This window comes from Streptomyces sp. NPDC054834, assembly GCF_053611185.1.
On record NZ_JBSGZV010000001.1, the window covers coordinates 503,580 to 548,218 of the forward strand.

Annotated in this window: 44 protein-coding genes, 2 rRNA genes and 2 pseudogenes (1 of these 48 only partly in view); 26 read left to right on the top strand and 22 right to left on the bottom strand. The window is 69.8% G+C overall.

Annotated features, from left to right (window positions below; translation table 11 throughout):
* The 8 genes from ACWGJM_RS02410 to ACWGJM_RS02445 all read right to left on the bottom strand — a co-directional run.
* Positions 1–147 carry the 5' portion of a hypothetical protein gene (locus ACWGJM_RS02410; protein WP_453409785.1) on the bottom strand. It extends 2,388 nt beyond the left edge of the window, so the window shows 147 of its 2,535 coding nt (coding positions 1–147); its start codon is at positions 145–147; the stop codon falls past the left edge of the window.
* Positions 144–542, bottom strand: coding sequence for a DUF6507 family protein (locus tag ACWGJM_RS02415; protein ID WP_453409786.1), 399 nt, complete (start codon positions 540–542; stop codon positions 144–146). Before ACWGJM_RS02415 ends, ACWGJM_RS02410 begins: the two co-directional genes overlap by 4 nt.
* Before the next feature lie 39 nt (positions 543–581).
* Positions 582–893 carry a pore-forming ESAT-6 family protein gene (locus tag ACWGJM_RS02420; RefSeq protein WP_453409787.1) on the bottom strand — a complete coding sequence of 104 codons (312 nt, stop codon included), beginning with the start codon at positions 891–893 and terminating at the stop codon, positions 582–584.
* Between the two features lie 66 nt (positions 894–959).
* Positions 960–1,292, bottom strand: a complete 333-nt coding sequence (locus ACWGJM_RS02425) for a hypothetical protein (protein WP_453409788.1) — start codon at positions 1,290–1,292, stop codon at positions 960–962.
* Between the two features lie 298 nt (positions 1,293–1,590).
* Positions 1,591–1,908 carry an Imm49 family immunity protein gene (locus ACWGJM_RS02430; protein WP_453409789.1) on the bottom strand — a complete coding sequence of 106 codons (318 nt, stop codon included), beginning with the start codon at positions 1,906–1,908 and terminating at the stop codon, positions 1,591–1,593.
* 10 nt (positions 1,909–1,918) lie between these two features.
* Positions 1,919–3,703: an ABC transporter ATP-binding protein gene (locus ACWGJM_RS02435; RefSeq protein ID WP_453409790.1), complete on the bottom strand. Its 1,785-nt coding sequence runs from the start codon at positions 3,701–3,703 to the stop codon at positions 1,919–1,921.
* A gap of 398 nt (positions 3,704–4,101) precedes the next feature.
* Positions 4,102–4,227, bottom strand: coding sequence for a hypothetical protein (locus ACWGJM_RS02440; RefSeq protein WP_453409791.1), 126 nt, complete (start codon positions 4,225–4,227; stop codon positions 4,102–4,104).
* A 212-nt stretch (positions 4,228–4,439) separates the two neighbouring features.
* Positions 4,440–6,251, bottom strand: coding sequence for a bifunctional metallophosphatase/5'-nucleotidase (locus ACWGJM_RS02445; RefSeq protein ID WP_453409792.1), 1,812 nt, complete (start codon positions 6,249–6,251; stop codon positions 4,440–4,442).
* Between the two features lie 171 nt (positions 6,252–6,422).
* On the opposite strand from ACWGJM_RS02445, the gene mshD reads away from it, so the two are divergent.
* The 8 genes from mshD to ACWGJM_RS02485 all read left to right on the top strand — a co-directional run bounded on the left by mshD (position 6,423) and on the right by ACWGJM_RS02485 (position 14,723).
* Positions 6,423–7,349 (top strand): mycothiol synthase, encoded by a 927-nt coding sequence (gene mshD, locus ACWGJM_RS02450; protein WP_453409793.1) that lies wholly within the window; start codon positions 6,423–6,425, stop codon positions 7,347–7,349.
* A 122-nt stretch (positions 7,350–7,471) separates the two neighbouring features.
* A complete protein-coding gene (locus tag ACWGJM_RS02455; protein ID WP_453409794.1) occupies positions 7,472–7,858 on the top strand; it encodes a GntR family transcriptional regulator in 387 nt (128 codons plus the stop codon).
* Positions 7,855–8,751, top strand: coding sequence for an ABC transporter ATP-binding protein (locus ACWGJM_RS02460; RefSeq protein WP_453409795.1), 897 nt, complete (start codon positions 7,855–7,857; stop codon positions 8,749–8,751). Before ACWGJM_RS02455 ends, ACWGJM_RS02460 begins: the two co-directional genes overlap by 4 nt.
* Positions 8,752–8,756: 5 nt before the next feature.
* Entirely contained in the window at positions 8,757–9,773 is a 1,017-nt protein-coding gene (locus ACWGJM_RS02465) for an ABC transporter permease (protein ID WP_453409841.1), read from the top strand.
* Positions 9,770–10,624 carry a hypothetical protein gene (locus tag ACWGJM_RS02470; RefSeq protein WP_453409796.1) on the top strand — a complete coding sequence of 285 codons (855 nt, stop codon included), beginning with the start codon at positions 9,770–9,772 and terminating at the stop codon, positions 10,622–10,624. The genes ACWGJM_RS02465 and ACWGJM_RS02470 overlap by 4 nt, the downstream gene beginning before the upstream one ends.
* A gap of 205 nt (positions 10,625–10,829) precedes the next feature.
* Complete coding sequence (locus ACWGJM_RS02475) at positions 10,830–13,184, top strand: RNA degradosome polyphosphate kinase (protein WP_453409797.1); 2,355 nt, start codon at positions 10,830–10,832, stop codon at positions 13,182–13,184.
* Positions 13,165–14,235 carry a CHAD domain-containing protein gene (locus ACWGJM_RS02480; RefSeq protein ID WP_453409798.1) on the top strand — a complete coding sequence of 357 codons (1,071 nt, stop codon included), beginning with the start codon at positions 13,165–13,167 and terminating at the stop codon, positions 14,233–14,235. Before ACWGJM_RS02475 ends, ACWGJM_RS02480 begins: the two co-directional genes overlap by 20 nt.
* A 68-nt stretch (positions 14,236–14,303) precedes the next feature.
* Positions 14,304–14,723: an NUDIX hydrolase gene (locus tag ACWGJM_RS02485; protein ID WP_453409799.1), complete on the top strand. Its 420-nt coding sequence runs from the start codon at positions 14,304–14,306 to the stop codon at positions 14,721–14,723.
* 77 nt (positions 14,724–14,800) lie between these two features.
* Here the strand turns inward: ACWGJM_RS02485 and ACWGJM_RS02490 are convergent, their stop codons facing one another.
* Entirely contained in the window at positions 14,801–14,974 is a 174-nt protein-coding gene (locus ACWGJM_RS02490) for a hypothetical protein (RefSeq protein WP_453409800.1), read from the bottom strand.
* Positions 14,975–15,132: 158 nt separating this feature from the next.
* On the opposite strand from ACWGJM_RS02490, the gene ACWGJM_RS02495 reads away from it, so the two are divergent.
* Both ACWGJM_RS02495 and ACWGJM_RS02500 read left to right on the top strand, forming a co-directional pair.
* Positions 15,133–16,020, top strand: coding sequence for a hypothetical protein (locus ACWGJM_RS02495; protein ID WP_453409801.1), 888 nt, complete (start codon positions 15,133–15,135; stop codon positions 16,018–16,020).
* A gap of 95 nt (positions 16,021–16,115) precedes the next feature.
* Complete coding sequence (locus tag ACWGJM_RS02500; RefSeq protein WP_453409802.1) at positions 16,116–16,289, top strand: hypothetical protein; 174 nt, start codon at positions 16,116–16,118, stop codon at positions 16,287–16,289.
* Between the two features lie 23 nt (positions 16,290–16,312).
* Here the strand turns inward: ACWGJM_RS02500 and ACWGJM_RS02505 are convergent, their stop codons facing one another.
* On the bottom strand, positions 16,313–16,645 hold the full coding sequence (locus tag ACWGJM_RS02505; RefSeq protein WP_453409803.1) for a metal-sensitive transcriptional regulator: 333 nt from the start codon (positions 16,643–16,645) through the stop codon (positions 16,313–16,315).
* 206 nt (positions 16,646–16,851) lie between these two features.
* On the opposite strand from ACWGJM_RS02505, the gene ACWGJM_RS02510 reads away from it, so the two are divergent.
* Positions 16,852–17,472 carry a DUF47 domain-containing protein gene (locus tag ACWGJM_RS02510; RefSeq protein ID WP_009326469.1) on the top strand — a complete coding sequence of 207 codons (621 nt, stop codon included), beginning with the start codon at positions 16,852–16,854 and terminating at the stop codon, positions 17,470–17,472.
* Positions 17,473–17,479: 7 nt separating this feature from the next.
* The gene (locus ACWGJM_RS02515) at positions 17,480–18,478 is read left to right on the top strand and encodes an anion permease (RefSeq protein ID WP_453409804.1); all 999 of its coding nucleotides are present in this window, start codon (positions 17,480–17,482) and stop codon (positions 18,476–18,478) included.
* Positions 18,479–18,860: 382 nt separating this feature from the next.
* Here ACWGJM_RS02515 and pstB read toward each other — a convergent pair whose 3' ends face one another.
* The 4 genes from pstB to pstS all read right to left on the bottom strand — a co-directional run bounded on the left by pstB (position 18,861) and on the right by pstS (position 23,004).
* Entirely contained in the window at positions 18,861–19,637 is a 777-nt protein-coding gene (pstB, locus tag ACWGJM_RS02520; protein WP_453409805.1) for a phosphate ABC transporter ATP-binding protein PstB, read from the bottom strand.
* Between the two features lie 43 nt (positions 19,638–19,680).
* On the bottom strand, positions 19,681–20,742 hold the full coding sequence (gene pstA, locus ACWGJM_RS02525; RefSeq protein ID WP_453409806.1) for a phosphate ABC transporter permease PstA: 1,062 nt from the start codon (positions 20,740–20,742) through the stop codon (positions 19,681–19,683).
* Positions 20,739–21,746: a phosphate ABC transporter permease subunit PstC gene (gene pstC, locus ACWGJM_RS02530; protein WP_453409842.1), complete on the bottom strand. Its 1,008-nt coding sequence runs from the start codon at positions 21,744–21,746 to the stop codon at positions 20,739–20,741. Before pstC ends, pstA begins: the two co-directional genes overlap by 4 nt.
* A gap of 130 nt (positions 21,747–21,876) precedes the next feature.
* The gene (gene pstS / locus ACWGJM_RS02535; RefSeq protein WP_453409807.1) at positions 21,877–23,004 is read right to left on the bottom strand and encodes a phosphate ABC transporter substrate-binding protein PstS; all 1,128 of its coding nucleotides are present in this window, start codon (positions 23,002–23,004) and stop codon (positions 21,877–21,879) included.
* A 292-nt stretch (positions 23,005–23,296) separates the two neighbouring features.
* Here pstS and ACWGJM_RS02540 point away from each other — a divergent pair, with 292 nt between their 5' ends.
* Positions 23,297–24,892: an FAD-binding oxidoreductase gene (locus ACWGJM_RS02540; RefSeq protein ID WP_453409808.1), complete on the top strand. Its 1,596-nt coding sequence runs from the start codon at positions 23,297–23,299 to the stop codon at positions 24,890–24,892.
* Between the two features lie 123 nt (positions 24,893–25,015).
* Here ACWGJM_RS02540 and ACWGJM_RS02545 read toward each other — a convergent pair whose 3' ends face one another.
* The 3 genes from ACWGJM_RS02545 to ACWGJM_RS02555 all read right to left on the bottom strand — a co-directional run bounded on the left by ACWGJM_RS02545 (position 25,016) and on the right by ACWGJM_RS02555 (position 27,895).
* Positions 25,016–25,726 (bottom strand): phosphatase PAP2 family protein, encoded by a 711-nt coding sequence (locus ACWGJM_RS02545; RefSeq protein WP_453409809.1) that lies wholly within the window; start codon positions 25,724–25,726, stop codon positions 25,016–25,018.
* 232 nt (positions 25,727–25,958) lie between these two features.
* A complete protein-coding gene (locus ACWGJM_RS02550; protein ID WP_453409810.1) occupies positions 25,959–26,960 on the bottom strand; it encodes a C40 family peptidase in 1,002 nt (333 codons plus the stop codon).
* Between the two features lie 203 nt (positions 26,961–27,163).
* Positions 27,164–27,895, bottom strand: coding sequence for an alpha/beta fold hydrolase (locus tag ACWGJM_RS02555; RefSeq protein WP_453409811.1), 732 nt, complete (start codon positions 27,893–27,895; stop codon positions 27,164–27,166).
* 153 nt (positions 27,896–28,048) lie between these two features.
* On the opposite strand from ACWGJM_RS02555, the pseudogene ACWGJM_RS02560 reads away from it, so the two are divergent.
* Positions 28,049–28,662 (top strand): annotated as a pseudogene (locus ACWGJM_RS02560) (transposase); the annotation flags it as partial.
* Between the two features lie 92 nt (positions 28,663–28,754).
* Positions 28,755–29,402, top strand: a complete 648-nt coding sequence (locus ACWGJM_RS02565) for an NAD(P)H-binding protein (protein WP_453409843.1) — start codon at positions 28,755–28,757, stop codon at positions 29,400–29,402.
* Positions 29,403–29,433: 31 nt separating this feature from the next.
* Here the strand turns inward: ACWGJM_RS02565 and ACWGJM_RS02570 are convergent, their stop codons facing one another.
* Positions 29,434–30,225 (bottom strand): trypsin-like peptidase domain-containing protein, encoded by a 792-nt coding sequence (locus ACWGJM_RS02570; protein ID WP_453409812.1) that lies wholly within the window; start codon positions 30,223–30,225, stop codon positions 29,434–29,436.
* 286 nt (positions 30,226–30,511) lie between these two features.
* On the opposite strand from ACWGJM_RS02570, the gene ACWGJM_RS02575 reads away from it, so the two are divergent.
* Positions 30,512–30,748 (top strand): DUF397 domain-containing protein, encoded by a 237-nt coding sequence (locus ACWGJM_RS02575; protein ID WP_453409813.1) that lies wholly within the window; start codon positions 30,512–30,514, stop codon positions 30,746–30,748.
* Between the two features lie 100 nt (positions 30,749–30,848).
* Here ACWGJM_RS02575 and ACWGJM_RS02580 read toward each other — a convergent pair whose 3' ends face one another.
* A complete protein-coding gene (locus ACWGJM_RS02580) occupies positions 30,849–31,793 on the bottom strand; it encodes an oxidoreductase (protein WP_453409814.1) in 945 nt (314 codons plus the stop codon).
* A gap of 89 nt (positions 31,794–31,882) precedes the next feature.
* Between ACWGJM_RS02580 and ACWGJM_RS02585 the strand changes: the two genes are divergently transcribed.
* The 9 genes and pseudogenes from ACWGJM_RS02585 (at position 31,883) to ACWGJM_RS02625 (ending at position 42,380) form a co-directional block, all read left to right on the top strand.
* Entirely contained in the window at positions 31,883–32,485 is a 603-nt protein-coding gene (locus tag ACWGJM_RS02585; protein WP_453409815.1) for a TetR/AcrR family transcriptional regulator, read from the top strand.
* Between the two features lie 346 nt (positions 32,486–32,831).
* Positions 32,832–33,182: pseudogene (locus tag ACWGJM_RS02590) on the top strand (peptidase S8); the annotation flags it as partial.
* Positions 33,183–33,546: 364 nt separating this feature from the next.
* Entirely contained in the window at positions 33,547–34,851 is a 1,305-nt protein-coding gene (locus ACWGJM_RS02595) for a S53 family peptidase (RefSeq protein ID WP_453409816.1), read from the top strand.
* 334 nt (positions 34,852–35,185) lie between these two features.
* The gene (locus ACWGJM_RS02600) at positions 35,186–35,494 is read left to right on the top strand and encodes a hypothetical protein (protein ID WP_014673544.1); all 309 of its coding nucleotides are present in this window, start codon (positions 35,186–35,188) and stop codon (positions 35,492–35,494) included.
* A 187-nt stretch (positions 35,495–35,681) separates the two neighbouring features.
* On the top strand, positions 35,682–36,503 hold the full coding sequence (locus tag ACWGJM_RS02605) for a hypothetical protein (protein WP_453409817.1): 822 nt from the start codon (positions 35,682–35,684) through the stop codon (positions 36,501–36,503).
* Positions 36,493–37,821, top strand: coding sequence for a hypothetical protein (locus ACWGJM_RS02610; protein ID WP_453409818.1), 1,329 nt, complete (start codon positions 36,493–36,495; stop codon positions 37,819–37,821). Before ACWGJM_RS02605 ends, ACWGJM_RS02610 begins: the two co-directional genes overlap by 11 nt.
* 14 nt (positions 37,822–37,835) lie before the next feature.
* On the top strand, positions 37,836–39,377 hold the full coding sequence (locus ACWGJM_RS02615; RefSeq protein WP_453409844.1) for an SCO6880 family protein: 1,542 nt from the start codon (positions 37,836–37,838) through the stop codon (positions 39,375–39,377).
* A gap of 14 nt (positions 39,378–39,391) precedes the next feature.
* Positions 39,392–40,816, top strand: a complete 1,425-nt coding sequence (locus ACWGJM_RS02620) for an ATP-binding protein (protein ID WP_453409819.1) — start codon at positions 39,392–39,394, stop codon at positions 40,814–40,816.
* A gap of 10 nt (positions 40,817–40,826) precedes the next feature.
* Positions 40,827–42,380, top strand: coding sequence for a type IV secretory system conjugative DNA transfer family protein (locus ACWGJM_RS02625; protein WP_453409820.1), 1,554 nt, complete (start codon positions 40,827–40,829; stop codon positions 42,378–42,380).
* A 3-nt stretch (positions 42,381–42,383) separates the two neighbouring features.
* Here the strand turns inward: ACWGJM_RS02625 and ACWGJM_RS02630 are convergent, their stop codons facing one another.
* Entirely contained in the window at positions 42,384–42,965 is a 582-nt protein-coding gene (locus tag ACWGJM_RS02630; protein ID WP_453409821.1) for a GNAT family N-acetyltransferase, read from the bottom strand.
* A gap of 95 nt (positions 42,966–43,060) precedes the next feature.
* Between ACWGJM_RS02630 and ACWGJM_RS02635 the strand changes: the two genes are divergently transcribed.
* Positions 43,061–43,609, top strand: a complete 549-nt coding sequence (locus ACWGJM_RS02635; protein WP_453409822.1) for a cysteine hydrolase family protein — start codon at positions 43,061–43,063, stop codon at positions 43,607–43,609.
* Between the two features lie 58 nt (positions 43,610–43,667).
* Here ACWGJM_RS02635 and rrf read toward each other — a convergent pair.
* Both rrf and ACWGJM_RS02645 read right to left on the bottom strand, forming a co-directional pair.
* A 5S ribosomal RNA gene (gene rrf, locus ACWGJM_RS02640) occupies positions 43,668–43,784 on the bottom strand.
* A gap of 86 nt (positions 43,785–43,870) precedes the next feature.
* Positions 43,871–44,639, bottom strand: a 23S ribosomal RNA gene (locus ACWGJM_RS02645); the annotation flags it as partial.

A 44,639-nucleotide genomic window follows, 5' to 3' on the forward strand; every position in this document is an offset into this window, starting at 1 on the left:
GTAGTAGGCCTCCAGCATCTGGAAGCGGGAGTGCACGTCCATGCCGCTGTTGCGGATGCCGATGGCGTCGCCGCGCAGTGCCGAGACGTCCTTGTCCAGCTGGTCGAAGTCGCCCGTGAACTGCGGTATTCCGGACGGGCTGATCACTTCTTCCCGCCCTCCTCGCCCTTGCCGCCGCCCTGCCCCGGCAGGTCGATCTTCGGCGCCGCCAGGGCCTTGTGCTGCGTCCTGGCGGCCATCTCCGTGTCTCCGACGACGTAGTACGCCGTGGCCTCGCGCGCGCCGTTCACCGACTTCGCCGCGCGTGCGCCGAGGAACATCACGTCCCCCAAGGTCTTCTCCACGAAGACCGACAGCGCCGCCCCGACGGGCCCGGTCGGCGCCATTCCGCAGTAGGGCCCGCTGATGGTGCCGGCCGAGCCGGCCGCGCTCTCCACGTCCTTGCCGTACGCCTTGACGTCCTTCGCCATGTCGTCCATCGCGTCCTGCACCAGCGAGGTCACGAACTCGACGCCGGACGACGAGATGTCCCAGCTCGTCATACTGCCCTGCCCCCGTCAGATCCCCGTACGTACCGCTGCTCAGCCGATGTTGTCGACGGCCGCCTTCGCCTTGGCGAGCGTCGACTGTGCGGTGCCGTCGTTCTGCTCCAGCGTCGAGCGCACCAGCCGGATGATCTCCCGCACCTCGCTCGCGGCGCGGTGCCAGCGGACCTCCTTGCCGTGGTACTCGTCGGCGACGCCGTCCGCGGTGAAGTCGGCCATCGCGGCCTGGACCGCACGCTCACGGTCGGTCAGCACGCTCTCCAACTGGCCGATGACGCCCTGGAGGCTGGTCTGCACCTCGGACGAGGCACCGGTGTCGTACGAACGGCGGTCCTGGTTCTGACCCATGATCGGTTTCCCCCTGAAAACAGAAAACGGTTGCGGAGTCGGCGACTTCAGCGGTCACGACTGCGCCTATCGCGCACCGAACCGGGCCGCGTCGAAGTTCGCGGCGCCCATGTTCTGGTTGGCGTTGTCCTGAAGCTCCACGTCACCGCCGCCGAACGCCGTGTCCATCCCGGACTGACCGCCCAGGATCGCGTTGAGCGAGCCGTTCAGATCGCTGGTGATCTCGTCGGCATGCGCCTTGAACGAGTCGAACGCGGCCTTACCGGCCCCGTTGAACTTCCCCTCCAACGGCTCCGCCGCCTGGATCAGCAACTTGATGAGCGTGCCCAGGTCGTCGACCGAGCCGATGGTGCTCTTCCCCAGATCCGACAGGGTCGTCGAGCCCATGTCGAACTTCATCCGCGTACCCCCGTACGTCACTTCCGTCGCATGACCTCGAACATACTCTCGCACAAGGGGTTGCAGACGCAACGCAGTTGGGGGTCATGTGGCGTGATCCGGACTGCGCCTGACTCACTAACACAGCCCGTGAGACGGGACAGCAGCGTTGGCCTAGCGTGTCACCGTCAGGACTTCGAGAGGACGGCCCCAGGGGCGACGCCGAGGTTCCCTACGGACTCTTCCCGATGACCCGATGCGACCTCCCCATCCGCTCATCGAGCGACCACCGCTGCCGCCGCGCCCCGAAGAGCACGGGTCATGTATCGAACTCGCCGATCCACGAACGCTTCAGTAGATGCTCGGGCAAGTACTCCGACTCGACCTCGATGGGACGGCCGGCGTCGTAGCCCAGACAGGCAAGTGCGAGGGGAGCCAGGGCAATGTCGCCGTCACCCGACTCCTCACGTTCGGAATCGGCCGTCCAGTACGCCTTGTGGAACTGCACCGCCTGGGCGAGGGCCTCGTTGAACTTCGCGGGGCCCTGGCTGACAAATCGGTAGCGGAGATTGATCGGCGGGTACAGGAGCACGCCGAGGTCGAGATGCTGCGCGGCATCGTCGCCGCTGCTCGGCACCTGCTTCCGGCTACCACCTCAGGATCATCGTCTCGTCCGCCGCCGGCGTCGGCTCCGCGATCGTCTCCGGCAGCGGGGACGCCAGCCTCGCGTAGGCGCCGTCCCGTGCGAGCAGTTCGGCGTGGGTGCCCGTCTCCACCAGTCGGCCGCGGTCCACGACCAGGACGCGGTCGGCGTCCGGGGCCAGGCTCAGGTCGTGGGTGATCATGATGGTCGTGCGGCCGGACACAAGGCGCCGCAGGGGCTGGACCACCTGGCGGGCGGCCACCGCGTCCAGGCCCGCCGTCGGCTCGTCCAGCACCAGGACGGGGGCGGCGCGCAGCATCGCGCGGGCGATGGCGACGCGCTTGAGCTGGCCGCCGGAGAGGGCGGCCGTGCCGGGCGCGATCTCGGTGTCGTAGCCGTCGGGCAGCGCGGCGATGAAGTCGTGCGCCGCCGCGTCCCTGGCCGCCTGCTCGATCTCGGTGTCGGTGGCGTCGGGGCGGCCGCAGCCGATGTTCTCGCGGATGGTGCCGTTGAGGACGAGCGTCTCCTGGGGGAGGAGGGCGACGTTCTCGCGGAGGAATTCGAGGGGTACGTCCGTCAGGGGGACGCCGTCCAGGCAGATCGCGCCCGTGGACGGGTCGTAGAAGCGGGTCAGGAGCTTGGACAGGGTGGACTTGCCGGCGCCGCTCGCGCCCGTCACCACCACCAGTTCGCCCGGTCCGGCCGTGAAGGTCACGTCGCGCAGGGACGCGCGGCGGGACTGCGGGTAGCGGAAGGACACGCCGTGGAAGCTGACCCAGCCGTGCACCGGCCATGCGGGGACCGGCTCGGCGGGGTCGGTGACGGCCGGTTCGGCGTCCAGGATCTCGGCGATGCGTTCGGCGCCGGCGGTGGCCGCGGCGGCCGTGAGGCCGAGCTGGCCGAGGCCCCGGATCGGCGGGTAGAGGTAGCCGAGGAAGGCGGCGAAGGCGAGGAGCTGGCCGAGGGTCATGCGGCCGGCCGAGATCTCCCACACGCCCAGGCCGATCACCGCGAGCACGCACAGCGTCTCGACGACCTCGACGAGCTGCTCGTACATCTCGCTCAGCCGCGCCCCGCGCAGGCTGGCCCGCATCCAGGCGCGGGCCTCGGTGTCGAGGCGCTTCTCCTCGTCCCGGCGGCGGTTGTAGGCCTGGGTGAGGACGACGTTGCCGAGCGACTCCTCGACCACCGAGGTGATCGCGCCGTCGGCGGTCCGCTCGTCCTGGGAGGTCTGCTTGATGCGGCCGGAGAAGCGGCGGGCGGCGAGGAGGAAGAGGGGGGCGAGGACGAAGGTGGCGAGGGCCAGGTCCCAGCGCAGCCAGCAGGCGGCGCAGGCGTAGAAGACCGCGGAGAAGGCGGCGGAGATCGTGCCGACGACACCTGACACGACCATCTGTTCGATGGCTTCTACGTCACCGGTGAGGCGCTCCACCAGGTCGCCCTGGCGGTGCTTCTGGAAGAAGTGCGGTGGCAGGCCCTGGACGTGCCGGAAGACTCCGGCGCGCAGGCGGAGTACGAATCTCTCGGCGGTCCAGGTGGCCAGCGAGTTGCCGAGGTAGCCGACGAACGCGCCGAGGGCGGCGACGCCGAGCCAGGCGGCGGCCGGGCCCCAGAAGGCGGAGAGCGAGCCGGCCTTGAGGGCGTTGTCCGTGAGGTCGGCGAAGAGCAGAATCGCGGCGGTCTCGGCGAGCGCGGACACCACCACGCAGGCCACGATCGCCGCCAGCCACCTGCGGTCGCCGCGGGTCAGCGGCCAGAAGCGGTGGAAGGCCGCGAGGGCTTCCCTCATGTCAACAACTCCCTCATGCGGGCCCCTTGCACGGGCCCTTGTACGTGCCCTTGTACGTGCCCTTGTTCCTGCGCGGCACATGGCCGAGGCGGGGCCACCGGTGCGACCACGCTGTAACCGGTGACCCCGCCTCGCGGCGTGCCTCAGCCCTGCTGCCCCACCGGGCGGCGCTTCGGCGCGGGCTTCTTCGGCGCCGGCTTCTTGGGGGCCGGGGCGGGCTTGCGGTGCTTCTTGACGGGGGTGATCTTGTGGAAGCTCATGATGCTGTGCCTTTCTTTGATTTACGTGGGTGAATTCTTTGTCAGCCGCTGTGGGCGACCGGGCGGCGCTTCAGAGGGGTTTCCTTGCAATTCCCAGGCCATACTCAGCCTGCTCTTATACGCCGCCTACAGTCGCGCTTACTTATGGCCCACCGGGCGCTTGAACTGGGGCTTCTTCGGGGCGGGCTTCCTCTTGGCGGCCGGCTTCGGGGCCGGTGCGCACTTGCGGGTCTTCTTGACCGGGGCGATCTTGTGGAAGCTCATCTGCTTTCCCTTTCGTCGGCGTTCGCTTTCGACATGGAAAACATTACGGGACGCGAGGGCCAGGAAAAGCCAATTTCGCTTAGACCTCGATGAATTGCGTCTGAGATGAATTTTCAGGAGCAACGCGGAACCGAACCGCCCCTCACACAGGTTTTACGGAACACGAAGGCCCGGCACGCACGGGTAGTGCGTACCGGGCCCTCGGTGTGCGGTTACTGGACGATCGTGATCCGATCGGCGGCCGGCGGCGTCAGCGGGTTCGCCGCCGACGAGTTCGCCGTCAGGTACTTCTCCAGCGCCGTCAGGTCGTCCGTGCCGACCAGGTCGTTCGTGCCCTGCCCCAGCGTGGTGAAGCCGTCGCCGCCGCCCGCGAGGAAGCTGTTGGTCGCGACCCGGTAGGTGGCCGACGGGTCGATCGCCGTGCCGTTCAGCCGGATCGAGTCGGTGACCACACGGTCGGCGCCGGTCTTCGTCAGGTCCAGCGTGTACGTCAGCCCGGAGGACGGCTGAAGGATCTTCGGCGCCGCCGCGTTCGCACCGCTCACCTGTTCCTTGAGCGTCTGGATCAGCTGGGCCCCGGTGAAGTCCTGGAGGTTCACGGTGTTGGAGAAGGGCTGGACGGTGAAGCCCTCGGCGTAGGTGACGACGCCGTCGCCCTCACTGCCCTTGGCCGCGTACGTCAGCCCGGCCCGCACCCCGCCCGGGTTCATCAGCGCGAGGTCGGTCTCCGGGTCGAGCTCCTTGCCGTACGCCAGCTGCGCGTCCGCGATCAGGTCGCCCATGGGGGACTCGTTGCCGGTGTTGCCGATGTCGGCGGAGATGTAGCCGATGGGCCGGTTGCCGATCGGCGCGGCGAGGGTGTTCCACCTGTCGATCAGGGCGGTCATGTCGGCCGCCTTCGGGACGTCCCGGGTGACCACGTGGTTGGCCGACTGCACCGCCGTACGCGCGATGTCGCCGGTGCGCCGGTCGTACATCAGCGTCGTGTCCGTGTAGAGGCGGCCGAAGGAGGCGGCCGAGGTGACCATGCGGGGGCGGCCCGCCGGGTCGTCGACCGTGCAGACGTACGCGGTGTGGGTGTGCCCGGTGACCAGCGCGTCCACCGCCGGGGTCACGTTCTTCGCGATGTCGACGATCGGGCCGGAGATGCCGGCGCCGGCGCCGGCGCCCGGGGAGTCGCAGTCGTAGTTGTACGAGCCCGACGCGGGATAGCCGCCCTCGTGGACGAGGGCGACGATCGACTGCACGCCCTGGCGCTGGAGCACCTTGGCGTACTTGTTGATCGTCTCGACCTCGTCCTTGAACTTCAGGCCCTTGACGCCGTCCGCCGAGACGATGTCCGGCGTGCCCTCCAGAGTGACGCCGATGAAGCCGATCTTGACGTCCTTCTTCTTCCACACCCAGTACGGGCGCAGGATCGGCTTGCCCGTCTTCTCGTCGAGGACGTTCGCCGCGAGGTAGGGGAAGTCGGCGCCCTGGAACTCCTTGTCCGTGTAGCAGCCCGCCGTGGGGTGGCAGCCGCCGTTCTGGAGCCGGGCGAGTTCCTTCGCGCCCTCGTCGAACTCGTGGTTGCCGACGGAGGTGACATCGAGCTTCAGGTTGTTCAGCGCCTCGATGGTGGGCTCGTCGTGGAACAGCCCGGAGATCAGCGGGGAGGCGCCGACCATGTCGCCGCCGGCCGCGGTGATGGAGTACGGGTGCCCGGCGCGGGCGTCGCGCAGGTGCGTGGCGAGGTACTCGACGCCGCCCGCGTCGATCGTCTTCGTCGTGCCGTCCGGCTGGAGTTCGGTGACCCGGCCGGAGGAACCGGACGGCGGTTCGAGGTTGCCGTGCAGGTCGTTGAAGGACAGGAGCTGGACGTCCTGGTAGCGGCTCGGGTGGTGGCCGTGGCCGCCCCTGCCGTCGTGGGCGTCCGCCGGGAGCGCGGTGGCCAGTGCGGCGGCGGAGGCCAGTGCGGCGGCCGAGGCGAGAAGTGCGTACGTACGTCGTCTGACGCGGCGATACGGGTGATGTGCGGTCGGCATGCGCCCCCCCCTGTGGGTCTGCTGAGACGGTGGCCCGTTCCGGGCGCAGCCTAGGGTCAACGCGCGTAGCGCAACAGGGTGTTGATGGTTACATCCTGGTTTCCCTTTGCCGATTTCTTTACCGTTTCCCTTTCCGCCACCGGCCCGGGACCGCCCCGTACCCTCATACGCATGACCAGCGACGACACCGCACGGCCCGCCCACACCCGTTCCATCGAGACCTACTCCGCGCTCTCCCCGGGCCAGGCAGAGGCCGTGCTCGGGCTGCTCGCGGAGGCCGCCCGCGTCGACGGGCAGCAGCCGGTGTCCGAGCAGGGGCGGCTGCAACTCTCCGGCGGCGCCCGGGAGGGCGTATCGCATCTGCTGCTGCTCGTCGGCGACGAACTCGTCGGCTATGCCCAGCTGGAAGACACCGACCCGGTCGAGGCGCCGGCCGCGGAACTCGTCGTCCACCCGGCCCACCGCGGGCACGGGCACGGCCGGGCGCTGGGCTCGGCCCTGCTGGCGGCCTCGGGCAAGCGGCTGCGGGTGTGGGCGCACGGCGGGCACTCCGCGGCCCGGCACCTCGCCCAGGTGCTCGGCCTGACCCTGTTCCGCGAACTGCGCCAGATGCGGAGGTCGTTGGCCGATCCGGACCTGCCCGATCCGGTGCTGCCCGAGGGCGTGACGGTACGCGCCTTCGTGCCGGGCGCCGACGACGCGGCCTGGCTGGCCGTCAACGCCGCCGCCTTCGCCCACCACCCCGAGCAGGGCTCCCTGACCCGGCGCGACCTCGACGACCGCAAGTCCCAGCCGTGGTTCGACCCGGCCGGCTTCTTCCTGGCCGAGCGCTCGGGTGAGCTCGTCGGCTTCCACTGGACGAAGGTGCACGCGGTCGAGCAGCTCGGCGAGGTGTACGTCCTCGGCGTGGCCCCCGGCCGGCAGGGCGGCGGCCTGGGCAAGGCGCTCACCATGGTGGGCCTGCGCCATCTGGCGGCTCAGGGGATGCCGACGGCGATGCTGTACGTCGACGCGGACAACAAGGCGGCGGTGTCGGTGTACGAGCGGCTGGGGTTCACGACGTACGAGACGGACCTGATGTACCGCACCGAAACCTGACGCACCTGAACCTGAGGTACCTCTTATACCTGACGTACCTCTCATAGGGGGCGGCGGTCTTGACGCCGCCCCCTTCTTTGCACCACCCTTTCACTACTCAATTAGTGAAAGGGTGGTTGTGAGTGGTCGAGTACCGCATCGACCGGCACAGCGGCGTGGCCACCTACGTCCAGATCGTCCAGCAGACGAAGCAGGCCCTGCGCATGGGGCTGCTGGAGCCGGGGGACAGGCTGCCCACGGCGCGGGAGGTCGTGGAAGCCACCGCGATCAATCCGAACACCGTCCTGAAGGCGTACCGCGAGCTGGAACGCGAGGGACTCGTGGAGGCCCGGCGAGGGCTCGGGACCTTCGTACGGCGTTCTCTGGGCGCCGCCCCCGTCGACTCGCCCCTGCGCGCCGAACTGGAGGAGTGGGCGGCGCGCGCCCAGGACGCCGGGCTGGAGCGTGACGACGTGGCCGCACTCTTCACTGCCGTACTCGAGAAACACTTCCAGGGAGACCTGTCATGACCAACACGGCGCTGAGGGCCGACGCGCTGGGCAAGCGCTACGGCAGGCGGCGAGGGTGGGCGCTGCGCGACTGCACCTTCCAGCTGCCCGCCGGACGTGTCTGTGCCGTCGTCGGGCCCAACGGAGCGGGCAAGTCCACGCTCCTCACCCTGAGCGCCGGGCTGCTCGTCCCCACCGAGGGCACGCTCACCGTCCTCGGGACGGGCCCCGCCGAGGCGCGCACCCGCGTGGCCTACGTCGCCCAGGACAAGCCGCTCCACCCGCAGCTCACGGTCGCCGAGACGCTCCGCATGGGCGCCGACCTCAACCCGGAGCGGTGGGACGCGGCCGCCGCCGAGCGGACGACCGCCGCCGGCGACCTGGACCCGAACGCCAAGGTCCGCACGCTCTCCGGCGGTCAGCGCACCCGGGTCGCGCTCGCCCTGGCCCTCGGCAAGCAGCCGGAGCTGCTGCTCCTGGACGAGCCGATGGCCGACCTCGACCCGCTGGCCCGGCACGAGCTGATGGGCGTGCTGATGGCGCAGGCGGCCGAGTACGGCACCACGATCGCGATGTCCTCGCACGTGGTCGCCGAGCTGGAGGACTCCTGCGACCACCTGCTGCTGGTCGGCGGCGGCCGGATCCGGCTGGCCGGGGAGATCGACGACCTGCTGGCCGCCCACACGCGCGTGAGCGCCGCCGCGGACACGGCCGACCTCGCCCCGCACACGGTCGTCGAGTCCCGTGTCACCGGCCGCCAGCTCAGCGCCCTCGTCCGCCCGGCCGGCCCACTGCCCGCCGGCTGGCGCACCAGCACGCCGTCCCTGGAGGAACTGGTCCTCGCCCACCTGCGCAACCCCGAGGCCCCCGCCCTCACCGCCGCCGCGGCGACGACCGAGGAGGCCGCCGCGTGAGTGTCATGACCGCGTCTACTTCGGCAGCCGCCCGGCACCCGTCCGGCCGCCCGCGTCTGACCCGCTGGCTGCTGCGCCTGCACCGCCCGGCGCTGCTCCTCTGGGCGGGACTGGTGGTCCTCGGGGCCGCCCTGCTGCTGTGGCTCGCCGGGCCGCTCACCGACGCGGCGGCTCAGGCGTGGCGGCAGTGGAACTCCTGCCGCAACGGACCGAACTGCCCGTTCGACCAGGAACCGGTCCTGTTCTTCAGCGACACGTACACCTACCTCACCCTCGCCCTGGCCGCGCTGCCGTTGCTGACGGCCGCCTGGGCGGGCGCCGCGCTCGTCGGGCGCGAGATGGAGTCCGGCACCGCGCAGCTGGCCTGGACGCAAGGCGTCACCCCGGCCCGCTGGCTGGTGGCCAAGCTGGCGCTGCCGACCGTTGCGGTCACCGCCGGCACAAGCCTGCTGGTACTCCTGCACCGCCGGGCCTGGTCGGCGGCCCACAGCCGCGGCGTCACCCTCGACCTCTGGAACGAGATCTGGACCTTCCACGCCAACGGCCCCACCACGGTCGCCTTCGCCCTGGCCGGCCTGGCCGCCGGCGCCTTCGCGGGCATGCTCTGGCGCCGCACCCTGCCCGCACTCGTCCTCGGCCTCGTCCTCACCGCCGGGATCCGGGTCCTGGCCGAGGTGCTCCTGCCGCACCTGTGGCCCGCCGTCACCCGGGTCACCAGCCTCAAGGAGGGCTACGTCTTCACCGGCATCAACGTCGACAGAGGCCTGGTCACCGCCACCGGCGCGCACATCCCCGCCCCCGCCTGCGACAACCTCTCGACGAACGGGTGCCACCGGGCGTACGAGAAGCTCGGCGCGGTGGGCTACTACAGCAGCTACCACCCCGCCTCGCACTTCTGGCCGCTCCAGCTGACCACCACCGCCCTGGTACTGGCCCTGGCCGCCCTGCTCACCGCGGGCGCGTTCCTCGTCCTCAGGCGGCTCACCGGAGCGTTCCGGCTCGCGAAGGCGGCCTCCGCATGAGCGCCGCCGCCCTCCGGGGCCTGCCCCGCACGGTCCTGCGGCTGCACCGCTGGGCCCTGCTGGCCTGGGCCGCGTTCGTGGCCGGGCTGACCGGCTGGCTGGTCTGGCTGACCGAGGTGACCGCGGCCGGCGCCCGCGCGGACGATCTGTCCTGCCGCCACGCCCCGGCCTGCAACATCTCCCGCCTGCTCGCCTACACCGAATCGGTCGGCTGGATCGGCACGCTGATCTGCTACAGCTTCCTGGCCGTCGCCGCCTTCGCGGGCGGCGCCCTGATCGGCCGGGAGCTGGAGTCCGGGACCGCCCAGCTGGCCTGGACCCAGGGCGTCACCCCGACCCGCTGGCTCACCGCCAAGCTCGCGCTGCCCGCACTGGTGGTCACGGCCGGCGGTGCCGCCCTGGTGACGGTGTACCGCTGGGGCTGGGCGGCCAGCCGGGGCCTGATGGACGACGACTGGACCTTCGCCGACGTGTTCGTGGCCCGGGGCCCGCTCATGGTGGCGTACGGCCTGTGCGCCCTCGCGTTCGGCGCGCTCGCCGCGCTGCTGCTGCGCCGCACCCTGGCCGCCCTCGGCACCGCGTTCGCCGCGATGTGGCTGCTGAACTTCGTGCTGGAGCGCTACCGCGCGGACCTGTGGCCGACGGTGACCCGCACGTCACTGGAGCGGCTCAGGTGGCCCAACGGTGCCTGGCAGGTGAACTGGGGCCGGAACGCCGACGGCTACTACGCCGTCTATCACCCGGAGTCCCACTACTGGCCCCTCCACCTGGTGGAGACCGGCATAGTCCTCACCCTGGCGGCCGCCGCGACCACGGCGGCCTACACGGTGCTGCGCCGGCGCACCGCGTAAGGGACCGACGATCCCGTACGTCCTCCCACGGGGGGAAGGACGTACGGGATCGTCACTTTCGCGGAGGGCGCACCGTATTTCGCGGACGGCGCGCCGCACTTTCGCGAACGCCGCACCGCGCCGAACGCCCGGGAGCCGCTCCCAGATATCCCGCACGTCATGTCTCCGTAACCATCGATTCAGACGACCTTGCGACGCTCAGCCAATGAAGCCCGCCGTGCCAGAGCCTTCGCCGCCCCCCGAGGGGCCCGCGGGGAACGGGGTCGTGAAGCTCCCACCCGCACGTTCCGACGCGCCCGTATCGCTCCTGGCGCGGAACAATGGGGTCATGAGCCAGCCAGACACCCAGGCACAGGTCCAGCACGCGCAGCCCTCCGTGGGCTCCATAGCCGCGCACCGCCCGCACACCGTGGCGGCCGTGGTCTCCGACCTGGAACCCGACATCGATGCCGACCTCGACGCGTACGAGGAATCCCAGGTCGACGGGGTACAGCTGCCGCAGGGTCGATTCCTCGACCGGGAACGCAGCTGGCTCGCGTTCAACGAGCGGGTCCTCGAACTCGCCGAGGACCCGAACACGCCCCTCCTCGAACGCGCGAACTTCCTGGCGATCTTCGCCAGCAACCTGGACGAGTTCTTCATGGTCCGGGTGGCCGGTCTGAAGCGCCGTATCGCGACGGGCGTCGCCACCCGCTCGGCCTCCGGTCTCCAGCCCCGTGAAGTACTGGAGATGATCTGGGCCCGCTCCCGCGAGCTGATGGCCCGGCACGCCGCCTGCTACCACGAGGACGTCGCCCCCGCACTCGCGGAGGAGGGCATCCACCTGGTCCGCTGGAGCGAGCTGACGGAGAAGGAACAGGCGCGCCTCTTCACGCTCTTCCGGCACCAGATCTTCCCGGTCCTGACCCCCCTGGCCGTGGACCCGGCGCACCCCTTCCCGTACATCTCCGGCCTGTCCCTGAACCTGGCCGTGGTGGTACGCAACCCGGTCAGCGGCCACCGGCACTTCGCCCGCGTGAAGGTGCCGCCGCTGCTGTCCCGCTTCCTGGAGGCCGCCCCAGGCCGGTACGTCCCGCTGGAGGACGTCATCGCGGCCCACCTGGAGGAGCTCTTCCCGGGCATGGAGGTCCTCGAGCACCACGCCTTCCGGCTCACCCGCAACGAGGACCTCGAGGTCGAGGAGGACGACGCCGAGAACCTGCTCCAGGCCCTGGAGAAGGAGCTCATGCGGCGCCGCTTCGGGCCGCCGGTGCGCCTGGAGGTCGAGGAGTCCATCGACCGCGAGGTCCTCGACCTGCTGGTGCGCGAGCTGAAGATCAGCGAGGCCGAGGTGTACCCGCTGCCCGGCCCCCTGGACCTCACCGGCCTCTTCCGCATCGCCTCCCTGGACCGGCTTGAGCTCAAGTACCCGAAGTTCGTCGCCGGCACCAACCGTGACCTCGCCGAGGTCGAGTCGGCGTCGGCACCGGACATCTTCGCGGCCCTGCGCACCCGCGACGTGCTGCTGCACCACCCGTACGACAGCTTCTCCACGTCCGTGCAGGCCTTCCTCGAACAGGCCGCGGGCGACCCGGACGTCCTCGCCATCAAGCAGACCCTGTACCGCACCTCCGGCGACTCCCCGATCGTCGACGCGCTCATCGACGCCGCCGAATCCGGCAAGCAGGTCCTCGTCCTCGTCGAGATCAAGGCACGCTTCGACGAACACGCCAACATCAAGTGGGCGCGCAAGCTGGAGGAGGCCGGCTGCCACGTGGTGTACGGCCTCGTCGGCCTGAAGACCCACTGCAAGCTGTCCCTGGTGGTGCGCCAGGAGGGCGAGACGCTCCGCCGCTACAGCCACGTCGGCACGGGCAACTACCACCCGAAGACGGCCCGGCTGTACGAGGACCTCGGTCTGCTCACCGCCGACCCGCAGGTCGGCGCGGACCTCTCCGACCTGTTCAACCGCCTCTCCGGCTACTCGCGCCGCGAGACCTACCGCCGGCTGCTGGTCGCCCCCAAGTCCCTGCGCGACGGCCTGGTCTCACGGATCGACAAGGAGGTCGTGCACCACCGTGCAGGGCGTCCGGCGTTCGTCCGCATCAAGGTCAACTCGATGGTGGACGAGGCGGTCATCGACGCCTGCTACCGCGCGTCCCAGGCGGGCGTGCCGGTGGACGTGTGGGTCCGCGGCATCTGCGCGCTGCGCCCCGGCGTCCCGGGCCTGTCGGAGAACATCCGCGTCCGGTCCGTCCTCGGCCGCTTCCTCGAGCACTCCCGGGTGTTCATCTTCGGCAACGGCGGCGAGCCCGAGGTGTGGTTCGGCAGCGCCGACATGATGCACCGCAACCTCGACCGCCGGATAGAGGCCCTCGTCCGGGTCACCGACCCCGCCCACCGGTCCTCTCTCAACCGGCTGTTCGACACCGGCATGTCCGACACCACCATCTCCTGGCACCTGGGCCCGGACGGCGAGTGGCTGCGACACGCGAACGACGGGGACGGCCAGCCCCTGCGCAACGTCCAGGAGATGCTCATAGACGCCCGGAGGCGCCGGCGTGGCACAGCGACACCTTGACCCGACGGACCCCACGGCCGGGGCGGTGACCGGGGACACCCTCGCGGGCTACCTGCGCGCCCAGGCCACGGAGTTCCTCCGCGCGCTGCGGCTGCACCGGGAGACCGGGGGCAGCTCGAACGGCGCGGAGGAGTCCGTCGACGCGGCGCGCGCCCTGCGTCGCTCGGCCCGCCGCATCAGCGGCAGCCTGCACACCTTCCGACCCCTGCTCGACACCGCCTGGTCGGAGGAGATCAGGCCCGAACTGGCCTGGCTGTCGGGCACGCTGGGGCTGGAGCACGCGTACGAGGGCCGGCTGGAGCGGCTGCTGCTGGCGCTGCACCGGCTGTCGGGGTCGACGACGGTGCCCGCCCAGGCGGTCGGCGCGGCCGTGGGCGGCCCCACCGACGGGGCGGCGCCCGCCCCGCTGAAGGCGGCACCCCCGAACGGCAACCTGACCGTCGGCGCGGCGAAGGCGGGCGCCCTGCTCGACCGCCAGCTCACCCTCGCGCGGACCCGCGCCCACTCCACGGCCCTCCAGGCCCTCGGCTCCTCCCGCTTCCACGCCGTCGCCGACAAGGTCGCCGTACTGGCCAGCGAGGTCCCCCTCACCGCCGCCGCCACGTCCACCGAACTGCACCCCATGGCGGACGCCGCCGAGGAACGCCTCACCGACGCGATCACCGCGCTCCCCCTGGTCACCGCGGGCCACCCCTACAACGCGGAGGCCCTCATCCACGGCCTGTCCCCGGACCCGTCCTCCCACCCACAGGACGGCCCCTGGCACCAGGTCCGCCTGCTGCTGCGCCTGCACCGCTACGCCCGTGAGGTGCTGCACGGCCCGGGCGCCCCCGTGGACCTGCGCCTGCTCACGGCCGGCCAGGCCCTGAACCGGCACCGGGACGCCTCGGAGGCCGCCGCGGCGGCGGCACAGGCGGCCCGCACCCCGCGCATCGCCCCGGCGACGGCGTACGCCCTCGGCGTGCTCCACGCCGACCAGCGTCACGAGGTGGAGGCGTCACGGTTCGCGTTCCAGCAGTGCTGGCAGAAGCAGACGGTCACCACCCCCTGACCCTTTCTGGCCGTTTCCAGCTCTTTCTGACTTTTTCTACCCCTTCGACGCGAGGCGGTGAAGCACCGGTGACGACCGCGAACGACACCCCCGTGCAGGCCGCGGGCTGCGTACTGTGGCGTCGCTCGCCGGTGGACGGCGGCCTGGAGGTCTGCCTCGTCCACCGGCCCAAGTACGACGACTGGTCCCATCCGAAGGGCAAGCTCAAGCGCGGCGAGGAGGCGCTGTCGGGCGCCCTGCGGGAGGTGGCGGAGGAGACCGGGTACAGCGCCGAGCCCGGCGCCGAGCTGCCCACGGTGTGCTACTACGCCAACGGCCGTCCCAAGGAGGTCCGTTACTGGGCGGCCGAGGCCGTCGCCGGCGACTTCACGCCCAACGACGAGGTGGACCGCATCCTGTGGCTGGCGCCCGGCCCGGCCCGGGCCCGCCTGACCCAGCCCCGCGACCGGGACCTCGTCGACGCCCTGGTCTGCGACTCGCAGGTGTGACCCGCGAACTCTCCGGTGTGACCCGCGACCGGGCCGGTGCGCCCCGCGAGAAGCCTCCCGTATGACCCGCGAGCCCGTCAGCTCGCCGTCGAATGCCCCTCCGCGTCCGCTCTCGCCTGGCTGCGGGCCCGGCGGGCGGGACCGCGCCAGCCGCAGGTGCAACGGGCCACGCAGAAGCGGCCCTGTTCGCTCGTCGTCGTGAGGTGTTCCTGCCCGTGCCGGGTCCGTTCGGGACCGTCCTGCTGCGCCACGCCGACAACGTTACCCACCCGAGGTAAAGGGCTCGTCCACCCCCGCTCAAGCTCCCGCCGCGCCGACCGGGCGCACGCGTGACGGCCGCCCCCTACTCGTCGTTAACCGGATCGACAGGGGGCCCGTGACGGACGTACCGGCTGGGGGTAGGCAGGCTATGGATCGGCGGCAGTACAGACGGGGCGGGACAGCCGGCAGAGCGGGATTCGCGGTGGGGATCGCGGCCGGTCTCGGCCTCGGTGTCACGGGCTGCTCCTTCAGCGGCGCCGCCGCCGAGGACGGGCGCGGCGCGGGCGACCCGGTCACCACGCTGCACCACGCCGCCGACGCCCTGCGCGGGGCGGGCAGTTCAAAGGCCACCACCTCGATGGAGATGGCCACCGGCGGCACCCGGGTCACCATCCGCGGCAAGGGCGTCTACGACTTCCGCAGACAGCTGGGCCGGCTCACCGTGCAGCTGCCGCAGGACCCGGCCGGGCAGGCCGAGCACCGCCCGATCACCGAACTCCTCGCCCCCGGCGCCCTGTTCATGAAGAACCGCGGAGCGGGGGTGCCCGCCGACAAATGGGTACGGGTGGACACCACGACCCTCTCCGACGGCAACCTGGTCACGGGCGGGGCGACGGACCCGTACGCCGCCGCGGAGTTGCTGCGCGGGACACGGACGGCGACGTACGTGGGGCGTAGCGAGCTCGGCGGGATCGAGGTGCGGCACTTCCGCGGCACCGCCGACCTGGTCAGGGCGGCGCGCGGCGCCTCGGCGGGCAACCGGGAGGCACTGGCCGCGGCGGCGAAGGGTTTCGCCACGGCCGAGGTTCCCTTCGACGCCTACCTCGACGACGAGGGCCGCATCCGCAAGATCCGGCAGAGCTTCTCCTTCGTCAACGGCCGCCGGAAGACCGCCGTGGCGGTCGCCTCCACAACGGTGCTGTACGGCTTCGGCACCCCGGCGGACGTCCGGCTGCCGCTGCCGAAGGACATCTACGCGGGCCGGATCGCCGAAAACCAGCCATCCGGCGAACCGGCCGGCGGCCCGGGGCACTAGTCAGCGCGGCGGCCCGTGAACTAGCCCGTCCGTGCCATGCGCGGTGTGTAGAGCCCTGCCTACTCTAGGAAGTCGGTAACGGCAGAGAAGAGGTGATGCACGTGGCTCCGGTCGGCGGTACGGCAGTTCAGGACCACGTGGCCCTCGCCGAGATCGAGCTGTGCGGAGAGCTGATCATCGCGGCGTCCGCCGCCGAGGAACGGCTCAGCCTGGAGAGCATCGACGAGGTGCTGCGCGTGGCGAAGGAACGCGAGACGACCGAGCACTGACCGCTGACCTGCGGGACGGGCACTCAGGTGCGCAGCAGGCGGCCGATCGCCTTCGTGGCCTCCTCCACCTTGGCGTCGATCTCCGTCCCGCCCTTGACGGCCGCGTCCGCGACGCAGTGGCGCAGGTGCTCCTCCAGGAGTTGCAGCGCGAAGGACTGCAGGGCCTTGGTGGAGGCGGACACCTGCGTGAGTATGTCGATGCAGTAGGTGTCCTCGTCGACCATGCGCTGAAGGCCCCGGATCTGGCCCTCGATCCGGCGCAGCCGCTTGAGGTGCTCGTCCTTCTGCTTGTGGTACCCGTGCGTGGTGCCGCCCACCTCGGAGGGCGCCGTGGCACCGGCCTCGGTCGTCGTCATCGCGCCCCTCCAGTCACTGCGGAGCTCCGGACAGATACCCCTACAGGGTATATGGTAGCCAACTTTGCTGGGTATACGCGTCTTGGTACGCCCCCGTGATGATCGGTTTGACTGATGGGTGACACTGGGAGGCGGCCCATTAGCCGTGGCCGGATGATGCGCCTAGCATCAGCCTGACCGAAACCGAAGCACCCCGAGGACCCCAAGTGCGCTTTCGTCTGACCCCCAGGGAGACGAGCTTCTACGACATGTTCGCCGCTTCCGCGGACAACATCGTCACCGGCTCGAAACTCCTGATGGAACTGCTCGGGGCGGACGCTTCCGCCCGAGCCGAGATCGCAGAGCGTATGCGGGCCGCGGAACACGCAGGTGACGACGCCACGCATGCGATCTTCCACCAGTTGAACTCCTCGTTCATCACGCCCTTCGACCGCGAGGACATCTACTCCCTCGCGTCGTCCCTGGACGACATCATGGACTTCATGGAGGAGGCCGTCGACCTGGTCGTCCTCTACAACGTCGAGGAACTGCCCAAGGGCGTCGAGCAGCAGATCGAGGTCCTGGCGAGGGCGGCGGAGCTGACGGCGGAGGCCATGCCGAACCTCCGCACGATGGACAACCTCACCGAGTACTGGATCGAGGTCAACCGCCTCGAGAACCAGGCCGACCAGATCCACAGAAAGCTTCTTGCGCACCTCTTCAACGGCAAGTACGACGCGATCGAGGTGCTCAAGCTCAAGCAGATCGTGGATGTGCTGGAGGAGGCGGCGGACGCGTTCGAGCACGTGGCGAACACGGTGGAGACCATCGCCGTCAAGGAGTCCTGACCTCTTTATGGACACCTTGGCTCTGATCGTGACCGTCGCGGTCGCGCTCTTCTTCACTTACACGAACGGATTCCACGACTCGGCGAACGCGATCGCGACGTCGGTGTCGACCCGGGCCCTGACCCCGCGGGCGGCACTGGCGATGGCGGCCGTGATGAACCTGGCCGGTGCCTTCCTGGGCTCCGGTGTCGCCAAGACCGTCAGCGAGGGCCTGATCGAGACGCCCCAGGGCTCCTCGGGCATGGCCATCCTCTTCGCGGCGCTGGTCGGCGCGATCGTCTGGAACCTCGTCACCTGGTACTTCGGCCTGCCCTCCTCGTCCTCCCACGCCCTGTTCGGCGGCATGGTCGGCGCGGCGCTCGCGGGCGGCACGGCGGTCCACTGGAACGGTGTGCTCGACAAGATCATCATCCCGATGTTCCTGTCCCCGGTGGTCGGCCTGATCGTCGGCTACCTGGTCATGACCGTGATCCTGTGGGCGTTCCGCCGCTCCAACCCGCACAAGGCCAAGCGCGGCTTCCGCATAGCGCAGACGGTGTCGGCGGCCGGCATGGCCCTCGGCCACGGCCTCCAGGACGCCCAGAAGACCATGGGCGTAGTGGTGCTCGCCCTGGTCATCTCCGGCCACAAGACCTTCAACGACCCGATCCCGGTGTGGGTCAAGCTCGTGTGCGCGGTGATGCTCTCCCTCGGCACCTACGCCGGCGGCTGGCGCATCATGCGCACCCTGGGCCGGAAGATCATCGAACTCGACCCGCCGCAGGGCTTCGCCGCCGAGACCACCGGCGCGTCGATCATGTTCGCCACCGCGTTCCTCTTCAAGGCGCCGATCTCCACGACCCACGTCATCACCTCAGCGATCATGGGCGTAGGCGCCACCAAGCGCGTCAACGCCGTCCGCTGGGGCGTCGCCAAGAACATCGTCCTCGGCTGGTTCATCACCATGCCGGCAGCCGCCCTGGTGGCCGCGGCGGCATTCGGGGTCGTGAACCTGGCGTTCCTGTAGCCCCGGACGGCCCCCGTTCCCCGCCAGCAAGCCACACGCTGACGAGCCCCGCCGCGCCTGCGCTCACCGGGCCCGCCGGGGTCTGGGGCGGGGCCCCAGGGTGGGGGCCCTTCCAGCCGACCCGCACGGGTGGGTGGGAAACGGGGTCCAGGGGCGACAGCCCCTGGCGGGGTCTGGGGCGGAGCCCCAGGGGCTGCCCGGAGACCCGCCGTGGGCGCGAACCCCGGGAGGCTACAAGAAGCGGCCCTCCCCGGCGGAGCCCCCGGCGGAGCCCCCCGTACAAACAGCGATGGGCCCGCCCCCGGGAGCCAGGGGCGGGCCCTCACATCCCCGCGGTGGCACCGCCATGCAGCACCGCGAGGGGTCTCGGCAAACCGCCGGCTCAGCCGAAGCGGCCGGAGATGTAGTCCTCGGTCGCCTGGACCGACGGGTTGGAGAAGATCCGCTCCGTGTCGTCGATCTCGATCAGCTTGCCCGGCTGCCCCACCGCCGCGAGGTTGAAGAACGCCGTACGGTCGGACACACGCGCGGCCTGCTGCATGTTGTGCGTCACGATGACGATCGTGAACCGTTCCTTCAGCTCACCGATCAGGTCCTCGATGGCGAGCGTGGAGATCGGGTCCAGCGCCGAGCACGGCTCGTCCATCAGCAGCACCTTCGGCTCCACGGCGATCGCCCGCGCGATGCACAGCCGCTGCTGCTGACCACCGGACAGCCCGGACCCCGGCTTGTTCAGCCGGTCCTTGACCTCGTTCCAGAGGTTCGCGCCCTTGAGCGACTTCTCGACGACGTCCGCGAGCTCGCTCTTCTTGTAGCTGCCGTTCAGCCGCAGCCCCGCCGCCACGTTGTCGAAGATCGACATCGTGGGGAACGGGTTCGGCCGCTGGAACACCATGCCGACCTCACGCCGTACCGACACCGGGTCGATCCCGGTCCCGTACAGGTCCTCGTCGTCGAGCATCACCTTGCCCTCGACCCGCCCACCCGGCGTGACCTCGTGCATGCGGTTCAGGGTGCGCAGGAACGTCGACTTGCCGCAGCCGGAGGGGCCGATGAACGCCGTCACCGAGCGCGGCTCGACCGTCATCGAGATGTCCTCGATCGCCTTGTGGGAGCCGTAGTAGGCGGTGAGCCCGCTCACATCGATTCGCTTGGACATAACTACTTCACTTCCAGACTCTTCGGTCGCTGATAGGCCGCGGTCAGCGACCGGTCTTCGGGGCCTTCAAGCGGGCAATGCCCCGGGCCACCATGTTGAGGATCATCACGAAGGCGATCAGCGTGAGGGACGCCGCCCACGCGCGGTCGTACGCCGCGTTGGCACCCGCGCTCTGCGAGTACTGCTGGTAGATGTACAGCGGCAGCGACGCCTGCGCACCCTCGAAGGGGTTGTTGTTGATGAACGGGTTGCCGAACACCAGCAGCAGCACCGGCGCCGTCTCACCCGCGATACGGGCGACGGCGAGCATGATGCCGGTGATGATGCCGCCGATGGAGGTCGGCACGACCACCTTCAGGATGGTGCGCCACTTGGGCACACCCAGCGCCAGGGACGCCTCGCGCAGCTCGTTCGGTACGAGCTTGAGCATCTCCTCGGTGGAGCGGACCACGACCGGCATCATCAGGATGGCCAGGGCCAGCGAGCCGGCGAAGCCGAAGGGCTGCATGTCGAAGATCAGCATCAGGCTGAGGATGAACAGACCCGCGACGATCGACGGGATACCGGTCATCACGTCGACGAAGAACGTGACGGCCTGGGCGAGCCTGCCCCGCCCGTACTCGACCAGGTAGATCGCGGTGAGGATGCCGATCGGCGCGCCGATCAGGGTGGCGAGGCCGACCTGCTCCAGGCTGCCGATGATGGCGGCGTAGATACCGCCGCCCGGCTCGGAGTCGGCGACGACACCCATGGAGTGGGTGAGGAAGTAGACGTCGAGGACCTTCACGCCGCGCGAGACGGTCGTCCAGATCAGGGAGACCAGCGGGACGACGGCGAGCAGGAAGGCGACCCAGACGAGGGAGGTCGCGACGCGGTCCTTGGCCTGGCGGCGGCCCTCGACGCGGGCGGCGATGCCGAACGTACCGAGGATGAACAGGATCGCGGCGATCAGGCCCCACTGGACCTTGCTGTCCAGGCCGGCGGCGAGGCCGATGCCGACCGCGACCACGAGGGACCCGGCGGCGATGGCCCACGGGGACCACTTCGGGAGGCTGGCGCCGCGCAGCGTGCTGGGGCGCTTGTCGGCGAGGCTGGCGGTGCTCATGCGTTGGCCCCCGAGTACTCCTTGCGGCGGGCGATGATCGCGCGGGCCGCGCCGTTGACCAGCAGGGTGATGACGAACAGGACCAGACCGGAGGCGATCAGCGCGTCACGGCCGTCCTGCGTCGCCTCGCTGAACTTGCTGGCGATGTTCTGGGCGAAGGTGCCGCCGCCCGGGTCGAGCAGGCTGGTCTGGACGTCGAAGGTCGGGGAGAGCACGGTGGCGACGGCCATCGTCTCGCCGAGGGCGCGGCCGAGGCCGAGCATCGAGGCGGAGATCACGCCGGAGCGGCCGAAGGGCAGCACCGACATGCGGATGACCTCCCAGCGCGTGGCGCCGAGGGCCAGCGCGGCCTCCTCGTGCATCCTCGGGACCTGCCGGAAGACCTCGCGGCTCACGTTGGTGATGACCGGCAGGATCATGATCGCGAGCAGGATGCCGACGGTGAGCATCGACCGGGGGGCGCCGCCCTCCCAGGAGAAGATGCCGGTCCAGCCGAGGTATTTGTCGAGCCAGCCGTAGAGGCCGGTCATGTGCGGTACGAGGATGAGCGCGCCCCACAGGCCGTACACGATGGACGGCACGGCGGCGAGCAGGTCGATCACGTACGCGACGGGGCCGGCCATCCTGCGCGGCGCGTAGTGCGTGATGAAGAGCGCGATGGCGACCGCGATCGGGACCGCGATGACCATGGCGATGATCGAGGAGACGATCGTGCCGAAGGCGAGGACCGCGATGCCGAAGGAAGGCGGCTGGAGGTTGGTGTTCCACTCGAAGGTGGTCAGGAAGTTGCCGTGGTCCTTGCTGATCGCGAGGGAGGCGCGGTAGGTGAGGAAGACCGCGATCGCGGCCATGACCACCAGCAGCAGGATGCCCGAGCCGCGGGAGAGGCCGAGGAAGATGCGGTCACCGGGGCGGGTCGCGCCACGGGCGTTGCGCTTCTGCTCGGCCACGGTCGGCTCGGGGACGGGGGGAGGTGCGTCGGTTGTCTGCGTCGATATGTCCATCGGGTTCTCCGGTCTGCGGAGCCGCTTGCGGGTGGGCGGCTCGGTGGAGCCGTCCACGGGGGACGGCTCCTGGCGGCGGTGCACCGGACGGTGCGGTCCGGCCCCGGACCGGGGCCGGACCGCACTCAGGTCAGCTCAGGCCCTCGATGGTGGTGCGGACCTTGGAGATGATCGCGTCGGGGACGGGGGCGTAGTCGATCCCGGACAGGACCTTCTGGCCGTCCTCGCTGGCGATGTAGCGGAGGAACGCCTTGGTGGCGGGCAGGGTGTCCGCCTTGTTGCCCTTGTCGCAGGCGATCTCGTACGTGACCAGCGTGAGCGGGTAGGCGCCCTCGGCCTTGGTCTTGTAGTCGAGCTGGAGCGACAGGTCCTTGCCGGTGCCGACGACCTTGGCGGCGGCGATGTCGGCGGTGGCGCTCTCGGTGCTGGGCGCGACCGGCTTGCTGGCACCGGTGTCGATGGAGACGGCCTTGAGGCCGTCCGAGACGTAGGACAGCTCGAAGTAGCCGATGGCGCCGGAGGTCTGCTTCACCTGCTGGGCCACACCCGCGGACTGCGGAGCGGACTGGCCGCCCTTGGCCTGCCAGGCCTTGCCGCCGGAGTACTTCCAGTTGTCCGGGGTGGTGGCGATCAGGTACTTGGTGAAGTTGTCCGTCGTACCCGACTCGTCGGAGCGGTGGAACGCCTGGATCTTCAGGTTCGGGAGCTTCGCGTCGGGGTTCAGCTTCTTGATCGCCGCGTCGTTCCAGTTGGTGATCTTGCTGTCGAAGATCTTGGCGAGGGTCGGGGCGTCCAGGACCAGGTTGTCGGCACCCGGGACGTTGTAACCGACCGCGATCGGGCCGCCGACCATCGGCAGGTCGATGCCCTGACCGCCGGAGCAGACCTTCTTGGAGGCGGCGACCTCTTCGGGCTTGAGTGCGGAGTCGGAGCCGGCGAAGGCGACCTGACCCTGGGTGAACGCGGTGACACCGGCGCCGGAGCCGCCGCCCTTGTAGTTGATCTGCACGCCGCAGGCCTGGGAGAAGTTCTTCACCCACGCGTCGATCGCGTTCTTCTGCGCGGAGGAGCCGTCGGCGAGGAGCTGGCCCTTGGCGTTGTCGCACTTGATGGAGCTGGCGTTCGCCGTGGACGAAGAACCGTCGCTCGCCTTCTTGCCCGTGTCGTCGGAGCCGCACGCCGTCAGGGCCAGGGCGCCGGAGACGGCCACAACACCGAGGGAAAGGGCGCGAAGCCGGTTCTTGCGCTGAAGCTTCACTTTCGGGAGTTCCTTCCAGGAGCCGCCACCGTCGGCGGCGTGCGAAGTCGTTGGTACGGAAGCGCGTCCGCAAGGCCGCACTCCGCACCGGGTACGGCCGAAATTAGGCAGAACAGGTGAAGGCGCCGATGGCCGGAAGTGAACGGGGGGTGAACCCCTGCCGTCGGCCCGGTGAGGTCACGGAATGCTTACGGGGAGGCCACACATAGGTTCCGACGCTGGGTTACGCAGCGTGGAACCTTTGGCCCCGGTACGCCGTCTCGTTCCAGGGGAGCCGACGAAAGGCACGAGCATGGAACGGCGTACGTTTATCTCAGGCGGCGCAGCCGCGGTGGCCGCGATCGCGGTGGCCGGCTGCAAGGGAAGCGGGGGCACGGCCGCCGGATCCGCGAAGCACGCGACGGGCACAGCGGACCCGTCGACGCGGGCACTGACGTCGACATCCTCCCGTACGCCGATCAAGACCGCCAACGCGGCGGCCGCCGCGAACTGGGCGGCGCTCGCCCGCGACCTCGACGGCACGCTGGTCCGCCCCGGCGACGCGGCCTGGAAGACCGCCCACCAGCTGTACAACACCCGCTTCGACGGCCTGAAACCCGCTGCGGTCGCCTACGTCGCCCACGCCGACGACATCCGGACGACGCTGGCCTACGCCCACGCGCACAACATACGCGTGGCGATACGCAACGGCGGCCACTCCTACGCGGGCTGGTCCTCCGGCGACAGCCGCCTCATAGTCGACGTCTCCAAGCTCAACCGGATCCGGGTCAGCGGCCAGGAGGCCGTCGTCGGCGCCGGCTCCAAGCTGATCGACGTCTACCGCGCGCTCGGTGCCAAGGGCGTGACGATCCCCGCCGGTTCCTGCCCCACGGTCGGCGTCTCCGGCCTGGTGCTCGGCGGCGGCCACGGCGTGGCCTCCCGTGCGTACGGCCTGACCTGCGACAGCCTCACCCAGGCCACCCTGATCACCGCGGACGGCAAGCAGCTCACCGCCAACGCCACCACCAACAAAGACCTCTTCTGGGCCCTGCGCGGCGCCGGCAACGGCAACTTCGGCGTCGTCACCGAACTCCACTTCAAGACCCACCCGGCCCCCCAGGCCGTCACCGGATACCTGACCTGGCCCTGGGCGAAGGCCGCCGCGGTGATCAAGGCCTGGCAGGAGTGGGGCCCGACCCAGCCCGACGAGATCTGGTCCTCCCTGCACCTGTCGAGCTCCCCCGGCCGCACCCCCACGGTCTCCGTGGCCGCGTTCTCCATGGGCACCTACGGCGAGCTCAAGAACGCGGTCGACCGCCTGGCCGACAAGGTGGGCGCCAACGCCTCCAGCGTCTCCCTGCGCCGCCGGGGCTACGAGGAGGCGATGGAGGGATACGCCAACTGCTCCTCCTACCCCACCGACGCCCAGTGCCACCTCCCCGGCTCGACCCCGGGCCGCTCCCCGCAGGGCGCCCTGAGCCGCGAAACGTACGCCGCCCGCTCCGACTTCTTCGACCACTCCCTCTCGGCGGCCGGCATCCAGAAGCTGCTGGCCCAGCTGACGTCGGTGCGGGGCGGCGCGGGCAGCATCGACCTCACCGCCCTCGGCGGCGCCGTCAACCGCGTCTCCCCCACCGCCACGGCCTTCGTCCACCGCCGCTCCCGGATGCTGGCCCAGTACATCGCCTCCTGGGGCGCGGGCAGCTCCGGCACGACGGCCCAGTCCTGGCTCACGTCGGCCCACAACGCCATGCAGCCCTACGCCTCCGGCGCGGCCTACCAGAACTACACCGACCCGACGCTCACCAACTGGCGCAAGGCGTACTACGGCGACGCGGCGACGCGGCTGGCCCAGGTGAAGAAGCAGTACGACCCGGAGAGGTTCTTCAGTTACCCGCAGGGGTTGTAGGCCGGGGGCCTGCCCGCCCGCAGCTATGCGATGCGATGCGGCCGCGTAGCTGCGGGCAGCCGTGCCTCCCCCAGTGCTTCAAGGGCCTCAAGGGCCTGGGGGGACCCCAGGCGGCACGGCACCCTACGCGGCGAGATCCCGCTCCTCCGAGGCCACGGACTCCCGCGACCCGGGAACGAACGCATCCCCGCCCTCGGCCTCCGATGAGCGCCGCCGGACGACCCACCCCACCCGAGGCGACCGCTCCACCGCCTTCATCACCGGCGTGAGCAAAGCCATCGCCGGCGGCGACAGCAACAACGCCACCGCGGTCCCGAGCGCGAACCCCCCGACCACATCGGTCGGATAGTGCACGCCCATGTACACCCGGCAGAACCCCTCGAACAGCGCCAGCCCGATCCCGACGACCCCGAACCTCCGGTTGGCGACGAACAGTCCGACCGCCATGGCCATGGTCAGCGTCGCGTGATCACTCACGAACGAGTAGTCGTTCTTCCCGGAGACGAGAACGTCCAGCCCCTGGTGATCGACGAAGGGACGGGGCCGCTCCACGAATCCCCGGATGGGCACGTTCACCAACACGGCGATCCCGGCGGCCAACGGCGCCCACACGAGCCCCGCGACAGAGGCAGCCGCCTCGTCCGCGTCGGCGGAACGCCTCCGCACGGACCACCAGCACCAGAGCACCACCAGCACCATGGCGAGCAGCAGCCCGTACTCACCCACGAACTCCATCACCCGGTCGACCCACCCGGGCGCGTCCTTGGCCAGTCCGTTGATGTCGTACAGCAGGTCGACGTCGGGGTTCGATCCGGAATCGGCGAGTACAGCCATGGTGCTGCGGCCCCTTCGTCGTTCTCCGGGCGCACCTCGCGTGCGCCGCTCCTACCCACCCCTGTGGTTTCGTAGATCCGCTTCCGCTGCACTGACGCACTGACGTCCGCTCGGCTACGTCAACAGGAACGCACGTCCCCCGTCTCAACGTTCCACTCTCCACCGAAAGATCACTCAGACGTTATCGAAGAGAGACTCATAGCCGCAGCTCAGGGGGCCGGTTCACGTTCGGTCACACCTTGGTGGGGAGCGCTTTCGCGCCATCTTCGGTTACCCGAGTGGCCCCGAAGTAGTCGGGGGTGTCGACCGGGTCGAACCGGATGACAGCCCCCGGCCTGGGCGCGTCGATCATGTATCCGCCCCCCACGTAGATCCCCACGTGCCGGATGGCCCGAGAGTCGGTCAGATCATCGGAGAAGAACACCAGATCGCCCGGCAGCAACTCCTCCCGCTTCGGGTGCGGCCCCGCGTTGTACTGATCGTTGGCGACACGCGGAAGCGTGACCCCGACGCTCTCGTACGCCGCCTTGGTCAACCCGGAACAGTCGAACCGTCCGCCCTGGTCAGCGGTGCCGTTCCCACCCCACAAGTAGGGCGTCCCGAGCTTCTTCTGCGCATAGGCGATGGCAGCGGCGGCCTGCCGGCTGGGGTCGACCCGGGTGACGGGGGCGGCGAAGCTCTTCTCGAGCGTGCTGATCGTCTTCACGTAGTTCCGGGTCTCCGAGTACGGCGGCACGCCCCCGTACTGGATGACCGCGTACGCCCCCGCGTTGTAGGCGGCGAGCATGTTGTCGGAGACGTCGCCGGGGACGTCCTTCACGTACGAGGCGAGCTGGCAGTCGTAGGAAGCGGCCGACGGAATCGCGTCATTCGGGTCCCACACATCCCGGTCTCCGTCCCCATCGCCATCGATACCGTGCGTGGCCCACGTCCCCGGGATGAATTGCGCTATCCCCTCCGCCTTCGCCGGACTTTTGGCGTTCGGGTTGAATCCGCTCTCCTGGTACAACTGGGCGCCCAGCAGGGCCGGATTGAGGGCGGGGCAGAGATTGCCCCACTTCTGAACGAGCGTCTGGTACGCGGCCGGCACGGCCCCCTTGGCCAGCGAGACGGCCCCGCCGCCCATCCCGTTGACGAGGTTCCCGGCGACGACGTACACCCCGACCACGAGCAGCATGACGAAGCTCAGCCCGAGCCCGGCCGCGGCCGCACCGACCACCCATACTTTCCGCACGGCTCAACCCTCCCCCATCCACGCCCGCTTCAAGTCCGCTTTCGCCTCAGACCGACCGACTCAGCCAGCATTTCGGCCTATTCGTGCCACAGTGATCGCCAGAATACGGGAAGTAACCCAGCCGACCGGCGACCTGATCGCCTATCACCACCAGGTGATCAATTCCAAGCGGTGTCTTGTGACTGAGCATCCCTGTGGCGCGCTCAGCTGACGGCAGGGAGCTGTCGGGCGAAGCGGCGGACGGCATCAGTGAAGGCATCTGGGTCGTCGAAGTTCGCCAGGTGTCGTGCCCGCGGGATCAATTCGACGCGGGCGTGCGGATGCGCGCGGGCGAAGTCCGCCTCCCCGGCCCGGAAGACGGCGTCCTTCTCGCCGTTCAGGATGAGGACCGGAGCCTTCACATAACGCATCGCACCCGCGTCGAAGCGTCCGAGTACCTCGTCCCAGGCTGCTGGCAGGGTATGGAAGGCGTAGCCGGAACGGATGGTCGCCTCCACCACTTCCCGTGGGTAGAGTCGCTGAAGCAACCGGTCGTTCCACCGGGCCAGGCGATCCGCCGGGATATGAGGGACCAGCCTGGCAACCCACCGGTAGGGCGCTGCCCGGAGGCCGCGGGTGGAGGCACTGGCTCCCGCGAGGACCAGCCCGCGCAGTTGTCCCGGACGACGCCGCGCGAACTCCAGCGCGGCATATCCGCCGAGCGAGTGCCCGACGACCAGAGCCGGCCCGCGGTCGAGCGAGTCCACTGCGGAAGCGATGATCTCCGTCGCAGTGCTCAGGCTCCAGGGCTGAGCCGAGCGCTCCCCGTGGCCGGGCAGGTCGACGGCGACTACCGGGCATTCGTCCCGGAGTGCGGCAAGCTGCATGCTCCACTGTCCCGCGCTGAAGCGCGTCCCGTGAACGAAGACTATGGGCACTGCATCCGCTGCCGTCATCAGCCCCCCAGGTGACGCCGTCCTCCAGCCGACTCTACCCGCGGGATCTTCCTCGCGATCAAGGGAAATGCCAGAAGAGGCTCAAACGGCCAACGGTGTGGCGCTCAGTCACATGTCTGCGGCGACGGGAACGAGGGCGTTCAAGATCGTTGTGTGACGAACAACCTGGACACCCTCGCGACAGCACTCTGTGCCACAGCAGACGATCTGCCGAAGGACCGTCCAAACTTGGCGTCGCGGCGGCCGGCCGTGGGGATCGCGCCGCAGCTCACCGACGCCCAGCTGGTCACCCTGGCGATGATGCAGGCCATGCTGATGCAGGCCATGCTCGGTTCACCTCCGAGGCCAGGTGGCTCCGGCATGCCCGGGCCCACCTGCGGCACCTCTTCCCGTACCTGCCGCAGCAACCCGGCTACAACAAGCGGCTGCGCAAGGCCGCCGACCTGCTCCGCCGTATCACCCGGATCCTGGCCACCAACACCTCGATGTGGAGCGACGACGTGTGGATCGTGGACTCCACACCCGTGGAATGCGGCCGTTCCCGCGAGACCGTCAAATGCTCCGACCTGGCCGGATGGGCCGGGTACGGGTACTGCGCCAGCCACAGCCGCTTCTTCTGGGGTCTGCGATTGCACCTGGTATGCACCCTCCAGGGCCTGCCGATCGCCTTCGACCTGACCGGAACCAGGGCAGACGAGCGCGAGACCCTGCTGGGCCTGCTCGCAGCCGAACCGCACCTCGTCGCCGCCCGGCCCGGCGGGCAGCTCCAGACCTCCGACTCCCCTGACCGCCGACTACCAGTGACCGTGGGGCCGCCCGCTTCTTTTGCATCGACCGCCTGTTCCTGCTCACCCCCGGCATCGGCACCGCCCAGACCACCCACGCCGTCACCGCCGCCCAGGCCGCCGGAGTGGGCCACATCGTGCACTTGTCCTCGTTCAACGTCCTGGGCGACCCGATGCCCGCGATGGGCCGCTGGCACCACGAGCGCGAGGAGATCATCCGCGCCACCGGTATCCCCGCCACGTTCCTGCGTCCCGGCGGCTTCATGACCAACGCCCTGGACTGGCTGCCCACCCTCCGCGAGGCCCGCTACGTCCTCGACCCGATCGGCCCCGGCCGCTACGCGCCGATCGACCCGGCCGACATCGCCGCGGTCGCCGCCCTCGCCCTGACCCAGGACGGTCACCAGGGCAAGGAGTACGTGCTCACCGGCGCGGAGACCTTCACCGTCGCCGAGCAGGTGCACATCCTCGCCGAGACGACCGGCTGCGCCATGACCGTCCGCGAGCCGGCCGAGGCGGCCGAGGCGGTACGCTCCCGCTTCCCCGGCGGCGCGCCACCCGCTCTCGCCGAGGCCCTCGTGGAAGGCTTCGCGCTCATGCGCGCCGACACCGTCGGAGTCCGCACGGACACGGTCGAGCGACTGCTCGCACGCAAGCCGCGGACATTCGCGGACTGGTGCGCCCGCCACGCGCAGGTGTTCCGGGAGGCGCTCCGCACCTGACCGACCACCACCACTCCCCAGGGGGCAGGCCTCACGGATCGCTCGCCGCGTCCCCGTAAAGCTCGGCCGCCTCCACCCCAAGCACCACGCTGTACGAGATGTCGGCCGTCGTCCCGCCCTGTTCGTGGCCGCCCAGGATCCCCACGACCTCGTGGTCCCCGTTGACCCAGGGACTGCCGCTGGTCCCGCCGGTGAATTCGGGGCAGGAGATCCGCTGCTGGGTGTTGCTGTGCACGCCGGGCTTGTTGGTGCAACTGATGGGGGTTTCCTGGGAATTGGGGTAGCCGGTGACCGTCACAGCGGTGGCCCCGGTCGCCGTCCGGGTGGCGAAGCGGTTGCCGCCGACGACATCCTCGATCAGCTTCCCCTGGTCCCCGCCCAGTCCCTCCACGACGGCGAACGCCACGTCGCTGTCCTCGTCCTGCCCCTTGGACCACCCGTCCGGCAGGAAGCGCCCCTTCAGCTTCCACACCCCGTACGGCGCCTTCCCGTCCCGGTAGCCCGGCACGAACACCAAGTCGCCGCCGTCGCCACTGTCGTCACCGTCCACACAGTGCGCGGCGGTGACGATGAGGTTGCGATGAGCGCTGTGCACGACCGAGGCGGTGCAGAAGTGTCCCCCGGCGAGCTTGCCGACCCGGTCCGCGTCGAAGAGTGCCCCGACTCTCTCGCTCTCCCGGTTCGCGGCGGCCACGACGGTGACCCCGAAGGGGCCCGGACCGTCATCGGCGGCCGCCACGGAGGCCGACGTCAGCGCCAGCAGCACCACGGTGCCGAGCAGGGCGGGACGTGAGGTGACCGAGATGCGTGACGTGCGCTTCATCAGGCCCACTTTGTCCCACGAAGGTGAGAATCGGTTCCCGGCTTCTCTGAGTTTTGACTGTGAATCGCGCTTACCCCTGGCGATCGGTCCACAACAGCTTCCTGGCCCTGGATGCCTCCAACTCCCGCACCACACATACCCCCCGCAAGTCCGCGCACTCCCGCACCAGATGCAACCCGCTCTGAGCCGGAGAGGGCCGGAGAGAGCCGGAGGGTGTAGCTCCACGGCAGGGATGCGCGGGGATACGCGGGGATACGGTGGCCTTCCCTCAAGAAGGAGCCGCAGAATGCCCGACCTTCCCCCGGACCTCACCTGGGAACGCGCCGCCCCGCCGGAGGCGACCGGTCCCGGTCCCTGGATCGAGATCGCCTTCGGTGAGGGGGACGACGGGGAGGCCCCCGTCTACATCCGGGAGACCAGCGACCCGGACAACGTCGTCACCACGAACCGCCGCAAGTGGGACGCCTTCGTACTCGGCGTGCAGGCGGGCGAGTTCGACCACTTCGTGGAGGGCGTGGAGTAGCGCTGCGGCGGGGCCGCCACCGCACCCCCGGTCCCGGCGCCGGTCCCGGTGCCGGTCCCGGCCCCGACTCCCCCTACGGTCCCGACCCTCCCTACGGCCCCTACGACCGCCGCCCTCCGCCCGCCTCCGTCAGCGCCAGCGGATACCGCACGCCCGTCAGTTCCTCGGACAGCGCCCACAGCCGCCGTGCGGCCACCGGGTCGCTCGCCGCGGTGTTGCGGCCTACGAGGGTGGGGGCGCCCCGCATCTCGGCCAGGCCGTCGGGGCCGACGTAGCTCGCGCCGGGGAGGTCCTGGCTCGCCGCGTAGAGGGTGGGCAGGGCGCCCGCCTTGTCGTCCTGGGCCAGGATCCGGTTGCCGATCTGCATGAGGACGCGGCCGACCGGGTTCGCGGTGTGGCTCTGGAGGTTGGTGGCCGCCCAGCCGGGGTGGGCGGCGAGGGCGCGGACGGGTGAGCCGGACTCGGTGAGGCGGCGCTGGAGTTCCAGGGTGAACAGAAGATTCGCCAGCTTGGACTGGGAGTAGGCGCGTTGCGGGGTGTAGCGGCCCGTGAGGTTGGGGTCGTCGAAGGAGATCCTGCGGTCGCCCATGCGGTGGGCGCCGGAGGAGACGGTCACCACCCGGTCCCCGACGTGGGGCAGCAGCAGGTTCGTCAGGGCGAAGTGCCCGAGATGGTTCGTGCCGAACTGCATCTCGAAGCCGTCCTTGGTGTACTGCTCCGGGAGCATCATCACCCCCGCGTTGTTGATCAGCAGGTCGATCGTCCCGCCCTGCCAGGAGTAGGCGAACTCCCGGACGGAGGCCAGGTCCGCGAGGTCGAGCCGGCGCACCTCCGTACTGCCGTTCACCCGCGCGGCGGCGGCCCGGCCGCGCTCGAGGTCCCGTACGGCGAACACCACGTGCGCGCCCGCGCGGGCCAGCGCGTCGGCGGCGGCGAAGCCGATGCCGCTGTTGGCGCCGGTGATGACGGCGGTGCGGCCGGAGAAGTCGGGGAGGTGGGTCGCGTTCCATGTGCGCGCCTTGGGCGCGTCGGTCTTTTCAGCCATGCCTCCAAAGTAGGCGTCGACAACAATGCTGTCAATGACAACAATGATGACGTCGACAACTATGCTGCCGCCGACAACATGCGGATACGATGGTCCGCATGCCCGAGAGCCGCCCCTATCACCACGGAGACCTCCGCGCCGCCCTCCTCGCGGCGGCCGAGCGCACCCTGCGCGACCGGGGAGCCGGTGCGCTCTCCCTGCGCGAGCTGGCCCGCGAGGTCGGGGTGAGTCATGCCGCCCCCGGCCGGCACTTCAAGGACAAGCAGGCCCTGCTCGACGCCCTGGCCCTGGCCGGGTACGAGCGGCTGGCCGGAGCACTGGAGTCCGCGGACGACCCCGCGCTGCCGCTCGAGGCACGGCTGTCGGTGCTGGCGAAGGCCTACGTGGGCTTCGCCGTCGAGCACGACGCGCTGCTGGAGGTGATGTTCGCGCGCAAGCACGACCCGGAGGTCTCCGCGCAGCTCGCCGACGCCGTCGACCGCTCCGTCGGGTCCTTCGAGCGGCTGATCACGGACGCGCAGGCGCGGGGCGAGATCGTCGCGGGCGACCCGGCGCGCCTCACCCTCTTCGCCGGCGCGAGCATGCACGGGCTGGCCACCTTCGCCGCCAACGGCAGCATCCCGGCCGATCAGGTCCTGGTCGGCCTGGACGAGCACGTACACCACCTGCTGCACGGCCTCAAGCCCCGCTGAGCCCGCCCCCGGCCACCCGCACCCCGGGCTGTGTCCGCACTGTGAGCCGGGTCAAGCCGCGCCCACCCCGGCACCATCCGCGCGCCAATGATCAGTAAGCCGGGCGCCCGTTTCAGTAACGCGGTAGTCAGGATTCCGCCGCCCGCCTTGTTGTCGCGTACCCAACAAGTCATCGTCGTCGCGGGCCGCCGCCCCCACCGGTGAGCGCACCGGTGGCCCCCCACCCGCAGGCCTCTGTCCACCCTTCCCAGGAGGCTGTACGTTGCGCACGACCACCCCCGACTCCCCCCACATACGCGGAAGATGGCGCCGAGCCGGCGCTGCCGGCGCCGCCACCGCGGCACTTCCCACGGGGTGCAGCAAGCGCACCATCGCCGACGTCTCGGCCGTCGCCGACCCCGCGACCGGCGTCTCGGTCTACGACTCCTACGGCATCACCGCCGGCTGGTACACCTTCGGCGGCACCAGCGCCTCCACCCCGATCATCGCCGGCGTCTACGCCCTCGCGGGCACCCCGGGCAGCGGCGACTACCCGGCCTCCTTCCCCTACGCCGCGGCGGGCACCTCCGCGCTGAACGACGTCACCAGCGGCAACAACGGCTCCTGCTCCACCACCTATCTGTGCACCGCCAAGTCCGGTTACGACGGCCCGACCAGCTGGGGCACCCCGGAGGGCACGGACGCCTTCACCGGGTGAGCAGGGCTTGACCTCCCCGTCGGGTCACGGGGAGCCGCCACAGTGAGGGGGACGTGGGGTCCTCTCGGCGGCACGCAAAGGGGACGGGTCACGGCAGCCGGCCGTGACCCGTTCTTCCCTGCCTGAACCTTGCCGTGACCTTGCCGGTCCCTTGCCGGTCTCTTGCCGGTAACCGGCCGATTCCCGTGCCTCACCTGTGAGTTGGGTCAAGGCGAAGACCCGGTTCGGTAAGGCGGAAGTCAGGATTCCAGAAGAGTCTTGTTGTCGCGTACTCAACAAGGGATCGTCTTCGCCGACCACCCGCACGCATGACCCGCACGCACCGCCTGTTCCAACCCCACTCGGAGCATCAGGAGGCTGCACGATGCGTACGACCCCCACGAAGAGACCGGCCCGGCCCGGCCGCCGGCGCAGCGTCGGCTCCGCCGTCGCCGCCACCGCGACCCTCGTCCTCGCCGGTTTCGGCACCGCCGCCCATGCCGACACCGCCACCAGCGCCTCGTCGAAGGTCACCTGGACGAACGCCTGCTCCACCCCCGCCAAGGGCCAGATGGCCTGCAAGGCACTCCGCGTCACCGGTGGCACCACCGCCTTCCAGAAGGCGCAGGCCAAGGCGGACGGCGTCACCCCCAAGACCGCCGACGCCTCGACCCCCTCCGGCTACGGCCCCTCCGACCTCCAGTCGGCCTACGGCCTCACCTCCGCCGCCGCCTCCAACGGCTCCGGCGAGACCATCGCGATCGTCGACGCCTACGACGACCCGAACGCCGAGGCCGACCTCGCGAAGTACCGCTCGTACTACGGTCTGAGCGCCTGCACGACGGCCAACGGCTGCTTCAAGAAGGTCAGCCAGACGGGCTCGACGACCTCCCTCCCCTCCGCGAACACGGGCTGGGCCGAGGAGATCTCCCTCGACCTCGACATGGCGTCCGCCTCCTGCCCGAACTGCAACATCCTCCTGGTGGAGGCCACCTCCGCGACCATGGCCAACCTGGGTACGGCGGTGAACCGAGCGGTCACCCTGGGCGCGAAGTACGTCTCGAACAGCTACGGCGGCTCCGAATCGTCCTCGGACACGTCGTACGACTCCTCCTACTTCAACCACCCGGGCGTCGCCATCACCGTCAGCGCCGGCGACAGCGGCTACGGCGCCGAATACCCGGCCGCGTCCAAGTACGTGACGGCCGTCGGCGGCACCGCCCTCTCCGAGGCCTCCTCCACCACCCGGGGCTGGACCGAGACCGTGTGGAAGACCAGCAGCAGCGAGGGCACCGGCTCCGGCTGCTCCTCCTACGACACCAAGCCGAGCTGGCAGACCGACACCGGCTGCACCAAGCGCACCATCTCGGACGTGGCGGCCGTCGCCGACCCGGCCACCGGCGTCTCGGTCTACGACTCCTACGGCATCACCTCCGGCTGGTACACCTTCGGCGGCACCAGCGCCTCCGCCCCCATCATCGCCGGCGTCTACGCCCTGGCCGGCACCCCGTCCAGCAGCAGCTACCCGGCCTCCTTCCCCTACGCCGCGGCGGGCACCTCCGCGCTGAACGACGTCACCAGCGGCAACAACGGCTCCTGCTCCACCACCTATCTGTGCACCGCCCAGTCGGGCTACGACGGCCCGACCGGCTGGGGCACCCCGGAGGGGATCTCGGCCTTCACCGGCTGAGCACCGAACCGGCAACCGAAGGGGCCTCGGCAACCGCCGGGGCCCCTTCCTCGTGAGACCATCGTGACGGCACCTCACCCGACCAGCCGTCAGAAAACGTGCCGGGTCATAGAGGAGCACAACGACGGAACCACACGACAGGTTCCGCTCAGGCCTCATTGCCCGGCGTGACCTGCCGTGATACACAGAGTGACCGTACGGTCCATTCGTACGAAACCCGCCATTCAATGACGCCAAGTCGACATACGGCGGCGACATTGTCGGCGACAATGAGGCCTGACCTCTGCACACCGCAGGGGGACTGCGGAACTACCCACCAGGGGCGGTGACTTACATGCTCTTTGCGGCCGACAAGGGAGACATCAACACCATTATCGGCGGAATCGCTCCGGACTGGGGGCCCTTCGGCAGCCTGGGCAACGAAGCGAAGGTGATGATCGAGGTGGTGATGGCCGTCGCCATCCTGCTCTGCCTCGGCATCGCCGTCTGGGGTGCGGCCAAACAGCGCATCGGCGCGACAGCCCTCCGGGACACCTTCAGCGCCGAACAGGGCAAAGGCCTCATCATCGCCGGCCTGACGGGTGTCTTCATCATCGGCTCACTGGGCACGCTGTTCACCATCGTGTACGGCATGGCCGTGTAGCGGTCCCCCCACTCCTCCAGTCCTCCGGGCACGCCCGGTCCCCACCACCCCACCCGCCCGTCGTGCCCACCGGCTGAGGTTGCGTTTCCCTGATGTCGAGTCACCACACCGCGCCCGCGCGGGAGCCAGCACGGCTACCGTCGTACATCTACGCGTTCCGGTACGAGGTCAAGGGGGCGTACGCGGCATGAGTCTCGGAGACGAGCAGGGTTACGGCGGCGCGGGCGAGACCAGAACCCGGCTGCCCGAACGCGGCGGCGACCCCTACGGCGGGGCCCGCCGAGGCGGCCGGTCATCCTCCCGGGGCCTGGTCACGGTGGTCGGCGTCGTCGTCCTCCTCATCGCGGCGATCGCCTTCGCGAACCGGGGCGATGACTCCTCGTCCGGCGGAGGCTCCGGCTCCGCCAACAAGCCGAAGACGGCGGCGACTGCGGCGAGCGGCACGAAGCCGGTCACTTCGAAGGCCGGGGGGATTCCTACGGGGTTCTCGCGGGATCAGCAGGGGGCGGAGAGCGCGGCCGCCAATTACGCGACCGTGCTGGGCTCCGACGGGATGTTCAACGCCACAAGGCGCCACGAGATCGTGCAGACCATCGCCGCCCCCAGCACCGCTACCCGACTGCAGTCCGGCTTCGACGCCGACTACTCGGCGGCTTTCCTGAAGAAGATCGGCCTAAACGACGACGGCAGCGCCCCTGCGGGCAGCACGTTCGTCAACCGAACGTTGCCGACAGGCACCAAGACCACCGACTTCAGCACTGACGCGGCCACCGTCGAGGTCTGGTGCAACGGCCTCTTCGGGCTCGCCGGCGACAACTCGACCAACCCCGTGACCAGCAACTGGTTCACCGTGACCATGAAGCTGGCCTGGAGCGGCGGCGACTGGAAGGTCCTCGAGTCCACCCAGAAGACCGGCCCGACGCCCGTCACCGGGGACAACCCCGTGTCCGGCGCCGATGAGATCAGCAAGGCGGTCCAGGAGTTCGGAGGGTTCACCTATGCTCGGTAGCCAGCACCGCGCGCTAAAGCTCACCGGCCTCGTGGCTGCCATCCAAGCATCCGCCGTGCTGCTTGCCACGCGCGCCTTCGCCGCACCCAAACCGACACCGTCGAAGAGCGACGACCCCTGCTCACTGATCGCTGGGCCCGCCAAGAAGTACTGCGAAAAAGGCAGCAGCGGCTCCGGCGGCAAATCCGGCGTAACCAGCAACGACCCCCTCTCCGACACCCTCGACCCCCTCGCCTCCCTGGCCAAGGGCTGCGCGGACGCCGCGTCGTGGACCATCGACAAGCTCGGTGACGCGGTGAAGGAGACGGCGAACGTCGACTTCACGAACGAGAAGTTCCTGAAGCAGTACGCGGTCGTCTTCGCGGCGTCGACGATCCTCACGCTGCTGCTGTGGCTGCTGGCCGTGGCCAAGCGAGCCGTACGCGGCGTCCCCATGACCACCGCGCTGTCGGAAGCCGTCGGGTTCCTCTGGCTGACGGTCCTGGCCTCCGCGTTCACGCCGCTGATCCTGTACACGGTCGTATCCGCCACCGACGGAGTCACGGACGTACTGGCGAAGGCCACCGGCGACCAGACCGACACGTTCTTCGGCACCTTCTCCGGCGCGTTGAAAAAGGGCAACGACATCGGCGGCGGGCCGATCATGCTGATCGTGGTGTCCCTGGTCAGCATTCTCGCGGCCGGCATCCTCTGGCTGGAGCTCGTGATCCGCGCCGCCCTGCTCTACGTCGGCGCCCTCCTCGGCACCGTCGTCTACGCGGGCCTGGTGGACAAGAACCTGTGGGGGCACGTCCGCCGCTGGGCCGGGATCATGATCGCCGTCATCCTGGTCAAGCCCGTCATCGTCATAGTGCTGGGCCTGGCCGGGGCGCTGTCCGGGGACAACGGCCCGGACGCCTTCTCGGCCGTCGTGTCGGGCCTCGCCATCATCCTGCTCGCCATCTTCGCGAGCGCGATGATCTACCGCTTCGTCCCCGGCTTCGGCGACGAGATCGCGAGCGGCCGCAACAACCGCATCATGCAGGGCGCCGAGGGCAAGGCCGCCGCGGTCATCAGCTCCCCGGCGACCCTGGTCGCGCAGGGCATCAAGACGCACAGCTCCCGCGCCGACAACAACGGAGGCGGCGGCCAGCCGTCCGCCCGCCCGGCCAACCCGGCCTCCGGCGGAGTCGCCGCGCACAGCACACGTTCCCCGAACGGGGGCGGCGGCGGAGCCGTCCCCTCCGCCGCGCCCGCGCCGCGCGCTCCCAGCCCGGCCAACACCCCGCACGCCAGCAACACCCGCAACAGCAACCGCTCGGGAGGTGAAGGGCGTTGACGACCGAGTCCCACATGTCCCATCCGGTCACGCCCCGCCGTACGTATCTGATCGGCCGCGCCCGGCCGAACGGGATCATCGGCCGGAACCGCGAGTCCGGCGAGATCGCGCTGATCGTCGCGGGCGCGTTCCTCGGCATGATGTGCGGTCTCCTCGTCCCGGTCCTGTCCCTGCGGATCGTGCTGCTGACGGGCTTCCCGATGCTGGCGCTGGCGGCGGTGTACGTGCCGTACAAGCGCCGCACCTTCTACAAGTGGTTCGAGATCAACCGCAGCTTCAAGCGCACCGTCAAGCGGGGCGCCGTCTACCGCTCCGGCGTCATGGAGGCCGGTACACGCATGGACGGCCGCGAGGTCGAGATCGGGCCGCCGCCCGGCATCGGCCGGATCACCTGGCTGGCCGCGCCCTTCGGGCCGGACGAGATCGCCGTACTGCTGCACGCCGACCGCAAGACCGTCACCGCGGCCATCGAGATCGAGGGCCCCGGCGTCGGCCTGCGCGACTCCGAGGACCAGGAGGCCCTGGTCGACCGGTTCGGCACCCTGCTGAAGCACGTGGCGAACGGCGACGGGTTCGTCACCCGCCTTCAGATGCTCGCCCGCACCCTGCCCGCCGACCCCGACGCCCACGCCAAGGACGTCGCCCAGCGCGGGGACGACCGGACGCCGGGATGGCTCAGGCAGTCGTACGACCAGTTGCAGTCGATGGTGTCCACCAGCAGCGAGCAGCACCGCGCCTACCTCGTCGCCTGCATGCACTACACGCGCGAGCTGGCCGCCGAGGCGCAGGCCATGGCCCGGGCGGCCCGGCCGCAGGGCGGGCGGAAGCTGGACCGGGACGCTGGGCTCGCCGTCGTCATGGCGCGTGAGCTCACCGACATCTGCTCGCGGCTCCAGGAGGCCGACATCAGGGTGCGCCAGCCCCTGGGGCAGGGGCGTCTCGCCTCCCTCGTCCACTCCATGTACGACCCCGACCACCCGATCGACCACATCCAGGCGATGACCAGGCGCAACGCCTGGCCGGCCGAGCTGGACGCCATGGAGCCCACCTACCTCCAGGCCAAGACCCGGGAGTCCGCCACCCGCGCGCCCTGGTGCCATGCCACGGCGTGGGTCAAGGAGTGGCCGATGACGCCCGTCGGCGTGAACTTCCTCGCGCCGCTCCTCGTCCACACCCCGGACGTCATCCGGACCGTCGCCGTGACGATGGACCTCGAGCCCACCGAGATCGCCATCGAGCGCATGCTGACGGAGAAGACCAACGACGAGGCCGAGGCCTCCCGCGCCGCCAAGATGAACCGGACCGTCGACCCGCGTGACGTGGCCGCCCACAGCCGCCTCGACCAGCGCGGCGAGGACCTCGCCAGTGGCGCCGCCGGAGTGAATCTGGTCGGCTACATCACCGTCTCCTCGCGCACCCCTGAGGCGCTGGCCCGCGACAAGCGCACGATAAGGGCGTCGGCCGGAAAGTCGTACCTGAAGCTCGAATGGTGCGACCGCGAGCACCACCGCGCGTTCGTGAACACGCTCCCGTTCGCCACCGGAATCCGAAGGTAGGAGTTGATGCGCTGATGCGGGACCCGCTGTCCGCCATCACGGACGCCTTCACGTCCTTCCTGTTCGGGAAGATCGAGTCGACCCGGATGCCGGTGCGCACCTCCACGGGCCAGGCCCAGGCCGTCTACCTGCCGACCGCCGCCCCCGGCCTCGGCGACTCCGGCGTCATCATCGGCCGCGAGGTGTACTCCGGGAAGGGCTACATCTACGACCCGTTCCAGCTGTACGGCCAGCAGCTCCCCGCCCCGCACTGGCTGGTCCTCGGCGAGTCCGGCAACGGCAAGTCGGCGCTGGAGAAGACGTACGTCCTGCGCCAGCTGCGCTTCCGCGACCGCCAGGTCGTCGTCCTGGACGCGCAGGGCGAGGACGGCGTCGGCGAATGGAACCTCATCGCGGAGGAGCTGGGGATAACCCCCATCCGGCTGGACCCGACGGCGGCCCTGGACCACGGGATCCGCCTGAATCCACTGGATCCCGCGATCACGACCACGGGTCAGCTGGCACTGCTGCGGACCATCATCGAGGTCGCGATGGGACACGGCCTCGACGAGCGCGCCGGCTTCGCGCTGAAGGTGGCGCACGCCTACGTCAACGAGACGATCGTCGAGCGCCAGCCCGTGCTCACCGACATCGTCGAGCAGCTACGGCACCCGGAGCCGGAGTCCGCCGAGGCGATGAACGTCGCCATAGACGACGTCCGGGCCTGGGGCCTGGACGTGGCGCTGGTCCTCGACCGGCTCGTCGACGGTGACCTGCGCGGCATGTTCGACGGCCCGACCACGGTCGGCATCGACCTGGACGCCCCGCTGATCGTCTTCGACCTCTCCCACATCGACCGCAACTCCATCGCGATGCCCATCCTGATGGCGATCGTCGGCGTGTGGCTGGAGCACACCTGGATCCGCCCCGACCGGAAGAAGCGCATCTTCCTGGTCGAGGAGGCCTGGCACATCATCAACAGCCCCTTCGTGGCCCAGCTGTTCCAGCGGCTGCTGAAGTTCGGCCGACGGCTCGGCCTGTCCTTCGTCGCGGTCGTCCACCATCTTTCCGACGTGGTGGACGGAGCGGCGGCGAAGGAGGCCGCGGCGATCCTGAAGATGGCGTCGACGCGGACGATCTACGCCCAGAAGGCCGACGAGGCGCGGGCCACGGGCCGGGTGCTGGGGCTGCCCAGATGGGCGGTGGAGATCATCCCCACCCTCACCCCCGGCATCGCCGTCTGGGACGTCAACGGCAACGTCCAGGTGGTCAAGCACCTCGTGACGGAGACGGAACGCCCGCTGGTCTTCACCGACCGCGCGATGACCGAGTCCTCCTTCGACCTGGCGGCCGACGACGCCCTGCGCGCCGCCGAACTGGAGGCGGAGCAGCGGGCGGCGGCCTTCGTGGAACAGCACATCGGCGACCTGGACGGGTCGTCGGAGTCTACGGTGGCGTAGGGGAGGCGGCGTGAGACCCGACGACCGCGACCACGGGCGATACGACGACGGGCGGGGACGACGGGACGGCCAGGGCGGCATCCCGGACGGCCTGCTGATCGGCATCCTCGCCTTCCTGCTCGGCATGACCCTCCTGGTGTGGTCGGCGACGGGCCTCGCGGGCTGGTTCGCAGGCGGCGCCTGGCCGTCCGGCGTCACCTTCACGGGCACCCCCGTGGCCATGCGCCACCTCATCGGCCATCCGCACGACATGACGGGCGCCTGGCCGGACACCCCGGCGGCACAGCTGTCGGGGTACGGACTGTTCTGGGGGCTGTTCATAGGGCAGCTGATGGTGCTGTTCGTACTGACCGTGTTCGTGATCGGGACGGTCGCGCGGTGGCGGGCGGGGCGGGCCCGGCGGAGATTCGAGAACGGGGCGGGGGCCGCGGCGGCGACGCGCTCGGCTTCCCCGGCGCCGGCAGAGGTGCCGGCACAGGCACCGGCACAGGCACCGGCCCATGCTTGGGCGCCCGAGCCGCAGCCCGAGGTGCCCGCGCCTCGCAGTGAGCCGGAGCCCGTGGAATCGCCCCCCTCCGCCCCCGCCCCCGCCTCCGTCGCAGACGGGGAAGGCGTGGGTGGCTGGGAAACGAACCGCGGCGAGGGCGCGGTGCTGTACGGCGCACCCACAGCCCGCCAGGCCACGGCAATCCAAGCCATCCGCGACGCGGCCGGCCCCCTCGTCGTGGTCACGTCCAGCGCCGGCCTCTGGCAGGAGACCAAGGACGCGAGAGCCAAACTGGGCCCGGTCCTCCTCTACGACCCCACCCACCTCTGCGACACGCCGGCCCGACTGCACTGGTCCCCTGCCACGGGCTGCGGTGACAAGCAGACGGCGGTGCGGCGGGCAGCCGCCCTGCTCGCTCCGGTGAAGCCGACCGCCCGTCTGGACCAAGCGGTCAGCGACACCGCCGAGACACTCCTCCGCAGCTACCTACACGCCGCCGCCCTCGACAGCCGCAGCATCCGCCACGTCCACCGCTGGGCCCAGGGCACACAGATCCAGGACGCGGTCCGCGCCCTGCGCACCAACCCCAAGGCGGCCCCCGGCGCCGCGGGCGAACTGGAAGCCGCGCTCACCTCGCATCCCGAGCGCCGGGACATGGCCCACGAGCTGACGAGCCGTGCCCTGTCCGCGCTCTCCACGGTCAACATCCGCGAAGCGTGCACTCCAAACCGAACTGATGCCGTCGCCTTGGATTCCTTCGTCGACGAAGGGGGCACGCTTTATGTGGTCGGTGAATCCATCGAGGACCCCAGGACCAGCCCCGGCGCGATGCCGCTCCTGACGGCCCTCGTCTCCAGCGTGGTCGAGCGCGGCCGGCGCATGGCCGAACGGTCATCCTCCGGTCGGCTCGACCCACCACTGACCCTGGTCCTGGACGACATCGCGGCCGTGGCCCCGCTACCCCAGCTCCCGGACCTGCTGTCCACGGGAGCGGACCGCGGCCTGCCGACCCTGGCCCTCCTCCGCTCCCGCGAACAGGCCCGCAGCCGCTGGCCGCACGACGAGCTCCCGGTGTGAGCGTCAGTCGCGTGAGTCCCGTGAGTCCCGGTCGAGCACGAACTCCAGCTCCAACTGCGCCTCGTCCTTCACGAACGGCACGGTGACCCCGCTCGGTACGAACCCGGCCCTGCGGTAGAAGCGCTGCGCACGCCCGTTGTCCTCGTGCACCATGAGCCGCACTCGCTCGGTGCCCTGCGCCCACGCCCATTCCAGGCCGGCGTCGAAGAGCACCTCGGTCAGACCGATCCCCCGGTAGTCGGGCCGCACGAACACCCCGACTATGTGCCCTTGCCTCCGCTCGACGGACAAACCGGCCCAGTCCTTCGTGCCCGCCTCCTCGACCAGCACCGTCAAGGACCCGACCCACTCCCCGTTCGGCCCGTCAGCGATGATCTGCTGCGCCGAGGTCGCGCCTTCCGCGGCTCGCTCGACCCGCTCCTTCCAAAAGGTATCGGGCTTCTCCAGGGCTTCCTCGTACGTCTCCAGGAAGGCGAGGTGCGCGACCGGGTCCTGGAGCGCGAGCAGTCGCAGCGCCTTGGCGGCAGGCCACTCGTCGGCACGAATCGCCCGGATCACATAGTCACCGCTGGTCATGGTGGTCATGCCAGCCACCGTAGTACTGATGTCAGTGGCAGGTCCTACTGTTTTTGCCGTGCATGATCCGTGCCTATAGGCACACGCGAACCCAGGGAGACCCCATGACGACCCTGCTCGGTCGGCCCAACACAGCTCTCCTCGTCATCGACGTACAGAACGGCGTGGTGGCGGGTGCGCCCCGCCGCGACGCCGTCATAGCCAACATCAACACCCTGGTCGACAAGGCACGCGCGGAGGACGTGCCGGTGATCTGGGTGCAGCACTCCGACGAACACCTCGAACGCGGTAGCGACAGCTGGGAGTACGTCGCGGAGCTGGCCCGCCGCGACACCGAGCCTCTCGTCCACAAGTCCTGGGCGGACTCCTTCGAGAACACCGAACTCGAGGCATTCCTGGCCGAGCGCAAAATAGGCCGGCTCGTCGTCACCGGCGCCCAGACCGACGTCTGCATCCGCTCGACACTGCACGGCGCCCTCGTCCGTGGGTACGACGCCACGCTGGTCGCCGATGCCCACACCACGGAGGACAACACCGAGTACGGCGCTCCCGCCCCGGAGCAGGTGATCGCCCACACCAACCTCTACTGGAAGTGGCACAGCGCGCCCGGCCGCGAGGGCGGGATCGTCGACACGGCGGATGTGGCCTTCTAAAACACCGGAAAAGCAGAAAACCCCCGCACCGTGAGGTGCGGGGGTTTTCTCAATATTTGTTCGGCGGTGTCCTACTCTCCCACAGGGTCCCCCCTGCAGTACCATCGGCGCTGTGAGGCTTAGCTTCCGGGTTCGGAATGTAACCGGGCGTTTCCCTCACGCTATGACCACCGAAACACTATGAAACAGACAACCGAACCGCCATATGTCATGGCGGGGCTGTTCGTGGTTTCAGAACCAACACAGTGGACGCGAGCAACTGAGGACAAGCCCTCGGCCTATTAGTACCGGTCACCTCCACCAGTTACCTGGCTTCCAGATCCGGCCTATCAACCCAGTCGTCTACTGGGAGCCTTACCCCATCAAGTGGGTGGGAGTCCTCATCTCGAAGCAGGCTTCCCGCTTAGATGCTTTCAGCGGTTATCCCTCCCGAACGTAGCCAACCAGCCATGCCCTTGGCAGGACAACTGGCACACCAGAGGTTCGTCCGTCCCGGTCCTCTCGTACTAGGGACAGCCCTTCTCAAGACTCCTACGCGCACAGCGGATAGGGACCGAACTGTCTCACGACGTTCTAAACCCAGCTCGCGTACCGCTTTAATGGGCGAACAGCCCAACCCTTGGGACCGACTCCAGCCCCAGGATGCGACGAGCCGACATCGAGGTGCCAAACCATCCCGTCGATATGGACTCTTGGGGAAGATCAGCCTGTTATCCCCGGGGTACCTTTTATCCGTTGAGCGACGGCGCTTCCACAAGCCACCGCCGGATCACTAGTCCCGACTTTCGTCCCTGCTCGACCCGTCGGTCTCACAGTCAAGCTCCCTTGTGCACTTACACTCAACACCTGATTGCCAACCAGGCTGAGGGAACCTTTGGGCGCCTCCGTTACTCTTTAGGAGGCAACCGCCCCAGTTAAACTACCCATCAGACACTGTCCCTGATCCGGATCACGGACCCAGGTTAGACATCCAGCACGACCAGACTGGTATTTCAACGACGACTCCACCTGAACTGGCGTCCAGGCTTCA

What these genes read in the sequence shown, in the direction of transcription:
- ACWGJM_RS02415 (WP_453409786.1), bottom strand. Translation starts at nt 542, where the DNA reads ATGACGAGCTGGGACATCTCGTCGTCCGGCGTCGAGTTCGTGACCTCG.
- ACWGJM_RS02420 (WP_453409787.1), bottom strand. Translation starts at nt 893, where the DNA reads ATGGGTCAGAACCAGGACCGCCGTTCGTACGACACCGGTGCCTCGTCC.
- ACWGJM_RS02425 (WP_453409788.1), bottom strand. Translation starts at nt 1,292, where the DNA reads ATGAAGTTCGACATGGGCTCGACGACCCTGTCGGATCTGGGGAAGAGC.
- ACWGJM_RS02435 (WP_453409790.1), bottom strand. Translation starts at nt 3,703, where the DNA reads ATGAGGGAAGCCCTCGCGGCCTTCCACCGCTTCTGGCCGCTGACCCGC.
- ACWGJM_RS02440 (WP_453409791.1), bottom strand. Translation starts at nt 4,227, where the DNA reads ATGAGCTTCCACAAGATCGCCCCGGTCAAGAAGACCCGCAAGTGCGCA.
- ACWGJM_RS02445 (WP_453409792.1), bottom strand. Translation starts at nt 6,251, where the DNA reads ATGCCGACCGCACATCACCCGTATCGCCGCGTCAGACGACGTACGTAC.
- mshD (WP_453409793.1), top strand. Translation starts at nt 6,423, where the DNA reads ATGACCAGCGACGACACCGCACGGCCCGCCCACACCCGTTCCATCGAG.
- ACWGJM_RS02460 (WP_453409795.1), top strand. Translation starts at nt 7,855, where the DNA reads ATGACCAACACGGCGCTGAGGGCCGACGCGCTGGGCAAGCGCTACGGC.
- ACWGJM_RS02465 (WP_453409841.1), top strand. Translation starts at nt 8,757, where the DNA reads ATGACCGCGTCTACTTCGGCAGCCGCCCGGCACCCGTCCGGCCGCCCG.
- ACWGJM_RS02470 (WP_453409796.1), top strand. Translation starts at nt 9,770, where the DNA reads ATGAGCGCCGCCGCCCTCCGGGGCCTGCCCCGCACGGTCCTGCGGCTG.
- ACWGJM_RS02475 (WP_453409797.1), top strand. Translation starts at nt 10,830, where the DNA reads ATGAAGCCCGCCGTGCCAGAGCCTTCGCCGCCCCCCGAGGGGCCCGCG.
- ACWGJM_RS02495 (WP_453409801.1), top strand. Translation starts at nt 15,133, where the DNA reads ATGGATCGGCGGCAGTACAGACGGGGCGGGACAGCCGGCAGAGCGGGA.
- ACWGJM_RS02500 (WP_453409802.1), top strand. Translation starts at nt 16,116, where the DNA reads ATGCACGTGGCTCCGGTCGGCGGTACGGCAGTTCAGGACCACGTGGCC.
- ACWGJM_RS02505 (WP_453409803.1), bottom strand. Translation starts at nt 16,645, where the DNA reads ATGACGACGACCGAGGCCGGTGCCACGGCGCCCTCCGAGGTGGGCGGC.
- ACWGJM_RS02515 (WP_453409804.1), top strand. Translation starts at nt 17,480, where the DNA reads ATGGACACCTTGGCTCTGATCGTGACCGTCGCGGTCGCGCTCTTCTTC.
- pstB (WP_453409805.1), bottom strand. Translation starts at nt 19,637, where the DNA reads ATGTCCAAGCGAATCGATGTGAGCGGGCTCACCGCCTACTACGGCTCC.
- pstA (WP_453409806.1), bottom strand. Translation starts at nt 20,742, where the DNA reads ATGAGCACCGCCAGCCTCGCCGACAAGCGCCCCAGCACGCTGCGCGGC.
- pstC (WP_453409842.1), bottom strand. Translation starts at nt 21,746, where the DNA reads ATGGACATATCGACGCAGACAACCGACGCACCTCCCCCCGTCCCCGAG.
- ACWGJM_RS02540 (WP_453409808.1), top strand. Translation starts at nt 23,297, where the DNA reads ATGGAACGGCGTACGTTTATCTCAGGCGGCGCAGCCGCGGTGGCCGCG.
- ACWGJM_RS02545 (WP_453409809.1), bottom strand. Translation starts at nt 25,726, where the DNA reads ATGGCTGTACTCGCCGATTCCGGATCGAACCCCGACGTCGACCTGCTG.
- ACWGJM_RS02555 (WP_453409811.1), bottom strand. Translation starts at nt 27,895, where the DNA reads ATGACGGCAGCGGATGCAGTGCCCATAGTCTTCGTTCACGGGACGCGC.
- ACWGJM_RS02570 (WP_453409812.1), bottom strand. Translation starts at nt 30,225, where the DNA reads ATGAAGCGCACGTCACGCATCTCGGTCACCTCACGTCCCGCCCTGCTC.
- ACWGJM_RS02575 (WP_453409813.1), top strand. Translation starts at nt 30,512, where the DNA reads ATGCCCGACCTTCCCCCGGACCTCACCTGGGAACGCGCCGCCCCGCCG.
- ACWGJM_RS02580 (WP_453409814.1), bottom strand. Translation starts at nt 31,793, where the DNA reads ATGGCTGAAAAGACCGACGCGCCCAAGGCGCGCACATGGAACGCGACC.
- ACWGJM_RS02585 (WP_453409815.1), top strand. Translation starts at nt 31,883, where the DNA reads ATGGTCCGCATGCCCGAGAGCCGCCCCTATCACCACGGAGACCTCCGC.
- ACWGJM_RS02595 (WP_453409816.1), top strand. Translation starts at nt 33,547, where the DNA reads ATGCGTACGACCCCCACGAAGAGACCGGCCCGGCCCGGCCGCCGGCGC.
- ACWGJM_RS02600 (WP_014673544.1), top strand. Translation starts at nt 35,186, where the DNA reads ATGCTCTTTGCGGCCGACAAGGGAGACATCAACACCATTATCGGCGGA.
- ACWGJM_RS02605 (WP_453409817.1), top strand. Translation starts at nt 35,682, where the DNA reads ATGAGTCTCGGAGACGAGCAGGGTTACGGCGGCGCGGGCGAGACCAGA.
- ACWGJM_RS02610 (WP_453409818.1), top strand. Translation starts at nt 36,493, where the DNA reads ATGCTCGGTAGCCAGCACCGCGCGCTAAAGCTCACCGGCCTCGTGGCT.
- ACWGJM_RS02615 (WP_453409844.1), top strand. Translation starts at nt 37,836, where the DNA reads ATGTCCCATCCGGTCACGCCCCGCCGTACGTATCTGATCGGCCGCGCC.
- ACWGJM_RS02620 (WP_453409819.1), top strand. Translation starts at nt 39,392, where the DNA reads ATGCGGGACCCGCTGTCCGCCATCACGGACGCCTTCACGTCCTTCCTG.
- ACWGJM_RS02630 (WP_453409821.1), bottom strand. Translation starts at nt 42,965, where the DNA reads ATGACCACCATGACCAGCGGTGACTATGTGATCCGGGCGATTCGTGCC.
- ACWGJM_RS02635 (WP_453409822.1), top strand. Translation starts at nt 43,061, where the DNA reads ATGACGACCCTGCTCGGTCGGCCCAACACAGCTCTCCTCGTCATCGAC.